Source organism: Mycobacterium sp. IDUB_37, assembly GCF_055419245.1.
In genome coordinates this window covers 171,452-227,671 of record NZ_JBVAXG010000002.1, presented here as the reverse complement: position 1 = coordinate 227,671, position 56,220 = coordinate 171,452, and the positions used below count along the sequence as shown (strand labels likewise).

Annotated in this window: 53 protein-coding genes (2 of these 53 only partly in view); 20 read left to right on the top strand and 33 right to left on the bottom strand. The window is 64.2% G+C overall.

What is annotated here, in order from left to right; genetic code table 11:
• Window positions 1-50, bottom strand: the 5' end (the start) of a protein-coding gene (locus ACZY1I_RS07605; RefSeq protein ID WP_463753745.1) for an SDR family NAD(P)-dependent oxidoreductase. Its footprint begins 757 nt before the window's first position; only the first 50 of its 807 coding nucleotides appear in the window; its start codon is at window positions 48-50; its stop codon lies beyond the left edge, outside the window.
• Window positions 51-215: 165 nt separating this feature from the next.
• Here ACZY1I_RS07605 and ACZY1I_RS07600 point away from each other — a divergent pair, with 165 nt between their 5' ends.
• The gene (locus ACZY1I_RS07600) at window positions 216-983 is read left to right on the top strand and encodes an SDR family oxidoreductase (protein ID WP_463753744.1); all 768 of its coding nucleotides are present in this window, start codon (window positions 216-218) and stop codon (window positions 981-983) included.
• A 15-nt stretch (window positions 984-998) separates the two neighbouring features.
• Here ACZY1I_RS07600 and ACZY1I_RS07595 read toward each other — a convergent pair whose 3' ends face one another.
• Window positions 999-4,307 carry a helix-turn-helix transcriptional regulator gene (locus ACZY1I_RS07595; RefSeq protein ID WP_463753743.1) on the bottom strand — a complete coding sequence of 1,103 codons (3,309 nt, stop codon included), beginning with the start codon at window positions 4,305-4,307 and terminating at the stop codon, window positions 999-1,001.
• 157 nt (window positions 4,308-4,464) lie between these two features.
• On the opposite strand from ACZY1I_RS07595, the gene ACZY1I_RS07590 reads away from it, so the two are divergent.
• Entirely contained in the window at window positions 4,465-5,646 is a 1,182-nt protein-coding gene (locus ACZY1I_RS07590; RefSeq protein ID WP_463753742.1) for a serine hydrolase domain-containing protein, read from the top strand.
• Here ACZY1I_RS07590 and ACZY1I_RS07585 read toward each other — a convergent pair.
• The 3 genes from ACZY1I_RS07585 to lpqS all read right to left on the bottom strand — a co-directional run bounded on the left by ACZY1I_RS07585 (window position 5,628) and on the right by lpqS (window position 8,613).
• Complete coding sequence (locus ACZY1I_RS07585; protein WP_463753741.1) at window positions 5,628-6,875, bottom strand: MDR family MFS transporter; 1,248 nt, start codon at window positions 6,873-6,875, stop codon at window positions 5,628-5,630. The genes ACZY1I_RS07590 and ACZY1I_RS07585 overlap by 19 nt on opposite strands.
• Window positions 6,872-8,098, bottom strand: a complete 1,227-nt coding sequence (locus tag ACZY1I_RS07580; protein WP_463753740.1) for a PLP-dependent cysteine synthase family protein — start codon at window positions 8,096-8,098, stop codon at window positions 6,872-6,874. Before ACZY1I_RS07580 ends, ACZY1I_RS07585 begins: the two co-directional genes overlap by 4 nt.
• 113 nt (window positions 8,099-8,211) lie before the next feature.
• Window positions 8,212-8,613, bottom strand: a complete 402-nt coding sequence (gene lpqS, locus ACZY1I_RS07575) for a putative copper homeostasis (lipo)protein LpqS (RefSeq protein ID WP_463753739.1) — start codon at window positions 8,611-8,613, stop codon at window positions 8,212-8,214.
• Between the two features lie 148 nt (window positions 8,614-8,761).
• On the opposite strand from lpqS, the gene ACZY1I_RS07570 reads away from it, so the two are divergent.
• Complete coding sequence (locus ACZY1I_RS07570) at window positions 8,762-10,435, top strand: multicopper oxidase family protein (RefSeq protein WP_463753738.1); 1,674 nt, start codon at window positions 8,762-8,764, stop codon at window positions 10,433-10,435.
• A 19-nt stretch (window positions 10,436-10,454) separates the two neighbouring features.
• Here ACZY1I_RS07570 and ACZY1I_RS07565 read toward each other — a convergent pair whose 3' ends face one another.
• Window positions 10,455-11,684 (bottom strand): oxygenase MpaB family protein, encoded by a 1,230-nt coding sequence (locus tag ACZY1I_RS07565; protein ID WP_463753737.1) that lies wholly within the window; start codon window positions 11,682-11,684, stop codon window positions 10,455-10,457.
• 93 nt (window positions 11,685-11,777) lie between these two features.
• Here ACZY1I_RS07565 and ACZY1I_RS07560 point away from each other — a divergent pair, with 93 nt between their 5' ends.
• Window positions 11,778-12,437, top strand: coding sequence for a TetR/AcrR family transcriptional regulator (locus tag ACZY1I_RS07560; RefSeq protein WP_463753736.1), 660 nt, complete (start codon window positions 11,778-11,780; stop codon window positions 12,435-12,437).
• On the opposite strand, the gene ACZY1I_RS07555 is transcribed toward ACZY1I_RS07560, so the two are convergent.
• The 8 genes from ACZY1I_RS07555 to ACZY1I_RS07520 are packed head-to-tail and all read right to left on the bottom strand — an operon-like array spanning window position 12,430 to window position 21,633.
• On the bottom strand, window positions 12,430-13,248 hold the full coding sequence (locus ACZY1I_RS07555; RefSeq protein ID WP_463754334.1) for an alpha/beta fold hydrolase: 819 nt from the start codon (window positions 13,246-13,248) through the stop codon (window positions 12,430-12,432). The two genes, ACZY1I_RS07560 and ACZY1I_RS07555, sit on opposite strands and share 8 nt — an antisense overlap.
• On the bottom strand, window positions 13,248-14,228 hold the full coding sequence (locus ACZY1I_RS07550; RefSeq protein ID WP_463753735.1) for a cyclase family protein: 981 nt from the start codon (window positions 14,226-14,228) through the stop codon (window positions 13,248-13,250). Before ACZY1I_RS07550 ends, ACZY1I_RS07555 begins: the two co-directional genes overlap by 1 nt.
• A 33-nt stretch (window positions 14,229-14,261) precedes the next feature.
• Window positions 14,262-15,077 (bottom strand): coniferyl-alcohol dehydrogenase, encoded by an 816-nt coding sequence (locus tag ACZY1I_RS07545; protein ID WP_463753734.1) that lies wholly within the window; start codon window positions 15,075-15,077, stop codon window positions 14,262-14,264.
• 18 nt (window positions 15,078-15,095) lie between these two features.
• Window positions 15,096-16,412, bottom strand: a complete 1,317-nt coding sequence (locus tag ACZY1I_RS07540; protein ID WP_463753733.1) for an LLM class flavin-dependent oxidoreductase — start codon at window positions 16,410-16,412, stop codon at window positions 15,096-15,098.
• A gap of 2 nt (window positions 16,413-16,414) precedes the next feature.
• Window positions 16,415-18,178 (bottom strand): FAD-binding protein, encoded by a 1,764-nt coding sequence (locus ACZY1I_RS07535; RefSeq protein ID WP_463753732.1) that lies wholly within the window; start codon window positions 18,176-18,178, stop codon window positions 16,415-16,417.
• Window positions 18,175-19,095: a 3-carboxyethylcatechol 2,3-dioxygenase gene (locus ACZY1I_RS07530; RefSeq protein ID WP_463753731.1), complete on the bottom strand. Its 921-nt coding sequence runs from the start codon at window positions 19,093-19,095 to the stop codon at window positions 18,175-18,177. Before ACZY1I_RS07530 ends, ACZY1I_RS07535 begins: the two co-directional genes overlap by 4 nt.
• Window positions 19,043-20,770 (bottom strand): bifunctional 3-(3-hydroxy-phenyl)propionate/3-hydroxycinnamic acid hydroxylase, encoded by a 1,728-nt coding sequence (locus ACZY1I_RS07525; protein WP_463753730.1) that lies wholly within the window; start codon window positions 20,768-20,770, stop codon window positions 19,043-19,045. The genes ACZY1I_RS07530 and ACZY1I_RS07525 overlap by 53 nt, the downstream gene beginning before the upstream one ends.
• Entirely contained in the window at window positions 20,770-21,633 is an 864-nt protein-coding gene (locus ACZY1I_RS07520) for an alpha/beta fold hydrolase (RefSeq protein WP_463753729.1), read from the bottom strand. Before ACZY1I_RS07520 ends, ACZY1I_RS07525 begins: the two co-directional genes overlap by 1 nt.
• Before the next feature lie 115 nt (window positions 21,634-21,748).
• Here ACZY1I_RS07520 and ACZY1I_RS07515 point away from each other — a divergent pair, with 115 nt between their 5' ends.
• Both ACZY1I_RS07515 and ACZY1I_RS07510 read left to right on the top strand, forming a co-directional pair.
• Window positions 21,749-22,414: an IclR family transcriptional regulator gene (locus ACZY1I_RS07515; RefSeq protein ID WP_463753728.1), complete on the top strand. Its 666-nt coding sequence runs from the start codon at window positions 21,749-21,751 to the stop codon at window positions 22,412-22,414.
• A 13-nt stretch (window positions 22,415-22,427) separates the two neighbouring features.
• A complete protein-coding gene (locus ACZY1I_RS07510; RefSeq protein ID WP_463753727.1) occupies window positions 22,428-24,074 on the top strand; it encodes an FAD-dependent oxidoreductase in 1,647 nt (548 codons plus the stop codon).
• On the opposite strand, the gene ACZY1I_RS07505 is transcribed toward ACZY1I_RS07510, so the two are convergent.
• The gene (locus ACZY1I_RS07505; RefSeq protein ID WP_463753725.1) at window positions 24,064-25,281 is read right to left on the bottom strand and encodes a sensor histidine kinase; all 1,218 of its coding nucleotides are present in this window, start codon (window positions 25,279-25,281) and stop codon (window positions 24,064-24,066) included. The two genes, ACZY1I_RS07510 and ACZY1I_RS07505, sit on opposite strands and share 11 nt — an antisense overlap.
• Window positions 25,282-25,375: 94 nt before the next feature.
• Here ACZY1I_RS07505 and ACZY1I_RS07500 point away from each other — a divergent pair, with 94 nt between their 5' ends.
• A complete protein-coding gene (locus tag ACZY1I_RS07500; protein ID WP_463753724.1) occupies window positions 25,376-26,026 on the top strand; it encodes a response regulator in 651 nt (216 codons plus the stop codon).
• Between the two features lie 3 nt (window positions 26,027-26,029).
• On the opposite strand, the gene ACZY1I_RS07495 is transcribed toward ACZY1I_RS07500, so the two are convergent.
• Complete coding sequence (locus ACZY1I_RS07495) at window positions 26,030-27,970, bottom strand: APC family permease (protein ID WP_463754333.1); 1,941 nt, start codon at window positions 27,968-27,970, stop codon at window positions 26,030-26,032.
• A 171-nt stretch (window positions 27,971-28,141) separates the two neighbouring features.
• Window positions 28,142-30,076: an APC family permease gene (locus ACZY1I_RS07490; protein WP_463754332.1), complete on the bottom strand. Its 1,935-nt coding sequence runs from the start codon at window positions 30,074-30,076 to the stop codon at window positions 28,142-28,144.
• A gap of 404 nt (window positions 30,077-30,480) precedes the next feature.
• Between ACZY1I_RS07490 and ACZY1I_RS07485 the strand changes: the two genes are divergently transcribed.
• The gene (locus ACZY1I_RS07485; RefSeq protein ID WP_463754331.1) at window positions 30,481-32,298 is read left to right on the top strand and encodes an NAD-binding protein; all 1,818 of its coding nucleotides are present in this window, start codon (window positions 30,481-30,483) and stop codon (window positions 32,296-32,298) included.
• Between the two features lie 147 nt (window positions 32,299-32,445).
• Window positions 32,446-33,771, top strand: a complete 1,326-nt coding sequence (locus ACZY1I_RS07480; protein ID WP_463753723.1) for a PPE family protein — start codon at window positions 32,446-32,448, stop codon at window positions 33,769-33,771.
• Window positions 33,772-33,782: 11 nt separating this feature from the next.
• Here the strand turns inward: ACZY1I_RS07480 and meaB are convergent, their stop codons facing one another.
• The gene (gene meaB / locus ACZY1I_RS07475) at window positions 33,783-34,664 is read right to left on the bottom strand and encodes a methylmalonyl Co-A mutase-associated GTPase MeaB (RefSeq protein WP_463753722.1); all 882 of its coding nucleotides are present in this window, start codon (window positions 34,662-34,664) and stop codon (window positions 33,783-33,785) included.
• A gap of 146 nt (window positions 34,665-34,810) precedes the next feature.
• Between meaB and ACZY1I_RS07470 the strand changes: the two genes are divergently transcribed.
• From ACZY1I_RS07470 to mbp1, 3 genes are all read left to right on the top strand, one after another.
• Window positions 34,811-35,662: a proline iminopeptidase-family hydrolase gene (locus ACZY1I_RS07470; protein ID WP_463753721.1), complete on the top strand. Its 852-nt coding sequence runs from the start codon at window positions 34,811-34,813 to the stop codon at window positions 35,660-35,662.
• Between the two features lie 44 nt (window positions 35,663-35,706).
• Entirely contained in the window at window positions 35,707-36,510 is an 804-nt protein-coding gene (locus ACZY1I_RS07465) for a transglutaminase-like domain-containing protein (RefSeq protein ID WP_463753720.1), read from the top strand.
• A gap of 115 nt (window positions 36,511-36,625) precedes the next feature.
• On the top strand, window positions 36,626-36,865 hold the full coding sequence (gene mbp1 / locus ACZY1I_RS07460; protein WP_463753719.1) for a microaggregate-binding protein 1: 240 nt from the start codon (window positions 36,626-36,628) through the stop codon (window positions 36,863-36,865).
• Between the two features lie 56 nt (window positions 36,866-36,921).
• Here mbp1 and ACZY1I_RS07455 read toward each other — a convergent pair whose 3' ends face one another.
• From ACZY1I_RS07455 to ACZY1I_RS07440, 4 genes are read right to left on the bottom strand one after another with little or no spacing between them, the layout of a single operon-like run.
• Window positions 36,922-37,689 (bottom strand): enoyl-CoA hydratase/isomerase family protein, encoded by a 768-nt coding sequence (locus ACZY1I_RS07455; RefSeq protein WP_463753718.1) that lies wholly within the window; start codon window positions 37,687-37,689, stop codon window positions 36,922-36,924.
• Between the two features lies 1 nt (window position 37,690).
• Complete coding sequence (locus ACZY1I_RS07450; RefSeq protein ID WP_463753717.1) at window positions 37,691-38,791, bottom strand: acyl-CoA dehydrogenase family protein; 1,101 nt, start codon at window positions 38,789-38,791, stop codon at window positions 37,691-37,693.
• Window positions 38,778-39,683 carry an acyl-CoA dehydrogenase family protein gene (locus tag ACZY1I_RS07445; RefSeq protein ID WP_463753716.1) on the bottom strand — a complete coding sequence of 302 codons (906 nt, stop codon included), beginning with the start codon at window positions 39,681-39,683 and terminating at the stop codon, window positions 38,778-38,780. Before ACZY1I_RS07445 ends, ACZY1I_RS07450 begins: the two co-directional genes overlap by 14 nt.
• Window positions 39,661-41,076 (bottom strand): class I adenylate-forming enzyme family protein, encoded by a 1,416-nt coding sequence (locus ACZY1I_RS07440; RefSeq protein ID WP_463753715.1) that lies wholly within the window; start codon window positions 41,074-41,076, stop codon window positions 39,661-39,663. Before ACZY1I_RS07440 ends, ACZY1I_RS07445 begins: the two co-directional genes overlap by 23 nt.
• Window positions 41,077-41,204: 128 nt before the next feature.
• Between ACZY1I_RS07440 and ACZY1I_RS07435 the strand changes: the two genes are divergently transcribed.
• Both ACZY1I_RS07435 and ACZY1I_RS07430 read left to right on the top strand, forming a co-directional pair.
• Entirely contained in the window at window positions 41,205-41,486 is a 282-nt protein-coding gene (locus tag ACZY1I_RS07435) for a 2Fe-2S iron-sulfur cluster-binding protein (protein WP_463753714.1), read from the top strand.
• A gap of 20 nt (window positions 41,487-41,506) precedes the next feature.
• Window positions 41,507-41,815 (top strand): hypothetical protein, encoded by a 309-nt coding sequence (locus ACZY1I_RS07430; protein ID WP_463753713.1) that lies wholly within the window; start codon window positions 41,507-41,509, stop codon window positions 41,813-41,815.
• Here the strand turns inward: ACZY1I_RS07430 and ACZY1I_RS07425 are convergent.
• On the bottom strand, window positions 41,812-42,705 hold the full coding sequence (locus ACZY1I_RS07425) for an SDR family oxidoreductase (protein WP_463754330.1): 894 nt from the start codon (window positions 42,703-42,705) through the stop codon (window positions 41,812-41,814). The two genes, ACZY1I_RS07430 and ACZY1I_RS07425, sit on opposite strands and share 4 nt — an antisense overlap.
• A 151-nt stretch (window positions 42,706-42,856) precedes the next feature.
• Between ACZY1I_RS07425 and ACZY1I_RS07420 the strand changes: the two genes are divergently transcribed.
• Entirely contained in the window at window positions 42,857-43,762 is a 906-nt protein-coding gene (locus tag ACZY1I_RS07420; RefSeq protein ID WP_463753712.1) for a LysR family transcriptional regulator, read from the top strand.
• Window positions 43,763-43,868: 106 nt separating this feature from the next.
• On the opposite strand, the gene ACZY1I_RS07415 is transcribed toward ACZY1I_RS07420, so the two are convergent.
• From ACZY1I_RS07415 to ACZY1I_RS07400, 4 genes are read right to left on the bottom strand one after another with little or no spacing between them, the layout of a single operon-like run.
• Window positions 43,869-44,903, bottom strand: a complete 1,035-nt coding sequence (locus ACZY1I_RS07415; RefSeq protein WP_463753711.1) for a CaiB/BaiF CoA transferase family protein — start codon at window positions 44,901-44,903, stop codon at window positions 43,869-43,871.
• Entirely contained in the window at window positions 44,900-45,856 is a 957-nt protein-coding gene (locus ACZY1I_RS07410; protein ID WP_463753710.1) for an LLM class F420-dependent oxidoreductase, read from the bottom strand. The genes ACZY1I_RS07415 and ACZY1I_RS07410 overlap by 4 nt, the downstream gene beginning before the upstream one ends.
• Complete coding sequence (locus tag ACZY1I_RS07405; protein ID WP_463753709.1) at window positions 45,841-46,266, bottom strand: cobalamin-dependent protein; 426 nt, start codon at window positions 46,264-46,266, stop codon at window positions 45,841-45,843. Before ACZY1I_RS07405 ends, ACZY1I_RS07410 begins: the two co-directional genes overlap by 16 nt.
• Window positions 46,267-47,844, bottom strand: coding sequence for a methylmalonyl-CoA mutase family protein (locus ACZY1I_RS07400; RefSeq protein ID WP_463753707.1), 1,578 nt, complete (start codon window positions 47,842-47,844; stop codon window positions 46,267-46,269).
• Window positions 47,845-47,961: 117 nt separating this feature from the next.
• On the opposite strand from ACZY1I_RS07400, the gene ACZY1I_RS07395 reads away from it, so the two are divergent.
• Window positions 47,962-48,456, top strand: coding sequence for a hypothetical protein (locus ACZY1I_RS07395; RefSeq protein WP_463753706.1), 495 nt, complete (start codon window positions 47,962-47,964; stop codon window positions 48,454-48,456).
• A gap of 268 nt (window positions 48,457-48,724) precedes the next feature.
• The gene (locus tag ACZY1I_RS07390) at window positions 48,725-49,444 is read left to right on the top strand and encodes a cutinase family protein (protein WP_463753705.1); all 720 of its coding nucleotides are present in this window, start codon (window positions 48,725-48,727) and stop codon (window positions 49,442-49,444) included.
• Window positions 49,445-49,466: 22 nt separating this feature from the next.
• Here ACZY1I_RS07390 and ACZY1I_RS07385 read toward each other — a convergent pair whose 3' ends face one another.
• From ACZY1I_RS07385 to ACZY1I_RS07370, 4 genes are all read right to left on the bottom strand, one after another.
• The gene (locus ACZY1I_RS07385; protein WP_463753704.1) at window positions 49,467-50,279 is read right to left on the bottom strand and encodes a methyltransferase domain-containing protein; all 813 of its coding nucleotides are present in this window, start codon (window positions 50,277-50,279) and stop codon (window positions 49,467-49,469) included.
• A 67-nt stretch (window positions 50,280-50,346) separates the two neighbouring features.
• Complete coding sequence (locus ACZY1I_RS07380) at window positions 50,347-51,057, bottom strand: M15 family metallopeptidase (protein WP_463753703.1); 711 nt, start codon at window positions 51,055-51,057, stop codon at window positions 50,347-50,349.
• 54 nt (window positions 51,058-51,111) lie between these two features.
• Window positions 51,112-51,987 (bottom strand): DMT family transporter, encoded by an 876-nt coding sequence (locus ACZY1I_RS07375; protein WP_463754329.1) that lies wholly within the window; start codon window positions 51,985-51,987, stop codon window positions 51,112-51,114.
• A gap of 31 nt (window positions 51,988-52,018) precedes the next feature.
• Window positions 52,019-52,603, bottom strand: a complete 585-nt coding sequence (locus ACZY1I_RS07370; RefSeq protein WP_463753702.1) for a sensor domain-containing protein — start codon at window positions 52,601-52,603, stop codon at window positions 52,019-52,021.
• A 251-nt stretch (window positions 52,604-52,854) separates the two neighbouring features.
• On the opposite strand from ACZY1I_RS07370, the gene ACZY1I_RS07365 reads away from it, so the two are divergent.
• The gene (locus tag ACZY1I_RS07365) at window positions 52,855-53,424 is read left to right on the top strand and encodes a TetR/AcrR family transcriptional regulator (RefSeq protein WP_463753701.1); all 570 of its coding nucleotides are present in this window, start codon (window positions 52,855-52,857) and stop codon (window positions 53,422-53,424) included.
• Between the two features lie 108 nt (window positions 53,425-53,532).
• Complete coding sequence (locus ACZY1I_RS07360; protein ID WP_463753699.1) at window positions 53,533-54,183, top strand: biliverdin-producing heme oxygenase; 651 nt, start codon at window positions 53,533-53,535, stop codon at window positions 54,181-54,183.
• 83 nt (window positions 54,184-54,266) lie between these two features.
• Here ACZY1I_RS07360 and ACZY1I_RS07355 read toward each other — a convergent pair whose 3' ends face one another.
• A complete protein-coding gene (locus ACZY1I_RS07355) occupies window positions 54,267-54,551 on the bottom strand; it encodes a GlsB/YeaQ/YmgE family stress response membrane protein (RefSeq protein WP_463753698.1) in 285 nt (94 codons plus the stop codon).
• Window positions 54,552-54,967: 416 nt separating this feature from the next.
• Entirely contained in the window at window positions 54,968-55,300 is a 333-nt protein-coding gene (locus ACZY1I_RS07350; RefSeq protein ID WP_463753696.1) for a DUF3703 domain-containing protein, read from the bottom strand.
• A 251-nt stretch (window positions 55,301-55,551) separates the two neighbouring features.
• Between ACZY1I_RS07350 and ACZY1I_RS07345 the strand changes: the two genes are divergently transcribed.
• On the top strand, window positions 55,552-56,220 hold the 5' end (the start) of the coding sequence (locus tag ACZY1I_RS07345) for a PE family protein (protein ID WP_463753695.1). It continues 1,032 nt past the right edge of the window; only the first 669 of its 1,701 coding nucleotides appear in the window; its start codon is at window positions 55,552-55,554; its stop codon lies off the right edge, out of view.

The window sequence follows — 56,220 nt, the reverse complement described above, 5'->3', positions numbered from 1 at the left end:
GACGCCCCACCGGTGACGACGGCAACCTTGTCCGCCAGTTCGTTGACCACAAGTCGAGTTAATCGGCGTCGCTGCCATTAAGTCAAGCAGTTGATTTAAGATCATCCGCCACGGGAGAGCTCCGAGATGGACTACGGACTTTCCAGGGTTCCCGTGGCCCACTGGCGAGACGATGCTGAAGGTGCCAGTTATCGGGAAACGGGAAAGGCACGGCAATGAAGGTTTTGGTCATCGGTGGCACCGGGCTCATCGGCTCGCAAGTAGTCGCCAACCTCACCGAACTGGGACATGAGGCGATCTCGGCATCGCCGAGTTCGGGTGTCAACGCACTGACCGGCGAGGGTGTCGCCGAAGCGGTGGCCGGCGTCGATGCCGTGGTGGACGTGTCCAACTCACCCTCCTGGACCGACGAGGACGTGCTGAACTTCTTCACCACCTCCTCCCGCAATCTTCTGGAGGCGGAGCGGGCCGCCGGTGTGCGGAACCACGTCGCGCTGTCGATCGTGGGAGCCGACCGGGCGGCGTCCAGCGGCTACATGCGCGGCAAAGTCGCTCAAGAGAAGGTGATCGAGGACTCGGGATCTCCCTATTCGATCGTGCGGGCGACCCAGTTCTTCGAGTTCGTCGACGGCATTGCCGATTCGTTGACCGACGGTGACACGGTGCGCGCGCCGCACGGGGCCTTCCAACCCATCGCTGCCGCAGATGTCGCCGCGGCCGTCACCCGTGCCGCGATCGGCGATCCGGTCAACGGGCTGATCAACATCGCCGGGCCCGAAAAGCAGGGCATGGACGACTTCATCCGAACCCGTCTTGCGGCGACCGGTGACACGCGTCAGGTGTTGACCGACCCCGAGGCCCAGTACTACGGAGCGGTGCTCGACGATCGCATGATCGTTCCGATCGAAGGCGAAGAAGTCACGGTCTACCCCACCAAGTTCGGCGAGTGGATGGCTTCCCGGGTGCCGAGCGGCGCGCAGTAGTCGCGCCTCGCGCCCTTAGGGCAGCTGTTCGCGCCGCACCGACTCTTGGGCAAGCTGTACCCGCGAGGTGTAGCCCAACTTGGTGTACACGTGCGTGAGGTGCGCCTGGACAGTGCGTGGGGAAATGAACAGGCGATCCGCAATGTCCTTGTTCGTCAAGCCCTCACTAACCAGGCGCGCCACGTCCAGCTCCGTGGGGGTCAGCGCCGCCCAGCCGGTAGACGGCCGTTTTCGTTCGCCGCGTCCACGCAGCGCATAGGCGATCGCGTCCTCGGACGAGAGTGCGAGGCCGTCGGTCCAAGCCGGCTCGAAGGCATCAGCCAGTTCGATCTGGCAGGCCTCGAGCGCGTCTGCGTATCCGGCCTGATACACCGGTAAGCGGTACTCGCCGGTACGCCTGCGCATGGTATCCGCTGCACCGAAAAGCCTTGCTGCGTAGGTATACTCGCCACCGAGCACCCCAAGTCTGGCCAGACACTCCAAGATCGCGGGAAGGCCGAGAGCCGCTTCGATCTCGACGGCGATCGACAAAGCCTGATGGGAATCGCGCCGCGATTGTTCGGTATCCCCCAGGTCCGCTGCGATGTAGGCACGAATGACCAACGCCCACATCCGGTGCCAGCCACGCAGCGTGGCGACCGCCTCGTCGGCCAGCGCTCGCGCCTTGGCCAGATCGCCCTCGAGGTGAGCACATTGAGCAATCGCACTGATAGCGACCGTGCCACGGTGGACTCCGGGGTACTCCCAGACTTTCGCACCGATCTCACGTGCGGTGTGCACATCGTTGTCAGCAACGGCGGCCAGCGCCACAACGGTCGCGGCGGCTAGTTCGAGCACGACGTCGAGTTCGGCGCCCGCCGTCATCGCCGCGCGGCCGACCGCACGGGCTGCCGCCGCGTCACCGCGATACACCAGGCAGCAGCCCTGGCTGACCAGACACAACGTCACGCCGAAGACGTCGCCTTCGGATTCACTGTCGGCTAAGACCACGCGAAATGTGTCTATGGCACCGACCAGGTCGGCTTGAAACATCTGGGCCATCCCAACGGCCCAACGACACCAGTGCGCATTCGACCAGTCATCCAGCGCATCGGCAATGTCGGCTCCCTCACTGCCGATGGCGATGGCGGTTCCGGGATCGCCGGCCATCGCCGCGATATAGGCCTGGCGACCCAGGATCTGACTGAGCCGCCAGTCATCGCCCGTCATCCGCACTAGTTCAATCGCTTCGGCGAAATAGGCTGCGGCCGAATTGAAGTCGAGACCGGCAAGACAGCCGCTCGCGGTGAGGGTCCGGGCCAGCAGCGCCGGATCGCCGAGTTCCCGCGCCGTCTGAACGGCCTGTTCGACCAGTGCCTGGCCATCGGTGGCCACAGTGAACGAGTCGAGGACCGCTTTGTCGGCTATGGCGCGGGCGGATATCGCCGGGGTCACGGTTTCGGCGTCGAAGCTATGGTCGGCCAATACCGAATCGAACCAAGTCAACCCTTCCCTCAGCCGTCCGCGGCACTGCCACAGCGGCTGCAGCGACGATGCAAGCTGTAACGCCGCAGCGGGCTCACTGAGATCGCAGCAGTACGCGAAAGCGGCCCGCAGATTGTCGATGTCCAACTCGACGCGCTCGACATTGCGGCGAAAATTGTTGCGCGTCGGTGTATCCAGCTCGGCGGCCAGCGCGGTGTAGTGGTCGCGGTGCCGGCCACGAACCGCCTCACCGTCACCGGACTTGTCCAGTTCCTCGACTGCGTAGGCGCGGATGGTCTCCAGCATCCGGTATCGCGCCCGCTCGCCGAGGTTGTCGGTCTGTACCAGTGATTTGTCCACCAGCAGGCTCAACTGGTCGAGCACCTGATACCGCTGCATGCCCGCGCCGCCGCACACCGCTACGGCGGCGTCGAGGTCGAATCCCCCAGCAAACACTCCCAACCGTCGGAACAGCACTTTCTCGGCGTCGGAGAGCATCGAATGTGACCAGTCCACCGAAGCGCGCAAGGTCTGCTGGCGCCGCACCGCGGTGTGCGCACCACCGGTAAGTAAGAGAAATCGGTCGTGCAGGCTGTCCCTGATGTCTGCCACCGAAAGTGCCCGCATGCGGGCAGCGGCCAGTTCGATCGCAAGCGGCATGCCATCCAGTCGGCGGCATATCTCGGTGACTGCATCGACGTTCGCCTCAGTGAGGATGAAGTTGGGTCGGACGTGGCGGGTGCGGTCGGTGAACAACTCGACGGCCGCGTCTGCCAGCGGCAACGAGGGAACCTGCCAGTTCACCTCGGCGGCGGTACGTAGCGGTTCGCGACTGGTTGCCAGAATTCGCACGGCCGGGCACCGGCTCAGCAACGCAACAACAAGTGCCGCAACAGCTTCCAGGAGGTGTTCGCAATTGTCGAGCACGATCAGTGCCGCACGGTCGGCGATGCGTGCGGTGAGCGTGTCGACAATCGAGCGGCCCGGCACGTGGTGCAGTCCCATCGACTGGACCACAGCGGCCCCGACCAGGTCCGGGTCGGCGATGGGGGCGAGGTCGACGTATTGAGGCGACATACCAGAATCTTCGGCAAGGCGAGCTGACAGTTGGATGGCTAAGCGTGTCTTGCCGACACCACCCGCACCGGTCAGCGTCACCAATCGGTGGTCGACGAGAAGCCGCCCGACTTCAGCGATTTCGGCACTGCGTCCCACGAAGCTGGTTAGTGGAATCGGAACATTCTGTACGGCAGTCCTATTCGGTGAACGCAGCGGCGGGAACTCGACGCGCAAGTCAGGATGGCACAACTGCAGAACACGCTCGGGTCGGGCCAAGTCGCGCAGCTGATGACTACCCAGGTCGGTCAGCCATGCGCCGTGCGGCAGGTGATCGACCGCCAGCTGCTCGGTCGCGGCAGTCAGTACGGTTTGGCCACCGTGGGCAAGGTCGCGCACTCGCGCGGCCCGATTGATAGTGGGACCGATGTAGTTGGCCGCGTCGCGCAGCTGAATCTCGCCCGAATGCAGGCCGATACGCAGCTTCAACGGCGCCAGCGGCGCGCCCTGCAATGCCAAGGCACACAAGGCGGCGTCGCTGGCCCGAGTGAAGGCGATGACGAAGCTGTCACCCTCGCCCTGCTCGACGGGACGTACCCCGCGGTGGACATCCACCAGAAGAGAGAGCGTCGCGTCTAAGCGCGCTACCGCTTCGGTCATCTCAGCCGGCTGGCTTTGCCACAAGGCGGTGGAACTCTCGACGTCGGCCAGTAGCAACGTCACCGTTCCGGTAGGCAATTCGCTCACGCCCACCTCACTCCAGTTCACCGGCGGCCCGCCCGCGCGGGGATCAGATTCACCCATGCTAGCCAGCATGCGACGCTCCGGCGCCGGTCAACATCAGCGAATATGCGTACATCCAAGAGCAGTCGCCACCGTGCCGAAATTACGCAATCCGGCCAATGCTGCGGTCCCGGTGCGCGCCGCATAGTCGGTAGACCGACACACGAGGAGACCAATAATGACCCGACAATTCTGCGAATCCGCGGTAGATGCCGTCATTGCAGGACACTGCGATCCGCGCTTCGCCGACCTGGCCCGCGCACTCGCCGATGAGATCAACACCGGGGGCGAGCTCGGCGCGGCGATAGCGATCGACATCGACGGCCAATTGGTCGTCGACATGTGGGGCGGATACGTCGATCGTGCCAAGACCAGGCAGTGGAACCAGGACACCATCGTCAACGTCTTTTCCAGCACCAAGAACATCGCATCCCTGGCCGCCCTGGTGCTCATCGACCGCGGCCTGCTCGACCCGTTCGCGCCCGTCGCCAAGTACTGGCCGGAGTTCGCCGCGAACGGAAAGCAGGGCATCGAGGTGCGCCACGTGCTCAGCCACACCTCCGGAGTGTCGGGGTGGGAGCTGCCGTTCACGATTGATGACATTTACGACTGGGAGAAGTCCACTGCGCAACTGGCGGCGCAGGCACCATGGTGGACACCGGGCACCGCATCGGGTTATCACGCGGTGACCAGCGGCCACCTGATTGGCGAGATCGTGCGTCGAATCACCGGTATGACGCTCAAAGAGTTTGTCCGCAAGGAAATCTCCGAGCCCCTGGGCGCTGACATTCAAATCGGCGCACGGCCTGAGGACGACAGCCGCATCGCCGAGTTGATCCCGCCGCCCGCGCTGGACCTACCGCTGGATCTACTCCCCGAGGAACATCCCATGCGCAAGACATTCGGGGCGCTCGCGCCGAACAGCGAAGCCGCGTTGCTGGCCCAGACGACGGCCTGGCGCCGCGCGGATATCGGGTCGGCCAACGGACACGGCAACGCACGCTCGCTGGTGCAATCGCTGTCGGCGATCTCGTTGGGCGGCAACGTCAACGGCCGGCGGTTCCTGCACCCGGAGACAATCGACCTGATCTTCTCCGAGCAGGCCGACGGGATCGACCTGGTGATGGGTATGCCCGCACGCTGGGGTATCGGCTACGCCTTGCCCAAACCCGAAGCGGTGCCTGACATTCCGAACGGAAGAATCTGCTACTGGGGCGGCTGGGGCGGTTCCATGGTGGTGATGGATCTCGATCGCCGGATGACGTTCTCCTACGTGATGAACAGGATGGGTCAGGTGACCGCCGCCGGGTCTGACCGCACCCAGAAGTACACCCGGTTGATCTACGCGGCCATGGCCTGAGCAACGGCAGGGGTCGGCACGCGGGCGAGCCGGTACAACGCCAGTACGGTCAACAGACCCACGAGAACCAAGGCACCCCAAACTAATTCATCGATATTCAGCCGGTGCGCCACGCTTATCAACGACCCGACCACAAGGTTGCCCGCCAGAATTCCCACACCGACGATGGTGCTGTAGAACCCGTAGTGCGTCGCTACCAGCTTGTCGTCTGCCAGGGCGACAACGGTACGCATCTCGAACGGGAACAGCGCAGCCGAAGCGATGGAAACCAGGCCCGCCGACAGCAGGAAGGCCGCGACACCACCAGCGGTTCCGAACCGCTCGCCATTCGGGACAACCGCGAGCGGCAGGAAGGCCACGGCCATGATCACCGCTCCGACGACCAGGCTGCGGCCAGCATCCCAGCGGGCCGCGAACCAACGGGTGATGCGCAGTTGACCGGCGACCGCGAGCACCCCCGATATCGTAAACATCGCTGCTACCAGGAGGGATGCGTGGTTTGGCAGCAGCGCCGCGGCCTGCATGGGTAGTGCCAGGTAGATCTGAAAGCCGAGCACATAGGTACCGATCATGGCCGCGGCGAACCCCAGGAATCGCCGGTTGCGCAGCACCGTGCCCCAGTCCTGCAGGGTCGAGGTCCGTTCGGTGTCATGATCGGGAGCCTGTTGAGGCAGTGCAAACATCTGTGCAATGGTCAGCACGGCGAACACCGCGGCAGCACCGAGCACGGTCGCCCGGAAATCCAACGTCAACAACGCAAGCCCCACCAAGGGTCCGGCCAAGATGCCCGACTGGTAGAAGACGTTGAAGGTCGCGAATGCCTCGATCTTGCGGTCGCCGGAGTCAGCCGCGACGTAGGCCCGCACCGCCGGGTTGAACAGCGCCCCGGCGAAACCCGTTGCCGCCGAGGCAATCAACAGGCCGGGCAGGGACTGCGCCACCGCCAGCAGCACGAAACCTCCGGTGCGTAAGAGACATCCCGCGACGATCAGCGGTTTGTACCCGAACCGATCGGCGAGCGTGCCACCGGCGAAGTACATGCCCTGCTGGGAGAAGTTGCGCACCCCGAGTACCAGGCCAACGGCCCAGGCCGCCAGCCCGAGTGGGCCGGCGAGGTAGTCCGCCAGATACGGCATCAACATGTAGAAGCCGACGTTGATGCCGAACTGATTGATCATCAGCACCCGGCTGGGCCGGTTGAAACTGCGGAATTGCGCTAGGAATCTCATCGGGCCACCGCCCGCGCGGGCTTGACGATCGCGGTGCTGCGCGTCCAGCGGGTGACGACGGCATCGGTCGGCGAAGCAATTTCATCGGGCCGGCTTGCTGGCTGCCGTCCGAGCAGACCGTGTTCGTTGCAAAAATCGTCGTTGTAGATGGTGTCAAAGTACCGCTGGGGGCCGTCGGGGAACACCGCGGCGATCGTGGTGTCCGACGGCAGGGTGCGCGCAGCCCATCCGGCGACCAGTGACACCGCACCAACACTCCACCCGCCGCTGGCGTAGTGGGTGGCCGCCATGTTGCGCGCAGCCCAGACGGCCTCGTCGGGCGCGACCCAGTGCACTTCATCGAACGCGCCGTAGTCGACGTTGTCCGGGTAGATGCTGGAGCCCAAGCCGCGCATCAGCCTGCTCGCCGCGGGCTGGCCGAAGATGGTGGACCCGACGGTGTCGACACCGATCAAGCGCATGTCCGGGTTGAACTCTCGCAAAACTCGGGCAACACCGGCCGAATGACCGCCGGTACCGACCGAGCACACCAGCACATCGACGTCGCCGAGTTGGCTCATCAGCTCGAGCGCCAGCGAGCGGTAGGCATCGACATTGTCGGGGTTGCTGTACTGATTGGGATTCCAGGCACTGGGGTCGGCGGCCAGCAGTTGTTTGACCCGGTCCTTGCGGGCCTGTTGCCACCCGCCCACCGGGTGTGGTTCGGTGACCACGTCGACCCGGGCGCCATAGGCGGTCAACATCCGCGCGATGATCGGTTCCAGGCCTGGATCGGTGACCAGGGTGACGGGGTGTCGATAAAGATTGCCCGCCAACGCCAGGCCCAATCCCAGTGTTCCACTGGTTGATTCGACTATTGCCCCACCCGGCGCGAGATCGCCTCGGGCGCGGGCACGTTCGACCATGTGCAGGCCAGGACGGTCCTTCATACCGCCGGGGTTGTATCCCTCCAATTTGGCCCAGAATCCGCGGTCGGCGGCGCGCACCGGGCTCGCGTTTCCGGAGACCCAGAGCACCGGGGTGTTACCGACCATGCTGCCAAGGTGGCGATTCCGGCCCGGCGGGAGTTGGTATCCCTCGGGAATCTTGCGGTAGCGATCGCGGATCTGGCCGCGAACGGGGCCCAGACGCACTGAGGTGAGATGCGATCGACCGGGAACAAGAATCAGCGGATCGGCCGCGCTGACAAGGGCATTGGCAGTGACGGGCAGGTTGATGTTCATTTTTCTCATCGCTTCTGCATCGGCCGGCATTGAGGCACGGCTTCAACCAAGGTGGGATATGGGTCAGCGGTCACTGGTCGTGGCGAATAGCCATACGACCGGGCGCTGACCCGTCAGCGACGAGTCAGGCAGTAACGAATCAAGAGATTTTGGCCGGAGCGAGTCAACCCACCCGGCGGACCACGTCCGGCAAGCTTGAGCCGGTGGGCGTGTGTATCCGTGGCAACCGGGGCCGACCACGCCAGCTCAGGCGCGAAAGCCGTTGATTCGGAGCGGGGCACCGGTGCGTTGGCAAAGTTCAACGGGCACGGCGGAGTCGAATTGTCCGATAAATGCGCGTGGTTCATATTGACCATGAACTCGGCACCCACTGCCGCGGCCAGCGGATGAATCGGATGCGCGGCGTGGTGTCCCTGTTGCGGCGACCAGCATGGCGCCAGCACCGCCACTATCGACCATGCCGCGACGATCGCGACGAACGCGAATCGCGGCAAGCGGGCGGAGTGGACTGCCATACCAGCAACATATACCCCCATAGGGTATGTGTAAAGTTAAGTTCACCAGCATCACCGGCAAACCGGGTTGCACGATGACTGATACCTGAGCAGGGTGGTAGGCGTTCGGAAGCGACTACCACCTAGCAACACAGACGAGGAGCGGGCGATGCCGGTGCTACCGACAAGTGGTAACCCCTCTGACAGCCAGGGGCTCACCCGGCGCGGCTTCATAGCCGCCGGAATTGTTGGTGGATTCGCGCTCGCCGGGTGCAGCGGCAGGGCACCCACATCACCCATGTCCGCTGCGATAGCGGCTGCCGAGGCTGCCCGTCCGCACAGCGGAAGGACCGTAACCGCCAGCCTGGCGCCACAACCGGCGAAGGTCGACATCGGCGGCCGAATCGTCGACACGCTGGCATACGGCGACAGCATCCCCGGACCGCTGATTCGGGCCACCGTCGGCGACGAGGTCGTCGTCTCGGTGAGCAACAAACTCGACCGCCCCACATCGGTGCACTGGCACGGCATCGCGATTCGCAACGATATGGACGGCGCCGAACCCGCCACCCCGAACATCCCGGCCGGCCAAGACTTCACCTATCGGTTCTCGGTTCCGAATGCCGGCACCTACTGGGCCCATCCGCACACCGGACTCGACGCGGACAAAGGCCTGTACCTGCCGTTCATCATCGACGATCCCACCGAGATCGGTCGTTACGACGCCGAATGGATTGTCATCCTTGATGATTGGACCGACGGCGTCGGCAAGTCCCCACAGCAGATCTACGACGCGCTGACCAGCCCGAACAAGCCTCCCATGGAGGAGCCCCCGAAGCCTCCTCCGTCGTCGACCACCACTCCGACCACTTCCGGGACCACTTCCGGGACGCCCCGGACCACCAGCGGCACCCCGAGTACCAGTTCGAGCCCATCAAGCTCGCCGACATCGTCCGGGCCGGCCAGTCCCACGAGCGGGATGCCCGGCATGCCCGGCATGCCGGGGGCTCCGGGCGGTGCCGTCGGGACGAGCGATCTGCTGGGCGGCGACGCCGGCGACGTCGCCTACCCCTACTACCTGATCAACGGCCGAATTCCCGAAGCCCCCACCACCTTCACCGCAAAACCGAAGCAGCGCATCCGGATCCGTCTTATCAACGTTGCCTCTGACACCGTGTTTCGCGTCGCGCTGGCAGGGCATTCGCTGACGGTCACCCATACCGACGGCTTCCCGGTGATACCGACCCAGGTCGACGCGGTATTGATCGGCATGGCCGAACGCTACGACGTCGTCGTGACCGCAGCGGACGGGGTATTCCCGTTGGTCGCATCCGCGGAGGGCAAGAACGCGTTGGCACGTGCGCTGCTGTCCACCGGGAAAGGCAGCCCACCCGACCCGCAGTTCCGGCCGGTTGAGCTGACCAAGCGGGTCGGGACGATCGAGATGTTCACCGCGGTGACGGCGGCCAATTTGGGTCGTCCTGAAGCAAACCTCGACCTGCCGGTCGTCCTCGGCGGCACGATGACGAAATACGACTGGATGATCAACGGGGAGCCCTACAGTCGAACCAATCCGCTGCACGTGCGGGAGGGCCAGCGACCGACCCTGGTATTCGACAACACCACGATGATGTACCACCCAATCCATCTGCACGGTCACACATATCAGGTGATCAAGCCCGACGGGACGCTCGGCGCCCGCAAGGACACCGTCATTGTGCTACCCAAGCAGCAACTGCGCGCTGTGCTGTTCGCCGACAATCCAGGAACCTGGGTTATGCACTGCCACAACACTTATCATCAAGACGCCGGCATGATGACGCGGATAGACTACCTCTACTGATGACCCCGCCGGGACGCTCTCAGGCAACCCTGATCGTGTCTGCGGCGGCACCGATCGTCGCCTGGTCGTTTCCAGTGATGGTGTGCATCAGCGCTTTCTGCTCGCGCTCGCCACGCGCCGCCGCCCGGTCTCGACCACCCGGGAGTGCCACTGCGGCGAGGCTGCGAGTCAGGTTGACCGGAATCCGCAGTAGTGGATACCAGGGTGGGATGTACCCGGGTAAACCCAGAGTCTGCATCGCCCGGGGTCCGAGAAAGGCACTCGTCACCGACAGGTGCTGAGCCCACGCCAGCCTGCGGCGCAGGCCCGGCATGTTGTCGTACCGCCAGGACAGCGGGTCACTGACCATCGGCACCGCAAGCTGTTTGGTGGATTCGTCGGGGTGCGCAAGTGCCGTCGAGGTGTGATAGAGCACGCGGATGCCGTCCCGAAAGTCGTTGGGCAGCCACTGATCCCGTACCCCGATCAGCCAGCCGACGTAGCGGGTCAGATGCGCGACATCGTCCAACTCCCTTGGGGTGGGCACGATACCCATCGCTAGCGCGCCGGCGGTCGGGGCGATGAGAGCGCCGACCAGCGTCGCTGCCATGTCGGTCTGGTTGATCGGCAGACCCCACTCCTGCGCAGACCAGTCCGGTGCCGCTGCAAGGTAGCGTCGCACCAACGCGTGAATCAGGCGCACCCGGATCGTTGACCGGTAACCGACACCGAGCGGGAGCAAACCGCGGTCAGAGATGACGTCCATCGCCCACTGCATCGTTTCCGCGAAGCGCTGGTTCGACCCCTTCTCCAAAGCGCCCGTCCGAAGCAACGTCTTGTTGAAGCCGGAGAACTGATATCCGCCCAGCAACGAGACGTCGCGCGCGATGTACATGCCATCAGCGCCACCACTGCGCAGCGTCCGCTGCCCGCGGCGCACCGCACCCCAATCCACCCATTCGGGTACCGCCTCGACTGCATCGAAGAACTCGCGAAGCGGTTCCGGAGCGTCCGCAACGCTGGCGACACCCTCGGCGACGGCCCGATCGAAAAGCGGCCGTGTCTGTTTCATTCCGGTGGCGGACATCCACTCGACCAGTCGGTCCATCGGTTCGTCGCCGATGGTCAAATGCTCGCCGAGTAGCCGCCATTCTTCGGACGTGGGCTCGCGCAAGCCCAACAATGTCGCGAGCAACCGGACCGGGCCGGGGACTGCTCCCGGCTCGCCCGGGTGGCGAGCCGGGATCGACACCGGAATCAATTCATGCATTAACGATCTCCCTTGACCGCGAACGAATTTGGATAACGCGCATGTTCAGAAATTGAATAAATTCAAATGTAAATTTCGGGTAAAGTGAAGTCAATGAAACGCGCTGAAGTAATCCGCGACTATGGCGGCATCAGTGCCGCCGAGCGCCGAGCCGAGCGCCGCCGCAAACTGCTCGCGGCCGGACGCCAGATCTGGGGCGAATCCGGGGCGAACGAAGTATCCGTTCGTGGAGTGTGCAGCGCCGCCGGGCTGATCCCCCGTTACTTCTATGAGCAGTTTCCCAATCGAGAAGCGCTGCTGTTCGCCGTGTCGGACGGCGTCCGTGACGAGTTACTCGAAACTCTGGTGGAGGCGGGTGTAGGTGATCCCACCGTGCTCGACGACCAACTACGGGCAGCGGCGGTCACCTTCCTCGGAAAAGTCGCCGCCGACCCGCACATCTACCACATCGCCTCCGGCGACGTGAGCGGCATCGAGGGACTACCCGAACACCGAAAGCAGATCCTGGGCATGGTCGCCGAACTCGTGATTCAACACTCTCCGGGGATAATCGGCGCATATTCGCCCGATCCCGCGACGTTGCGTCGCGCCGCTCAGTTCGTTGTGGGTGGCCTCAGCCACCTCATCGAAACGTGGCTCGCCGGACCCCGAGAGGACACCATCGAGGTGGCGGCCATGTTGGCCGACCTGTCCGTCGCCGTGCTCCGCGCACTTGCTCCGGTGCCGCCGGTAGGCGAGAACGCTGCTAAGTAGCGAAGAAGTCCAGCAGCAGTTCATTGACAGTTGACGACTGCTCGATCTGCGGGCAATGACCCGCCGCTTCGACGACTACCGCGCGCGCCCCCTCGATCTGCTGGGCGATCTCGGCGGCCCAGCCTTGCGGCAGCAGTTTGTCGCCGCGTCCCTCGATGACAAGTGTCGGCACGTTTATCCGTTGATACGGCCGGGCACTCGACGGGGCGCCGAGTGATGCGGCATTGGGGCGGCGGAACCTGACCGCCGCCACCGACTCCCACGCGCCGGGTGCAATGCTCGACTCGTAGCGACGCCACACATAGTCTTCGTCGTCCAGGTAGCGGGTATCGAAGAACAGCGCCTCGACAATGTGCCGCATCGCCGGCAGCGTGGCGTCGTAACTCTGCAGCGCATCGAAGTGATGATTCTGCTGTATCGCCCCGCCGCCGCAGATGATCGCCATGCTGCGCACCGGAAGCAGGGGTGCATCCGAGGTCGTATCGGTGAGCAAGTTGATTGCGCCCATGGAGTTTCCGGCGAAGTGCGCCGACTCGACGCCGAGCACCTCGCAGAACCGGGCAACGTGCCGGATCCGCATCGCCCTGCTGTTGACGAAGTCGATGACCTTCGCCGAATGTCCGAACCCGAGCTGATCCGGGGCGAGTACCCGGTAGTGCTCCGCAAGCGTGCCGATGTTGTGTTCCCAACCCAGTTCCGCGCTGGCCCCGAACTCGCCCCCGTGCAGCAGCACCACCGGATCGCCTTCACCCGCTTCCAGATAACCCGTTACGAGGCCGTCGATCTCGACGGTTCTGCGGTGTATTTGCATCATTTGATCGCGATCGGGTTGACCGGGGAGCCCACTGCCCCAGTAATTCTCAGCGGCGGAGCGATGAGTTGGAACTCATACACTCCGTCGGAGGCGCAGTCGTCGGCCAGCGGCGTGAGATCCCAGTACTCGCCGAGCATCAGCCCCATGTCGCGCAGGCAGAGCAGGTGGAACGGCAGGAACAGGCCCTCGACACCGGATACCGGGTCCTCGACCTGAAGATTGTCGGCTGCCACAGCTGCGACTTCATGATCGTGCAACCACCGGGCGCAGCGCCAGTCCAGACCCGAGTACGGTTCCATTTTGTCGCCGGTCATGAGAAACCTTGTCCACCAGCCGGTTCGGATCAGGACGATGTCGCCGCTCTCGATCGTCACCCCCTGCGCCCGGACCACGTCATCCAGTTCCTCTGGAGTGATTGGGTTTCCGTGTTCGAGGAACACCTCGGCGCCGCGGTGGCGTACCAGGTCCAGCAGCACCCCGCGCGAGGTGATGCCCTTGACGTCCGTCTTGTCGATACCGCAGTGGAAGGCCCCCAAGCTGGTCACCGAGGCGGCCGGGAAGCCGTTGTAGAGCTTGTCTTCGTAGTAAACGTGGGACAACGCATCCCACTGGGTTGCGGCCTGTAAAGGCATGATGATCATGTCGTCGTTGAACCGGAACGGATTGTCGGCGAGATAGCTACTCAGTTGCGCAGCGGTCGGATTCTTCTCCCACCCCGGCCCGTACTCCAGCAGAGAGTTCGCGTCGCCGCCGTCGACGGTCATGACGTGAATGGGGTTGTGGCGGAAGCCGAATGCGCCTTGCGGGCCCGATGACCCGAAGTCCACCCCGAGGGGGAAAACCTTGCCGTGCCGGACCAGGCTCGCGGCCTGACGCACTTTCTCGGCGGTGATGAAGTTCAGGGTGCCGAGTTCGTCATCATCGCCCCAGCGTCCCCAGTTGCTCAAATCGTCTGCAGCCCGGCGAAAGTCGGCCATCGAAGCTAGGTTGCCGCCCATCAGTCCTCTCTTCTACTCGAGTTCACGGGCGATCGCAGCACCAACATTTCCGCCGTCGACCCACACCACCTGGCCCGAAATATAGCTGGCGGCATCGCTATTCAGAAACAACAACACCGAAGACTGTTCCGCTGGATCTGACACCCGACCCAGTGGCTTTGGTATGTCGTCGAGAAAAGCCGGTCCGTAGGCGGTTCGCAACTGGTCGAGGATCGGTGTTTCGGTGACTCCTGGGCCGGTGCAGTTGATCCGGATACCACGGGCGCCGAGATCGGAGACGCGCCGCATGGAGTAGAGAATGACGGCTTCCTTGGCCAGCTGATAACCGGTACCCAGCGCTTCGGGTCGACGTTCACACCATTCGATGCCGTCTTGCATGGTGGGGGTGGCCAACAGCGGTGCCACGTCCCGCAGGTGCTCGCGAAATGCCGCGGCCGCCAGCGATGAGACACTCACGATCGACGATCCGGTGGCCATGCTGGGGACCAGCGCCTCGGTGAGATGCCGCAGCCCGAGGAAGTTGATGGTGACGACCAGCAGCGGGTCACCAACGCCTGACGAGACTCCGGCAATGTTGAACAACGCATCGACCGGTCCTCCGATGGACGCGACTGCCTCGTCGATCGACGCCGAGTCGGACAGGTCAACCTGGTGAAAGTCGTTGATGTAGGTGCTGATCTCGGCGTCCGGTCGGCTCAAATCCAGTCCGACGACCTCCGCGCCGAGTTCGTTGAGCTGCTGCACCACCAGCGCGCCGATACCCGATGCACAGCCGGTGACGACGGCACGGCGGCCGTCATAGCGCCACAACTCGTCGATTCGCGCCAAGTCAGCCGGCCTTCGGTGTCACTTGGCTCGGCCTTCAACCGCGTCGTCCTTCAACCGCTGAGCCGCCTGCACCCGACCCTCGTTGATCTCGGCCATAGCCTCGGGAATCTCACTGGCGGTGAAATTGCCGCCACGACCGGTCGGCAGGCCGCCGAACGAGTAGTGCTCGTCGAACGGCGGAGTCGTCGATTCCCGCCGGCGCGCCTCGACCTTCTCGATCACCGGTGCCAGCCTGGTGGCCTTCTCGGCCACCTGCTTCGCATCACGTTCGATAAATTCAGGCAGCACCTCTTTGCCCATCAGCTCGATCGACTCCATGGTGCCCTCGTGGCTGCGCGGGTTGAGCAACAGGATGATTTCGTCCACACCGCTCTCCTCGTAGCCGCGCAGGAACTCCCGGACCGTGGCCGGGGAACCGATCGCACCACGGCCCGGACCGTACGCCAAAGTCGGATCCTTCTCGACCTCCTCGAGGTAGCGTTCCCACACTCCGGTTCGCCCGGGAGTGTGCACACCGGTCATGTAGTAGTGCATGATGCCGAACGAGAAGAAGCCGCCGCCCTGGCCCAGACGCTGCAGGGCCTGCTCGTCGGTCTTGGCGACCATCATCGACAGGTCGCCGCCGATGGCCAGGATGTTCGGATTGATCGCCGGGGTGATCGGAACGCCGTTCTCCTCGAATTCCTTGTAGTAGCCGTTGACCCGCTCGGTCAGCGGACCCGGACCGGTGTAAGCGAAACTCAAAGCGCCGATTGCCTTTTGGGCTGCCATCTGCACACTGGCGGGCCGGGTGCAGGCGACCCATACCGGCGGGTGCGGCTTCTGCAGCGGCTTGGGGATGACATTGCGGGCGGGCATCTCGATGTGGTTGCCCTTGAAGCCCGAGAAGGGCTCCTCGATCATGCACCGGATCGAGACCTCGAGCGCTTCTTCCCATTGCGCACGCTTGTCTGCCGGGTCGATGTTGAATCCCCCGAGTTCACCCACTGACGACGATTCACCGGTACCGAATTCGACTCGACCATTGGAGATCAGGTCAAGGGTGGCAATGCGCTCGGCCACCCGCGCCGGGTGGTTGACTGCCGGCGGCAGGTGCATGATGCCGAAGCCCAATCGGATGTTCTTGGTGCGCTGGCTCGCCGCTGCCAAGAACATTTCCGGTGCGGTGGAGTGGCAGTACTCCTCGAGGAAGTGATGTTCGGTGAGCCACACGGTGGAGAATCCGGCCTTGTCTGCCGCCTCGACCTCGTCGAGGCAGTCCTGCAGCATCTGGCGCTCGTCGTCGGGAACCCAGGGACGTGGTAGCGCGAATTCGTAGAACAATGAGATCTTCATGATTACCTCCTAGGAGAATCCTGGGTCTGACTAGCGCTTGCTGTGACCGTTTGCGCGGCAAGATGTTTCGCGGCGACGAAGCCGAACGTCATGGCCGGCCCGATGGTCGCCCCCGCACCGGCATAGCTGCGTCCCATCACCGCCGCGGACGTGTTGCCCACCGCATAGAGTCCGCGCACCACGGTGTCGTCGCTTCGGAGCACCCGGGCGAATTCGTCGGTGCGCAAGCCACCCGATGTGCCCAGATCCCCCAACACGATTCGGAACGCGTAGTAGGGCGGTTTGCCCAGCGGGTACAGATTGGGATTCGGCAGGGTCGGATCGCCGTAGTAGTTGTCGTACACACTGTCACCACGGTTGAAATCGTCGTCATGACCGCTGTGTGCGAGTTGGTTGAACCGGGTGGCGGTCGCCCGAAGGTGTGGTGCCGGAACGTCGATCTTGGCGGCCAGTTCCTCCCACGTCGACGCGGCCTTGACGACCCCCGATTCCAGCCAGGCCGTCGGGACCTTGCGTCCGGTCGGCACCGGCGCCGCCGGGACCTTCGGTATCGGCAGATGACCGCCGACAACGTAACGGTTGAAGGACCGATGGTCGGTGATCAGCCAACACGGGATATGCGTGACACCGGACTTCTGGCCATCGATCATGGCGTGCCCGAAGTCCATGTAGGGCGCCGCCTCATTGATGAACCGCCTGCCATCGCCGTTGACGATGAACTGCGCGGGCATCATCCGCTCGTTGAGCATGAATTGCATTCGCCCGTCGGGCCACTGGATGGCGGGAAACCACCATGCCTCGTCCAGCAGATCTGCGGCGGCTCCCAACTTCTGACCGGCGCGGATACCGTCACCTGTAGCCGCTGGGTTGCCGAAGCTCCAGTCTTGATCCACTACGGGTTGATGCTCTTTGCGCCAGGCCATGTCGTGGTCGAAGCCGCCGGACGCCAGGATCACGCCGCGCCGGGCGCCGATCCGCTGCCGCTTGCCGCTGCGCTCCAGTACCGCCCCGATCACTGATCCGTCCGGCCCGGTCAGAAGGTCGGCCATCGGTGCGTCCAGCCACAGCGGGATGCCGCTGTCGCGCATCGCCAGTCGCAACCGTGCCGCCAATGACTGCCCGATCGCCGCGATCCGCTCGCCGAACACCCGGGCCCGGACCATCCGCGAAATCAGCTTCACCAGGACGCCTTTGCCGGCCCAGGATTGCCTGATCCGATAGAAAGATCGTAGTTCCATGGGCCCCAGCCAGATTCCCTTGGGCGCCAGCGCCAGCGGGTGCAGCAGGTACTGCTCGTCGTCACCTAGTTTGCGCAGGTCGATGGGCGGCACATTGATGGTGCTGCCGAGTTCGGAACCGCCGGCCAGCTCCGGGTAGTAGTCCGCATAGCCTGGCTTCCAGACGAATTCGAGCCACGGGCTCAGCTCTTCGAGGAACTCCAGCATCTGCGGCGCGGAGTCGACGTATTGGCGAATCCGTGCGTCGCTGACGAGGCCCTGGGTGATCTGCTTGAGGTAATCGACCACTTCGTCGGGCGGTGGCGAGTAGCCCGCCCTGCGCTGTGCGGGCGCGCCCGGGACCCAGATGCCGCCGCCCGACAGCGCCGTGGAACCGCCGAACTGACTGGACTTTTCGACGACCAGCGCGTCGAGTCCACACGCGTTGGCGGTCAACGCGGCGGTCATGCCGCCGCCACCGGAGCCCACCACCAGCACGTCGACCATGTAGTCGAAGTCCCCGGACTCGAAACCAACCAAGTCGGTCATCCGGTCGACACCGCCGTCCGGATGGCGAAGCCGGCGATCAGTTCGGGGGCGTGCTTGTAGTAGCGCACCGTGGTCCGATACGACCCCGCCGTCGCCAACGCCGCGAAAGCCGCTACCCAGGTGCGTACCTCATGGGCGGAACTGCCGCCCTCGCTGGTCACAAAGGAGTTCGACCACTGGTCGAAGTCCGCCAGGTGGCCGCTGTCGATGATGTCGAGGAAACGGTGGTCCCAGGCCGGGTTGAGTGGCTGCAGGTCACTGTCACCGCCGGCGAAGCTCCGTGCCGCTTCGATGACCTGCGTCTGTCGGGCTTGCCGCTGCTCGGTACTCATCGGCAGGCCGTGCACGATCCGTTGCAGCACCGCCGGTGCTGCCGCGGCCAGCGTCGGCACCGGCGGACTGTGTGAAAGGCCGCCGGAGCCGATCACCAGCACCCTTTCATCCAGCGTGGCAAGGAAATTACCCACTGCCGTGCCCAGGGCTCGACAACGGCGCATCGGGCCCAGCGGAGCCGCGATTGCATTGATGAAGATCGGTACGAGTGGGCGCGAGGTGGCCGTGCCCAACAGCTTTTCCAGCGGCTGAACCGTGCCGTGGTCCACATCCATGCTCGTCGAGACGGCGAGGTCGACACCCTCGGCGAGGACTGCCTTCGCACAGTCCTCGGCAATGTCTGCGGCTACGTCGAGGGGTCCGGCATGGGTGCCGTAGTCACCAACTCCGTTGGCCTGCATGCCGATACAGAACTGCGGCATCACCCGGTAGAAGAATCCGTTGTAATGATCCGGCGAGAAGATGACGACGAGTTCGGGGTCGTACTCGGAGACGAATTCGCGTGCCTGCGCGATCGCCGCGTCGACTTCGTCAAGCAGATTCTGCGGTGGCCCCGGTAGATTCAGTAGCGGGCTGTGGGACATACAGCAAAGAGCCAGCGGCACTGTCGAATTCACCCCCTCCCGGCGTGAGCGTCAGAGCATCGATGATGGCGCTGCTCCACTCCGGCGAACGCTGGGCTATGCACGCCCCGGCGATGCAACGGTCCGGACGCAGGAACACCACCGATTCCGGATGGGTATCGAACCAGGCTTTCAATCCCCCGGTGCGATCGCCGACGACGACGACATCGGGATCGTCCTGACCCGTCCAGCCCAGCTGAGTCAGCGGGCGTAACGCAATGAAGCGGGCGCCCAGGGCTTTCCACTTCGCGAACGCCTGCTCGCCGAGTATCTTGCGCGGGTTGTTGTTCCAGCACAGCACCGCGAACCAGGTGCCCAGCACGTCATCGAGCAGAACGTTCTGTTCGGTGCGGGTGTCTACCCGGGGTTGGACGAACAGCGTGCCCGCCGGTGAGCCGGACTGGGGTTCGGTTCCCAGTGAATGGACGACCGCACCCTGGTCGTAGCGCGGCATCGGCTTGAACCGCATCTCCAGCACATACCGCTTGAGCGACGGCACAATCGACGCCGAACGGATCAGCGCGTCCCGCGCGGTCGCGACCCTGCGGTTCGTCGGCGAGATGACGCGACCCACCATTGTCGACAAGTCGATCATTGCCCGCGCATGCTTACGCCGCTCGACGTCGTAGCTGTCCAGTAGCGCATCCCCGGCCTGTCCGGTGACCACCGCCGCGAGCTTCCAGCCCAGGTTGGCCGCGTCGCGGATGCCGCTGTTGTACCCCTGCCCCTGCCACACCGGCATCAGGTGTGCCGCATCGCCGGCCAGCAGCATCCGACCGCTGCGGAACGCCCCGGCGATCCGCGAATGATGGGTGTAAACCCGGCGGCGGATCACTTCGACGCGATCGGGGTGCGGCACCATCCGCGCCAGCATTCGCCGTAGAAACGCCGGATCCTCGGCCTGTTCATCGGACTCGTCGGCGTGAATCATGAACTCGAAGCGGCGAATTCCGTGCGCGATCGAGATCGAGGCGTACGGGCGTTCCGGGTCGGCTCCGACTTCGCTGTTCGGGTGTCCCAATGGATCGTTGGCGATGTCGACGACCAGCCACCGGGTGGGTGAGGTGGTGCCGTCGAAGGACACGTCCATCATTCCGCGGGTCTGACTGCGACCGCCGTCGCAGCCGACGACATATCGGGCCCGCACGGTCGAGGTGCCGCCCTCACCACCGAGTTCGACGGTGACCCCGTCGGCGTCCTGAGCGCAGGTGATCATCGGACGGTTCCACCGCACCTGCACGTGATCGAATCTGTCCAGACCACGCAATAATTCGGCGTCGACCAAGGGTTGCACGAATCCGTTGCGCTTGGGCCAACCGAATCGCGCGTCGGGGGGTGCCATTTCGGCGAGCACTCGACGTTTGGCGTCATAGAAGCGCAGGATCTGGTTCGGGACGGTGTGCGGAAGAACGTTGTCCACCAGGCCGACCGACTGAAACGTGCGCAGCGACTCGTCATCCAGGCCGACCCCGCGCGGATAGTCGATCAGCGTCGAGCGTTCCTCGGCCACCAGTGTTCGGATGCCTTGCAGACCAAGGATATTGGCAAGAGTCAACCCGACCGGGCCGGCGCCGACGATCAAGACATCGACCGCGCTTGTGCCGTTGCCGCTTACCGCCTGACCGGTATCGACCATCAGCGCTCCAGCAGGAAGTCGAGATGTAGACGATTGAACGTTTTGGCGTCCTCGTACTGCGGCCAGTGGCCACAGCCCGGCATCACCTCGAATCGCGCACCGGGGATCATCGAGGCGATACGGCGCCCTTCCGTTACGTCCGCGGTGGGATCGTCGCTGGTCCACAGCACCAGTGTGGGCGCGACGATTGCCCCGTATTCGTCCGGCCCCAGCAGGTTTCGAGAGCGAATGTCGGGGTCTTGCAACGCCATGATGTCGCTCATTGCCGCGGCGAACTCAGGTTGCCGGTAGATCCGTTGCCGACTGGCCACCAAATCGTCGTAGTCCTTGGACTTGTCGGCCATCAACCATTTGATGCGCGCCTGGACCGTGTCCCAGGCCGGGTCTTCGGCGGCAGCCATCGACAGGGTGATGATCCGCTTCATCACGGCGGGATCGGCCTGAGAACCACCCGCGGTGTTGAGCACCAGGCGCTCGATGACCTCGGGGTGATCGATGGCCGCCCGAGCGGCGACCCAACCGCCCAGCGACTCACCACTGAGCTTGATGCGATCGACGCCGATGGCGCGCACCACCGCCATCAAATGCTCTACGTAGTGCCCGATCTCGAGCGGGTGCCCCGGTTTGTCGGTGTAGCCGTGGCCCAGCATGTCGATCGACCAGGTCCAGAAGTGCTCGGCGTGCGAGGCCAGGTTGCGGACGTAGGCCTCGGCATGTCCCCCGGAGCCGTGCAGCAAAATCAGCACCGGCTGATCTGCGGCACCGGCCCGAAGGTAGCGGGTCCGCACGCCCGCAGCGTTGAGGTAGCCCTGCTCGAACGACACACCCTGCAGGTCGCTCCACACGCTTTCGAACTCGGCCACGGTCCCTTCCAGCGGAAATCTTGTTCTCGTTTTTGAAGCATCTTGTGTGCTAATATCGCACACTGATGTGCGTTATATATAGAGCTTGGCTCTCGCCCAACGGTCTGTCAAGGGCATGACGGGTTCGCAGACGCTGGCCAGGGGCCTCACCGCGCTGCAGACGGTCGCGGGTTCCGCGGCCGGACTCACCATGCAAGAGGTGGCTGATCAGGTCGGTGTGCACCGGACCATCGCATACCGGTTGCTGACTACGCTGGCTCAGTACCGGCTGGTCTCCAAGGGCGACGACGGCCGTTACCGACCGGCGGCCGGCCTCGCGACGCTCGGCGCGTCGTTCGACCAGAACGTGCGCCAACTCTGCCTGCCCACCCTGCGTTCCCTGGCTGACGAGTTGGGCACCACCGTGTCGCTGCTGGTCGCCGAGGGCGACGAGCAGGTGGCGATTGCGGTGATCGTGCCGACGCAGGTCGCTTATCAGCTCGCCTTCCACGAGGGCAGCCGATATCCGCTGGATCGTGGCGCGGCCGGCATCGCCCTGCTGGCGAGCATGCCCCCGCGTCCCGGGGAGCGGGACCTGGTCACCGCCGCACGCCAATGCGGCTGGGTCACCACCCATGGCGAGATCGAACCGAACACCTACGGTCTGGCCGTGGCCGTCCGCCGGCCAGTGCCGTCGCCTCCGACGTGCATCAACCTCATCTCGCACCGCGAGGAAGTGGTGATGCGAGGCAAAGAAGCTGTTATCCGTGCCGCAGAGCGGTTGTCCGCACTGCTGAGCTGAAGGGACTCCAGGCATGCCGAAGGGCCGGAAACGTTGGCCGAAGCAAAAGCGCGACTGGGATCACGAGTATGACGTGGTGGTGCTCGGCAGCGGCGCCGCCGGGCTGACCGCAGCGTTGTCGGCGGCTGCCGCGGGCGCCACGGTACAGGTGTTCGAGAAGTCCGAGACCGTCGGCGGCACCACCGCGGTATCTGGCGGAATCGCCTGGATTCCGGCGCACACCCGTTGCACTGGAAGAGAATTGACGGTCGACGATGCGCTGAAGTATCTACACGCGCAGTCATTCGGTTCGATGGACGATGCGATGGTGGAAACCTTCGTGCGAACCGGGCCGTCGATGCTCGACTTCGTGGAGGCGCACAGCGGACTCCGCTTCGAAGTGGCCGAGGGCTTCCCGGACTACCAGCCCGAACTGCCGGGGGGCCAACCGGCGGGAGGCCGGTCGCTGAGCGCCGCGCCATTCGATCTCGGCCAGATCGGCGACTGGGGCGCACGGATCACTGCGTTCCCGGCCGACTGGTCCAACGTCGGTTTCGATGCCGAAACCAGAGCAAGGTTGCACGCTGATGTGAGTCGCGCCGGTGAGCTCTGTGTGGCCGGCGCCGCGCTGATCGCAGGGTTACTCAAGGGCTTGCTGGACATCGGCGTCGCTCCGTGCACCAATGCACGGGCCACCGAACTGATCGTTGACGCCGGGGGCGTCGCCGGTGTCCGGATCGCCGGCCCCGAACAGACCATTGACGTGCGGGCCCGGCGCGGCGTCATATTGGGCACCGGCGGATTCGAATGGGACTCGGCTCTGGCGCAGGCCTTTTTGCGTGGCCCGATGCACGGTGCCGTGTCACCACCCAAGAACACCGGCGACGGTTTGCGCATGGCGATGGCGCTCGGCGCGGATCTGGCCAATATGGGCGAAGCCTGGTGGGTGCCCATTGTGCAGATTCCCGACGACACCATCGAAGGCAGACAACGCAGCCGAAGCGTACGCCTGGAACGCACCCGTCCTCGCAGCATTATCGTCAACCGGGCGGGGCGGCGGTTCGTCAACGAGGCGGGCGAGTACAACTCGATGGCGGGCGCCTTCCACTACCTCGACCCTCGCGGTGGCTACGTCAACGACCGGGCGTGGATGGTTTTCGACTCAATCCACTTGAACAGCTACGGTTTTCTCGGCATAGCGCCCGGCGATCCGGTACCCGACTGGTTCTGTGAATCCGCCGACCTCAACGAGTTGGCCGACAGGACCGGCATCGACGCCGCCGGACTGGCGCGCACCATCGAACACTGGAACCGCAACGTCGCTGAGGGCGCAGACCCCGATTTCGGCCGCGGTTCCAGCGCCTACGACGGCTATTGGGGCGACGACCGCGCCACCACGCTGGCCGGAAAAACGTTGGGACCCCTCGATACCGCCCCCTTCTACGCGGTTCCGATCGGTGTGGGTTCGATGGGCACCAAGGGCGGCCCACGAACCGACGCCGACGGCCGCGTCCTGCACGTCAGTGGCCAACCGATACCCGGCCTCTTCGCCGCCGGCAACGCGATGGCCGGTGCGACCGGCCGAGCCTACGGCGGAGCAGGCGGAACCATCGGTCCGGCAATGGTTTTCGGGTTCCGAGCCGGCGTGGCCGCGGCCACCGGCAAGTCCGTCACGACTTGAGCGGCACTTCCACACAGACATGGGTGCCGGTGGGTGCATCCAGGAAGATGAAGGTGCCGCCGGCCGCATCAACGCGGGTGCGGTGCGAAGCCAGGCCGATATGCCCCTCCCCCAACCGGCGCGCCATGGTCTCGCCGTTGACGCCGACACCGTCGTCAACCACAGTCAAAATACATGCGCCATCGGTGATCCCGAGAGACACCGACGCATGGGCGGCCCGCGAATGATGCACCACGTTGGAGAGCAACTCGCGAACCACCCCGAACACGATGGGGTCGATCTCATTTCGAACGGTGTAGTCGATGTCGGTGTCGACCTCGATGCCCGACCGCTTGGCGGTGAACCCGGCCAACTGCTCCACCGCGGCCCCTAATCCGACCTGCTCGAGGACTGCCGGATGCAGCTCAAAAGTCGCCTGCCGCAACCGTTCCGAGGCACTTTGCAACCCGGCCAGTGCACGTTGCACGCGCTCGTCCTCGGGGGCATCGAGCTGCAGCTCGATCAGCTCCTGGCGCACGGCGAGGACGTCCTGCAACGGCCCGTCGTGAATGGATTCCGAGATGCGCCGCTGCAGCTCTTCCGACGCCGTCATCGTCTGGGCCAGTAGTTCCTCCCGCAGCGCGCTCAACCCGGCGACAGAATGTGCGTGCCGCTCCTCGATGCGCACCACCACCAACGCCGTGCCGCACAGGAATGCGTACATTGCGAAACGGAAGACGGCTTCGGGCCAGCCGATCATTTCCACCATCACCGGGTCTTGGACCACCGCCAACGCGAACCCGACGAGGGTGAAGGCCAGCACCACCCCCGCCCGCCGCGTCGACACATCCAGACCCACCAGCACGGGTAGCAAGGTCATGATCAGCAGCGGATAGATGCCGTCGGTGGAGAGCAGTTGATAGCCCGTCAGCGCGACGACGTCGATGGCAGTGAAGGCAAACGGCTCGAACCCGCGCATATCGACCAACGAGCCCAATCCCACTCGCAGCCGCAGCGGAGTGAACGCCAGGGCCACCGAACACAGAGCGGCACCCAGGTAGAGGCCGAGCAAGACGCTTTGCTGCATCCACTCCGAGCGTTCGGTGCCGATGAGCATGGCGGCGACCATCATCATTACGACGCCGATCCGCAACACCGAAGCAATTCGATAAGAGCGCAGCCGATGGATCCCGCGCACCCGGTCCAGTTCCACGTCGCTGGTCGACACACCGAATACCGTACTGATGCGTGCGTGCGTTGCGGCGATTACTGCAGGTCGTTCACGGCTAAACCGCTACACTTTGCGCCATGGTCGGCGCCGTATGGAAGTGACCAAGGCCGAAAAGGTTCGGGTGGTGGTCGGCGATGACCACCCACTGTTCCGCGAGGGCGTGGTGCGCGCACTTTCGCTGAGCGGCTCGGTGAACGTGGTCGGCGAGGCTGACGACGGTACGGCTGCCCTCGCGTTGATCAAGGAACACCTACCGGACGTCGCACTGCTGGATTACCGCATGCCCGGGATGGACGGCGCCGAGGTTGCGGCGGCGGTGCGGACCAACGAGTTGTCGACCCGGGTGCTGCTGCTCTCGGCGCACGACGAGCCGGCGATCGTGTACCAGGCGCTCCAGCAGGGAGCCGCCGGATTCCTCCTGAAGGATTCGACGCGCACCGAGATCGTCAACGCGGTACTTGATTGCGCCAAAGGCAGAGACGTCGTCGCACCGTCCTTGGTCAGCGGCCTTGCCGGGGAGATCCGTCAGCGCGCGGCACCGACCGGCCCGGTGCTCAGCGCCCGCGAACGCGAGGTGCTCAATCGCATTTCGCGTGGTCAGAGCATTCCCGCGATCGCAGGTGAGCTGTATGTCGCACCGTCGACAGTCAAGACTCATGTGCAGCGCCTCTATGAGAAGCTCGGGGTCAGTGACCGGGCTGCCGCGGTCGCTGAGGCGATGCGACAAGGGTTGCTGGACTAGATACTAAGGGTGAACTGCGGCGACCCGCTCGCCTGGCTGCATCACGCTTGACGTCGCCACCGATCCTGCGGTCGCGCTCCGCGCGATCCTCGACTCGATGTCGTAAGGGACGATGATCCCGGTCGCGCCGCGAATCCGGCTGACCGCGCGCGCCATCTTGTCGGCGGTGCGATCATGCAGCAACCGGCCCAGGAGCGGCGAATATGTTCGACGCGGCAGGAGCACCGTCACCTTGCTGTCCGGATGGTCGCGAAGCTCGCCCACGATCAACTCATGGGCGGCCTTGCCCAGATGACGATCCGGGCAGGCGATCATTCGCAATGGGGTCTCGTGTTCGAAACGGTCCCAACGCTGCGAGAGTCGCGCCGCGTGATCGGCGTCGACGACGAAGTGCACCGCGGTCAGATCGTCGGCATGCAATCCGTTTCCGTACCGCAGCGCTTCGATCTCAGCGAGGTCGACCGAATCCACGAACACCAGAACCCGCAGCCTCGCATGCTTGGCGACTTGCGGACGTTCGGTGCGCGACATCTCTAATACGGAGGCTTCAGCACGGTATTGCCGGTTCAATCGCATCAAGGCCAGCACCAGCAGCGGAAAGACGAGGACCACCAGCCACGCACCCTCGGTGAACTTGGCGACCGCGAAGATTCCGACCACGATCGTCGAAAGGATGCCGGCCACGAGATTGACCGCCACATTGCGACGCCAACCCCGACCCCGTTGCGACAGATAGTGTTTGGTCATGCCGAAGCCCGCCATCGAGAATCCCGTGAACACACCGATGGCGTAGAACGGCACCAATGCGTTGACCGAAGCGCCGGTGATCAGCAGCAACGTCACCGACAGTGCAGCCAGGGCCAGGATCCCGTTAGAGAACACCAATCGATGGCCGCGCTTCATCAGTGGGCGCGGTAGAAAGCGGTCCTCAGCAACAAAACTGGCGAGGGCCGGAAATCCATTGAAGCTGGTGTTGCACCCGGTGAACAGGATTGCCGCGGTCGATGCCTGGACCAGGAAGTACAAGATGTCGCCGATCAAACCGTGGCCGAAAACCGCACGGGCGATTTCGGACAGCATCGACGGATACTCATCGACGTATGGGGTCGCGTGAGTGACGTGCGCCAGCCAGGCGACACCGGCCAGCAGGAATGCCAGAATGCCCGCCATCGCGGTCAACACCCGTCGTGCGTTGGCACCCTGGGGATTACGGAAGATGTTGACGGTGTTGGAGATCGCCTCCACGCCGGTCAGAGAGGTACCGCCATTGGCGAATGCGCGCAGGACAACCAAGACGGTGGCACCCATCAACAGCCCACCGCCGTGGTGTACCGGCACCGCACCGACCAGCTGCTGCGGGTCGTATTTCGGTAATCCCCAGATGGATTCACGAATCAAGCCGGTCAGGATCGTCAGAGTGATCATTCCGACGAACACGTAGGTGGTGACCGCGAATGCCCTACCCGAGCGCCGCAGGCCACGCAGGTTGATCAGACACATCGTCACCACCACAGCCACCGTGATCTCGAGGTGATAGGGACGCAGCGCCGGAATCGCGGAGACGACCGCCACCGTTCCCGCGGCAGGCTGCACGGCAACTGTGACAACGTAGTCGATCAGCAGCGCGGCCGCCGCGATCTGTGCCGCCCGGGGACCAAAGTTCTCCCGTGCGACCATGTATGCGCCACCGGAACGTGCGTACGCAGTGACAACATGGCGATACGAAGCCGTGACCAGCAGCAGTATCACCAGGATGACGCCGGTGATGGGAAGTAACAGCGCGAACGCCGCCATACCCGCCGAGGGCAACAGCTCGATCATGATCTGTTCTGGACCGTATGCGGTCGAGGAGATCGCATCCGGCGACAGTGCGCCCAAAGCAACGGGATTCGACAGCTGCTCGGATTCCAGCTGATCTGTGGTCAGAGCCCTGCCCAGCAGCATTCGTTTGCATCGATCCGAAAATGTCTGCGGTATGGCGCTATTCAGAGTGGTCACAATACTTACCCCTGGATCGTCTCGTGGATCTGCTCTCGCAGCGGAGGCACCGCCGGCCACCGGCACCGCTCAGCACACGCGAAATGTGCACTGCGCGGCACTCGAATTCGTTGCCGTTTATGCCATCCGGGTGGCCTCGGCCACCCGCGACTCGATGTCATAGGGCACGATTTGGGCTGTCGCGCCGGGGATGCGGCTGACTGCGCGGGCGACTCTGTCCGCGGTGCGGTCGTGCAGCAAGCGGCCGATCAGCGGCGAGTACGTCCTCCGCGGCAACAACACCGTCACCCGTGTTTCTGGATGAGCGGCGTGCATTCTGGCGATCAATCCGTAGGCGGCATTGACCAAATGTCGATCCGGGCAGTCGATTTGCTGCAGCCGGGTATCGTGTTCGAATCGCGCCCAACGCTCCTGTAGCCGCACGGCATGACTTGCGTCGATGACGAAGTGCACGGCCGTGAGCTCGTCGGCATGCAATCCGTTTCCATACCGCAGCGCTTCGATCTCGGCGAGATCAACCGAATCCACGAAAACAACGACGCGATGCCTTGTGTACCGGGTCAAATCGGGACGCTCGGAATGGCATACGTCCAACACCGAAGCTTCGGCACGATACTGCCGATTGAGGCGCATCAACGCCAATACCAGGATCGGGAAAACGACGACTACCAACCAGGCACCTTCGGTGAATTTGGCCACGGCGAAGATTCCGACCACGATCGTCGACAGGATGCCCGCGGAGAGGTTGACCGCCAGCTTGGGGCGCCAGCCGGGTCCGCGATGCTTGAGATGGTGTTTCGTCATGCCGTAGCCGGCCATGGAGAAGCCAGTGAACACACCGATCGCGTAGAACGGCACCAGTGCGTTGACCGAACCGCCGGTCACGATGAGTAGCGCCACCGCCAGGGCGGCCAGCGTCAGAATGCCGTTGGAGAAGACCAGGCGGTGGCCTCGTTTCATCAACGGCCGGGGCAGGAAGCGATCCTCGGCAACGAAGCTGGCGAGCGCGGGAAAGCCATTGAAGCTGGTGTTGCCGCCGGTGTAGAGGATTGCCGCGGTCGAGGCCTGGACCAGGAAGTACATGACGTTGCCGATCACCCCGTGCCCGAAGACCGCCCGGGCGATCTCGGACAACATCGACGGATAGCCATCGACATACGGCGTCGCGTGGGTGACGTACGCCAGCCAGGCGACGCCTGCCAGCAGGAACGCCAGGATGCAGGCCATCACGGTGAGCACCCGACGCGCGTTGAGGCCCTCCGGTTTGCGGAAACTGTTGCCGGTGTTCGAGATGGCTTCGACACCGGTCAGGGACGAGCCGCCATTAGCAAACGCCCGCAACACGACCAAGACCGTCGCGCCCATTACCAACCCGTTGCCCTGATGGACCGGCACTGCCCCCACAATGTGTTGTGGATCATATTCTGGCAGGCCACCAAATACTTGGTGAACGATACCGACTACTATCGTCAACGACACCATAACCACGAAGGCATAGGTCGGCAGCGCGAACGGTGCTCCGGCCTCCCGTAAGCCGCGAAGATTCGCAAGACACATCAGCAGCACCACACCGACCGTGATCTCGAGACTGGAAGGACCCAGCGCCGGTATGGCCGACACGACCGCGACCGTCCCGGCTGCGCATTGCACAGCCACCGTGACCACGTAGTCGATCAGCAAGGACGCGGCTGCGATCTGCGCCACTCGCGGACCGAAGTTTTCCCGGGCGACTACGTACGATCCACCGGATCGGGTGTAGACCGTGACGACCTGGCGGTAGGACGCGGCAACCAACACCAGTATCAACAAAATGACGCCGGTGATCGGAAGCAATAGTGCGAACGCCGCCATGCCGGCTGCGGGCAGTAATTCGATCATGATCTGTTCCGACCCATAAGCGGTCGATGAGATCGCGTCCGGCGAAAGAACACCTAGTGCAACGGGATTCGACAGCCGTTCGTGCTGCAGCTGGTCATTGACCAGTGGTCGTCCGAGCACACCTCGCTTGAACACATCGGAAAGGGATGTCCAAGCTTTCTGGCCATCATCCAAAGTTGTTGTCAAGATTGATTTTTCCTTTACCGTTCCCCTGCGGATACTCCGAAAGCGTAGCGCTGCACGGTGCTTCGTTGATCCGCTCCGAGGGTTACGGACAGGATGTTGCCAGCATCTTCCCATCCGAAAGTGATGCGATATTAACAATGAAAATGCAACCTATATAGAGGAACTCGCAACGCCGACTTCGCCATACGTTCACACCGAACCTTCAGCCGGCGATCGGGGGCGGCGGAGCAACTCGATTCGACAGGCAGACTCTGCCGATGCGGGCTGCTGGCGCACAAGAGCATCACAGGAGGACGAGGGAAGCCATGACCGAACAAAGAGTTTTACTTGGGGATCACAGCCCCCGATCATGGGACTAGCGAGTGGCAAGCCCCCATCAGGCCCGCCCGAATATGGCGATCGTCGGTTCAGGTGAACACCTCGCAAAGAAGCCAAACGGTGCTCAGCTGCATGTAATCGTGAGCGGTGAAGACGCTTTGGCGACGACCGTCGTCGAAGAACTGAAACAGGCCGGCGCCAGCGTTGCCAGGCTGGTCAGTCCGGAGTTCGCCGGAACCCGGGTCAAGGCCGAACTTGCAAAAGCCGGTGTCATGGAGGCGGTTGCCGTCATCTGCGCGGGTGACGACGACGCCACGAATCTCGAAATCGCGCTATTGGCAAGGAAAGCGAATCCACACATACGTGTGGTGTCGCGTCTGGCGAATGAAGTGCTGCGCGAAGCGGTGGCCGAGGACGACGGCCCCAGTGCAATCTTCGGGGTCGCTGACCTCGCCGCCCCGGCCATCGTCGAAGCCTGCCTGGCGCGCACCACGCACCCCTTCGAGGCGGCCGGCATCCAGTTCGTCGCGTTTGGCACCGAAGCGTCGCGGGACGGGACACTTCGCGAAATCTACGGAGACCTGGCTCCGGTGGCTGTGGTCAAGGGCGAGAACAGTTACAACACCGGCGAGGTAGTGCCCTGTCCCGGAAGGGATCTGCGGGTGAACGCCGGCGACTGGACGGCAATGATCGGCACCGCGGAGGAAATGGCCGCACGTGGTATCAGGGTCCCGCGTGCGGACCGGACAAGGCTGCGCCATTCCCGGTTTCGGCGCATGCTCGACGCCGTACGCAGCCTGCCCGACGAGCTGAATCCCGCGTTCTACCCGGTGATCGTTGCTCTTGGCTGTCTGATAATCGGGTCCACCACGTTGCTACATTTCGCCTACGGACACCCGGGGATGTCCTGGGTCGATGCTTTCTACTTCACCAACGAGACCATCACCACGACGGGTTATGGCGATTTCAGCTTCGCGACACAGCCAACCTGGTTGCGCCTGTACGCGGCCGTGTTGATGTTGAGCGGCGTGACCACCACCGCGCTACTCGTCGCCTTTGTCGCCGATGTTCTACTCTCCCGCCGGTTCGTATGGTCCTCGGCGCGTCCGCGGGCGCGCCATCTGCGCAACCATGTAATCGTCATCGGGCTGAGCGCGCTGGGCATCCGGGTGGTCAGTGACCTGACAACGGCCGGTTACGACGTCGCAGTGATCGAACGAGACCAGAACAACTCGTTCCTGTCCACAGCGGCAGCCCTCGACGTGCCGGTCATTTTCGGGGACGCCACGTTACGGCAGACGCTCGAAGCTGCCCGCGTCGACAGAGCGCGCGCAGTAGCGGTGCTCACTCGCGATGACATCGTCAACATCGAGACCGGCATGGTAGTTCGGGAGATGCTGAGTTGCGAGGAGAACCCCGCCGACGATCGGTGGAGCACGGTTCCGCTCGTACTGCGCGTCTATGACCATGATCTCGGTTCCGCAGTGGCACAACGATTCGGCTTCGACAATGTCCGTTCCACGGTGGAGTTGGCTGCGCCGTCGTTCATCGGCGCCGCGCTGGGCCTCGAAGTCCTGGGGACGTTTTCGGTTGGAAATCGCTCTTTCCTGGTCGGGAAGATGCATGTGCAGCCCGACAGCGAACTCGACGGGTTGCAGATGTTCGAAATGTCAACGCAAACACGCGTTATCGCGATCACCCGCGACGACGCGCCGGTTCATCTGCACCCAGGTCGCGACGACCGACTCAACGCCGGCGACACCGTCTACCTGGTGGGGCCGTACCGAGAGTTGTTGGACACCTTGCGCAAAGGTCAACCATCCCGTCAGACACCTTCCGGCGACGAAGGCCGACGCGACGCTCACGGAGCACGTGCCGGATCGAATATCTGATAGTTCGGTCATAGCTCGTCGAATTACCGCGTTTCTGCGCGCGACGCGACAACCCTTCAGTCACCAAGGAGCAAATCGATGTATCGCACTGCTATCCGGAAGGCGTGCGCCGCTGATCCGGTCACGAGCGAATAACTCGCCACTGCAATGTCTTTCGCAACTTTTCCACCAGAGATCAACTCTGGCCGAATGTACTCGGGTCCAGGCTCGGCTCCGATGCTCGCCGCCGCCGAAGCCTGGGGCAGTCTCGCCAACGGGTTGTATTCGGCTGCGAACGCCTACGGGTCAGTGATCGCGGCACTCAGCGCAGGAACCTGGACGGGCCCATCCTCGACGATGATGGCGGATGCCGCCGCAACTTACGTCACCTGGATGAGCCGCACCGCCGCGGCGGCTGAGCAAACGGCCGACCAGGCCATGGCCGCGGCGGCAGCCTATGAGGCGGCATTCTCGGCGACGGTGCCGCCGGAGATGGTTGCGGCCAACCGTATACAGCTGATGGCTCTCATCGCCACGAATCTGTTCGGGCAGAACACGCCTGCGATCGCCACCACTGAGGCCCAGTACAGCGAGATGTGGGCCCAAGACACCGGCGCGATGTTCGGGTATGCGGGCTCTGCGGCATCGGCGACGCAGGTGATGCCGTTCGACTCACCGCAACAGACCGTCAACCCGGCGGCGGCAGCAGCCCAAACCCTGACCGTCGGCCAGGACAGCGCGGCCGAAGCCGGTAGTGCGCAGAGCGCGCTGTCACAGCTTTCCCAGTTCTTCTCGGCCATACCTAACACGCTGGCCGGTCTGGCGTCCGCCGACGTCATCGGGTCATACTCGCCGACCGACATCCTCGACGTCGGAGCCGACCTGATCGCGTTCGTGTTCGACGCACCGATGTCCCCACTGGGGGCCATCTCGCTGCCGATCGACGTCATCGGCGCTCAGACCGGTATACACAGCGATGACATAATCTCGGGCTGGGCCGATCTGGGTATCTCCCCCGCCGCAGGCGCACCCGCGCTCGAGGCGGCTGCAACTTCGGCTCCCGGGGTGGTCTCAGCGGGGTGGAGTGAAGCGAACACGGTAGGTGGGCTGTCGGTACCGCCAACCTGGACTGCCGCGACACCGGCAGTACGTCCGATCGCCCTGGCGCTGCCGCAAACCAGCATCGGTATCGACACGCAGGCCTTGACAAGCAGTTTGGGAGACGCGGTCGGCGACATGGCGATGGCGACGGCGGCAGGTCGCGCTCTGGGCGACACCTTGGGCGCACACGGCGGCCAACGTGCCAGAGCGGCGATCGCCACTCGTAAGCCGGTGTCCGCAGAACCCACGGCGGCCGACGACGACGCATCCGAACCGCGCGTCGTGGTTACCGGAATCGCCGCTGAGATACGCGAATTCGCCAAACTGCGCGACGAAGGTCTGATCAGTGGCGAGCAGTACATCGAGCAGAGAAATCGGTTGCTCGGCCTGTAAGAGCCGGCCGATCAGTCCTGCGGCGCCGGTGACAGCAGTCGTTCAGCGGCTGAATAGGGATCCGCATGCCCATCAACCACTGACTCGGCGAGCTGGTCCAGGTCAGTTCGGGCGCGCAGCCGGGTTTGCGCAAGTGAGAGGATCTGAGCCCGGGCACGGGCCAATCGTCGGGCCCGGTTGTCAGCGCGGTGATGAGCATCGATGGCGGCCACCAGGTCTTCAACACCTTCGCCACGAGCAGCGATGAGACTCACAATAGGCGCTTTGGTCTCGGCCCGAAGGTCGCGCACCGTTTGCTCGGCACCGTCCCGATCGGCCTTGTTGACGGCGACGATGTCGGCGACTTCCAGCAGACCTGCCTTGGCGGCCTGCACCGCATCGCCCGCACCGGGATTCAAGATGACGACGGTCGGATCGGCCACCGCGGCAATCTCGATCTCCGATTGTCCGACGCCGACGGTTTCCAGCAGGATCACGTCGTAACCGATCGCCCCCAGCAACCGAATTGCGGCGGGCACCGCGGCGGCCAGGCCACCGAGGTGGCCACGGCTGGCCACCGATCGGATCAGCACATCGGAATCGTTGATGTGCGCGGTCATTCGGATGCGGTCGCCGAGCAGCGCGCCGCCGCTGAACGGCGACGACGGATCCACTGCCAGCACGGCCACCCGGTGGCTGTGCTCCCGGTAGGCACCAACCAGGGCTGCGATCGTCGTCGACTTACCCGCGCCCGGTGGGCCGGTAATGCCGATAACACGGACGGGATGCGCGGCCGCCGGGCCGATGCTGGTCAGCACCTCGTCGCGGCGTTCGCCCTCGACCAGGCTGAGCAGTCGACCGGCCGCGCGCGGAGATCCACCGCGCGCATTGGCAATCAGCTCGTCGACATCCATACGGAGACACTCTAGCGAGAATCATATTCTCGTATACCGAGAGTCGACGACCAGTCCTGGCGAGCAGACGCAAAGTCGCACGCAAATGACCTTTGGCGTGCGACTTTGCGTCTGCTCGCGGAGAGGGGGAGGGTGGCAGCGTGGACATGATTGAGGTTCCGGGCGGGTCGGTGTGGTTCAAGCGGGTGGGGGGTGGGCCCGGCAGGCCGTTGCTGGTGGTGCACGGCGGACCGGGGCTCCCGCACTATTACCTCAGTTCGCTGGAACGCCTCGCCGACGACCGTGAAGTGATCTTTTGGGACCAACTCGGCTGCGGCAATTCCGAATGTCCGTCGAATCCTGAGCTGTGGACGATGGAACGCTCGGTGGCCGAAATGGACTCCGTGGTAAGGGCTTTGGAGCTCGATGACTTTCACATCTTCGGCAACTCATGGGGCGCAATGCTGGCGCAGCAGTATGTGCTGGACATCGATTCAGGCGCGATCAGCTTCACCATCTCCAACAGCGCGGCATCGATACCGGTGTTCGCGGAAAACGTCATCCGGCTGAAGTCCGAGTTGGACGCCTCGACCCAAGCGGCCATCGACCGTCATGAGGCCGCCGGCACCACCGGTTCGGCCGAGTATCAGGCCGCGGTCATGACCTGGAACGAGACGTACCTGTGCCGATCTCGGCCCTGGCCGCGAGATCTCTACACGGCATTTCAGAACATGGGCACCGAGATCTTCGAAACGATGTTCGGGCCCAGCGACTTTCGCATCGTCGGGACTGTGCGGGACTGGGATGTCGTTGACCGGTTGGGTGAGATCAGCGTGCCGACCTTGCTCCTCGCGGGCAGGTTCGATGAATGTTCACCCGAGCACATGCGCGAGATGCACCAGCGAATTCCGGGATCGCGCTTTGAGTTCTTTGAAAACACCGCACACCTGCCATTCATCGAGGAACCGGACCGATTCGATCGGGTGATGCGCGACTTCCTCGCCGCGCACGATGCCTGACCGGACGCCTGATTGGAGTCAAAAGGTGCGGGTATAGACCCAGCATGAAGCGTGAGGTCGGAGCCAACCTGCAAGTCACCGTGGTCGATCCCACCGTGGTCGAGTTCCAGATTGCGGTCGCATCCCTGCCCGGGTTGGAAGTTCGCGAATCGTTGTCAGTGACGCTGGACGGCGCCCCGGTATCGGTGCGGGAGATCGCGGGCGAGCACGGCACCCGCATCCACACCGCTGCGGTCCGAGCCGGCGAACTACAGGCGACCTACGAGGCCACGGTCGCGGGCAGGGCGGAGCCACCTCCGGTCAGGGACATCGACGCCGCGACCTATCTGCGGCCCAGTCGCTACGCCGAAGCCGATAAATTCTTCGGTTTTGCCGCAACCGAATTCGGCCAGTACACGAACTCGGTGGCATTGCTGGAGAACGTGTCTTCCTGGGTGGGGACACGGCTGAACTATGTGCCGGGATCCAGTGATCCGATCGATGGTGCGACGGACACGTTGCTTGCCGGTGCGGGTGTGTGCCGGGATTACGCCCATCTGGTTATCGCGTTGCTGCGCGCCGTCAATGTCCCGGCCCGGCTGGCCGCGGTGTACGCGCCCGGCTGTGACCCGATGGATTTCCATGCCGTGGCGGAGGCACTCGTCGACGGGCAGTGGCGGGTGGTGGATGCGACGTGCCTGGCACCGCGCCAGACGATGCTGCGTATCGCCACCGGTCGCGACGCCGCTGATACCGCGTTCCTGGACAACCACGGCGGGTCCATCAACATGACCGGAATGTTTGTCACCGCGATTACCAGCGATGACCTGCCCAAGGACTCGATCGAGGACCTGGTGACGTTGGGCTGACCCCTCATAGGGCAGAAAACGGCTGGAGTGATTGACGCCATAGTTGTGTGGGCGCGCCGCATCGGTCGGGGTACTGGGGAGAGGACAGACAGATCCCCAAAGAGAGGAGCACTCAATGAGTGACAGTGGACCAGTGGCAGCCGTCAAGGGCATCGTCGAAGACGTCATCGGCAAGGCCAAGGAAATCGTCGGCATCGTGATCAACAACGACAGCCTCCGTAACGAAGGCCGCGCTCAGCAGGACAAGGCATCCGCGCAGCGTGATGTGGCCAAGAAAGAGGCCCAGGCTGAGGCCTCGCGCGCGGCAGCAAGCACGGCCGAAGCCCGTCAGAAGGCCAAGGCGGCGGCCAAGTAGTACCGCCCTAGCGCTATGCGTGGGGTCGCTCGATAGAGCGGCCCCACGTAAGCGTGTTAGTTCTTGCTCGCGTTGAGCTTGGCGACGATCGACCGGAAATCCTCGGTGAGGAACGACTGGTGCTCGGCCGACAACGCATAGTCAAGGCTGGCCAGCACGGCCCGCTCCAGGTGGATGTTGAGCACTCTCTTGGTGCTTTCCACTGCCTGTTGCGGCATTTCCATAATCTTCTTCGCGCAGGCCACGGCTTCAGCGAACGGGTCATCGGCCACATGGTTGGCCAAACCGAGTTCGACGGCCCGGTCGGCACGAATCCTGGTGCCCGTCAACGCATATTCTTTGGCCAGCAGCAGGCTGATGTGCAGCGGCCAGGTCAGCGGGCCGCCGTCGGCGGCTACCAACCCGACCTGCACGTGCGGGTCGGCGAGAAATGCGTCCTTGGCGATGTAGACGATGTCGCTGAGTGCGACCAGGCTGCAACCCAGTCCGACAGCGGGCCCATTCACGGCCGCTATCACCGGAATTCGGCAGCGTGCCATGCCCAGCACAATCTCACGGCCATCGCGGATTGTTTTGGCGCGCAAATCGGCATCTTCGGCCAGTTCGGCGAGATAGGCGAAATCTCCTCCGGCCGAAAAAGCTTTGCCGGCACCCGTGATCACCGCCGCGCGGGCGCTGGCGTCGTCGGTCAACCGCTGCCAAAGGCGGGCGAGACCCACGTGCAGATTGTCGTTGACCGCGTTGAGGTCGTCGGGACGATTGAGCGTGATGATCCGCAAGGGCCCATCGGCCTGTACGTCGATTTCGGTTGGCATGTCGTACATGTCAGACTCCCAATCCTAAGATTCGCGAAGCGATGATGTTCTTCTGTATCTGCGACGTCCCACCCATCACGCTCTGCGCGCGGCTGTAGAGGTAGGCGCTGAGCAGGTCTGGGTCGCTGGTGCCGCCGACGGCCAACGCGGCATGCCCCACCGATTGCTCCACCCAGGTCATCAGCAACTTGTCCAGGGAGCCTTCGGGTCCGTGTGATACCCCGTCGAGTTGTTCGGACAGGCGGCGCCGCACATGATGAGTCAACATCTCGGCTTGGACTGCGGCCCATGCCAAATCGTCGCCCGCCGAGTCGTTTGCAGACGCGTCGCTGCGCGCCACCAACTCTCGGACGAGCTTGTTGTACCGCGCCGCGTAACCTAGCGTCGACGGCTCGCGCTCGTGGCCGACGACCGTCATCGCGACGGCCCACCCGTCGCCCGGGGAACCGACCATCCGGTCCGCCGGTACCGTGGCACCGTCGAAGAACACCTGACCGAATTCGTTGTTGACGCCGTTGATCATCCGCAGCGGACGTTGTTGAACACCAGGCTGTTTCATCTCCAGGATGAACGCCGACAGGCCGCGGTGACGTTTTGCCCCGGGGTCGGTGCGGGCGAGCAGCAAGCACCAGTCGGCGACGTCGGAGTAGCTGGTCCAGATCTTGTGCCCGTTGATCACATAGTTGTCGCCGTCCCGGGTGGCGCTGGTGGTCAGCGATGCCAGGTCCGAACCTGCTCCCGGCTCACTGAAACCCTGGCACCATCGCTCGGTGCCGTTGATAATCCCGGGCAGAAACCGTTGCCGCAGAGAGTCATTGGCGTGCCGGCCGATTCCGAAAACCAGATAACCGACGCTGGGACGCGGCGGGGCACCCGCGCGGGCCAATTCTTCGTCGACGATGACCTCGTACACCGCGGGCAGTTCCCAGCCGCCGTAGTCGCGGGGAAAGGACAACCCGAAGAATCCCTCTTCGTACAGGGCGCGATGCCAATCCGCCTGCCGGGCCCAATACTCGTCACCTGATCCGCCAAACTCTTTGGCGTGCGGAGAAAGCCAGGATTTTAGCCGTTCCCGGAACTCGGCCTCCGGCGCTGAATCACGAAAGTCCACGACTGATCTCCTTCAGCGTGACCGGCCACAGCTCGGTCGACGTCAGCGCCCGGCGCAGATATACGTGCACCAAGCATTCCCAGGTATTGCCGATGCCACCGTGCACCTGCACCGCCGTCTCGCAGACGGTTCGGGCGGCGCGCGCGCAGTAGACCTTGGCCACCCGGGCCGCGCGAATAGCTTCGCTCGGCTCGAGTTCGTCGACGGCCCACGCCGCGTGGCGAAGTACGCTCACCGAACCCTCGATCAGCGCCAGGCTTTCCGCCAACAGGTGGGCGACGGCCTGATACGACCCGATCGCCTTGCCGTACTGCTCGCGGATCTTGGCGTAGTCACACGCGACAGCGTGTGCGCCGCGTGCGTCCCCGACCAGGTCAGCGGTTGTGGCAACCAACGCAAGGGCCAGCCATCGGTCGGCAACATCGCCGGACAATTCGCCCACGACCTCCGGGGATCCCGCAATCGGCGCACGCACTCGCGTCAGGTCCGCACCGATGTTGTCCGCGTCGATTTCCGCCGTCAGAACCGTTGTGCCAGAGAGTAGCAACGCTCGTTGATACCCTCGCGCGTCGACGGCAACGTTGTTGACGGCGATGGTGGCCGGACCAAGATCGTCACCGAGATGGCGCGCGAGGTCATCGGCCAGCACCGGTCCGAGGAACGGCGCATCGACAAGCCGGCGCCCGAATTCCTCGGCGACAATCGCCACTTCGACGCCCGACGCCTCGTCCGAGCGCAGCGATCGCCACCCGGTCAAATCAATCTGCTTGTCCAGGCGCCCGATTCGGCTCTGATCCGCGAGATCCTGCACGGCCCCCGGCCCGAGATCGTCGGCCATCTTGGCGGCGGCATCACGTAACTGCTGCTGTTCAGCGGTCAGACGTACATCCATAGCTCTCCTTGAGCACTCGACGCAGTACCTTGCCGGAGGGCAGGCGAGGAATATCGGGCACGAACACCACCCGACGCAGGCGCTTGTACGACGCCAACCTCGCCGCTATCCGGGCGATGAGTTCAGCGCCGAGATCTGCGGTTTCAAACGAACTGTGCGTGGCCACCGCGGCAACAATGGCTTCGCCGTTGGCGCCGTCGGGAACGCCGAAGACGGCGCAATCTTTCACGGCGGGATGGCCGTGCAGCACCATTTCGATTTCGGCGGGCGCGACCTGGAACCCGCGCACCTTGATCATCTCCTTGAGGCGATCGGTGATGCGTAGCCAACCATCGGCGTCGAGCCAGCCCACGTCCCCGGTTCGATACCACCCGTCGGAGAACACTTCTGGCGTCGCGTCGGCGGGCAGGTACCCGGCCATCATCGAATCGGATCGCGCCTGGATCTCGCCTACCTCACCCGGGCCGAGCGGTGCACCGGTCTGCAGCGAAATCACCCGCAACTCCACGCCCGGCACCGCACGACCGACCGAATCCAGACGCGCGCCGTCAAGCGGGTTGCAGGCGATCACCGGCAATTCGGTGGTGCCATAGGCGGGAACCCAGCCGATACCGGTGCGCCGCGTCACCGTCTCGGCAACGCTGGCCGTGACCGGCGTGGCGCCCCACATGATGTAGCGCAGCGACGACAGGTCGTAGGACTCGAGTGCGGGGTGCGCGGCGATCGCCAACGCGATGGGCGCGACGGCCATTTCAACTGTGATGGAGTCACTTTCGATGTACCGCAGCATTCGCTCGATGTCGAAGCGGGCGTGCAACCGCACCCAGACACCAGTACGCAGCGCGGTGAGGATGTTGAGTAGACCCAGAATGTGTGACGGCGGGGTGGCCACCTGGATGCGGTCTTTTTCGTTCAGCCGCAACGCATCCCGCCAATGCCCAACTGCGGCGTTGAGCGATGCGTGGGTGTGCCGTACGGCCTTGGGCAGGCCGGTGGTGCCCGAACTGAACACCAGAACCGCATCGGCCTCCGGCGACGCATCCGCACGCGGTGGCTCAGCGGTGGTGATGGGCTCATCAAGATGCAGCATCGGCATCAGGCTTGCGAGTACCGGGTGGTCGCCGATGGCGTGGGCAGGGGCGGTCAGCGCCAGTGCGTGCTCGACTTCCTGCGGTTTCCATGCCGGGCTGATGAGAACCGCCGCGGCGCCCAATCGCCAGATCGCCCGCACGGCGGCGACGAACTCGGGCCGGTTGGAAGCCATCAACGCGACCCGCTGACCAGCGACGACACCCCGCTCAGCCAGGCTCGCGGCCAACCCGTCACTCATCGCATCGAGATCGGGCGCGGTGAAGCGCCGATCCTCGAACGCGAGCACGGCCGGCTCGGTCACGAGCTGAACCTCCCAGGCGATCCGAAGGGTGCCGAACAGTCGAACAGTCGAACAGTATTGAGAAGATCCTATCTTCTGGTGAGAATAGTATTCTCTATAGTGAAGAATACAAGTACAGGGCGGTGTGCATGACGGAGGCCGGCATGGTGACGATTCACCTGGACCGCAAGAAGGTGTCGGTCAAGCTCGTACCCGGGGAGACTCTGCTGGAAAGTGCGCGCCGAGCCGGTCTCGAGCCGCCCTTCAATTGCGAGGCGGGCAACTGTGGAACCTGCATGGCCAAGTTGGAGGAAGGCCGCGCGACCATGCGAATCAATGACGCGCTCGAAGACGACGAGGTGGCCGACGGCTACATTTTGACCTGCCAAGGGATACCCGAAACCGACTCGATCACGGTGCGTTACGAGTAGTCACACGAAAGGCGGCGAGCATGGCCAAAGGGATCATCTACGTCGAGACCTATCCGAGTTCGCCCGAGCGTGAGCAGGAGTACAACACTTGGTACGACGAGGTCCACCTGGGTGAACTCGTTGCGCTCGACGGAATTGTGTCAGCACGCAGGCTCCGGCCGGTGAACGGCGAGGGACCCTACGTCGCCCTGTACGAGATCGAAGGGGACGACCTGGAAGCAATACTGCAGGGCATGGGCGGCGCCAAGCTGACCATGTCGAGTGCGCTTCAGCTCGATCCGCCGCCGATACCGCGACTACTCGAGGTAACTACCGACTTCCACCCTTAGGTCTGGAAGTAGTGGCCCGCGTCGAGGTCCTCGATCAGCCCCGGCCCTTCCGGATCCCAATCCAGCGTCTTGCGGGTCAATGCGTTCGATGTCGGATTGTCCAGGGAGGCGAACAGAGCCAAGAATCCGAAATGGCCTGCCTCGTCTAGGGAAATGCTCTTGCTCGGCACAACCAGGTGTCGCCCGATGGCGTCGGCGATGTCGCGGAATGGCACCCCTTCGTCGGCCACTCCGTGAAAGCGCGTTCCCGCCGGAGCCTCTTCCAGTGCCAGCCGGAACAGTCGCGCCGCGTCCAGCGTATGAACGGCGGGCCACCGATTGGACCCGTCACCGATATAGGCGGACACGCCCGTGTTGCGGGCGACATTGATCAGGTGGTGGGTGAAGCCGTGGTGGTCCAGGTCGCTGTGCACGATCGGGGAAAGCCGGATTGCCGACGAGCGCACGCCGCGTTCGGCCAGTGCGATCGTCACGTTCTCCGAGTCGATCCGCGGTCCACTGGGCAGGGTTTGTTGCTCGGTCGCGAAGCCGGCCTGGTCCAGGAAGGCGAGCGTCAGCGTTCCCGAGGTGATGACCAGCGGCCGATCGGAGCCGACGAGCGCTTCACCCATCGTCTCGATGGCGCGCAGGTCCGTCTCGGCCGCACCCGCGTAGTCGTTGAAGTCGTGCCGGAACGCGAGGTGCACGACACCGTCAGAGGCGGCAGCGGCGGCCCGCAGACTGTCGAGGTCGTCGAGATCACCGCGATGCGGCGTCACGCCGGCGGCAGAGAGGGTATCCGCAGCCTGGTCCGAACGTGCCAGACCAGTGACCTGGTGTCCGGCCGCGTGGAGTTCATTGACGACGGCAGCCCCGATGTGTCCGGTGGCTCCGGTGACGAAGACGTGCATGGTTTCCCTGTCTGGTTCCTGCTTTGATCCGTGCACCAAGTCAAGGCCGAAAGCCTGGACCGCGTCCAAGTCCTGTTTCCGATGACGCGATGCAAATTTTGCATAATTAATGTTCAGACCTATTTATGGATTCGGGAAGTACGCTGATCGCATGACCGAGTCGGCATCGCCCGTGGTGGACCTCGACCTACGCCTGGTGAGTTACTTCGTCGTGGTGGCTGAGCAACGGCACTTCGGCCGGGCGGCCACCGCACTGCGCGTCGCGCAGCCGTCGCTGAGTCGGCAGATCCGCCGCCTAGAGCAGCAGTTGGGCGCGCGGTTGCTGGACCGAACCCCGCAGGGCACCCGGTTGACCGAGGCCGGCGACGTCTTCCTCCCCCGCGCCAAATCGCTGCTGCGCGCGGCCGCGCAAGCCACCGCGCAGGCCAGGGCAGCCGCCCAACCCAGTCGGATCACCGTCGGCTACACCAGTGGCCTGATCGTCACTCCGGCAGTGCGAGAGTTGCGCCGCGAGCACCCCGACGCCGACGTTCAAGTCCTGCGTGTGGATTTCGATCAGGTGCGCAATTCGCTGCTGGATCATCGGGTGGACGCGGTGGTCACACGACTGCCGTTTCCCACCGATCAGTTGCACGTGACGGTCCTCTATGACGAGCCCCGGGTGCTTGCGGTGCCCATCGATCATCGCCTGGCGGGCCGGAAATCGGTCACCCTCGACGACATCGCCGACGAGCCCATGCCGCGGGTGCGGCACTCCGATCCCGCGTGGAGTGCCTTCTGGCGGGTCGATCCTCGTCCCGACGGGCGCCGAGCGCCGGACGGCCCTTTCATCGAAGCTCTTGAGGACAAATTCGAACTCATCGCCGGCGGACAGGCAGTGGCGATCACGGCCGGCTTCCACAGCAACAACGTGCGGCCCGACATCACCACGATCCCGCTGGAAGGCGTTGAGCCCAGCCACGTCGTACTCGCGTGCCGCGCCGCGGACCGCAGTCGGTTGGTGGCCGCGTTCCGCAAGCTCGCCGAGGCGCACCTGACCGGGCCCGGGTCGGCCTAATCGCGATCGCAAGCGCGGCGAAGCCGGGCGCCGCGGGTCGCGATCATCGGCCTAATCGCGATCGCAAGCGCGGCGAAGCCGGGCGCCGCGGGTCGCGATCATCGATCTAGCGCGAACTCAATTTGGGCGCCGGGCGGTAGTTGGGCCGATAGCCGGAGATGTGGATGGGGCTGCCGACCAGACGCATATCGCCCGCGGAGACAACAACTTCCGGGGTGGCCTTCAGCGCGTCGGGCAAGCTGCGAACCGCTGCCGCCGGCACGCCGAGCGGCCGCAGTCGCTGTTCCCAACTGGCGGCGGTATCGGTGGCCAGCATCGCCGTGACAACAGCCAGCACCTCGTCGCGCCGGGACACTCTTTCGGCCATCGTCTCGAATCCGCCGATACCTGCCTCAGATGCAAAGGATTTCCAGAACCCGTCATGCGTGATGAAGAGCGCCAGAAACCCGTCGGCGGTCGGAAAGAGCTGCGCAGGAACGTAATACGAGTGTGCTCCAAAGGGTCGGCGCTGCGGCTCGGTGCCGCTGTTGAGGTAAGCGGCCGCATGGTAGTTCAGCTGGGAGAACATCACATCGCGCAGCGACACGTCCACTTGCCCGCCGGTACCCGAGACAATCTTGGCCAAAAGGCCTAGGGCCGCACACATTCCGGTGGAGTTGTCTGCCGACGAGTAGCCGGGCAGAGTCGGTGGGCCGTCCGGATCGCCGGTCAGTGCCGCGATGCCGACGCCCGCCTGTACGACGTAATCGAAAGCCGGGTCGTCGCCGCCATCGAGGCCGAAACCGGTGATCGCCACGCAGACGATCTTTTCGTTCCAACGCCGAAGCGCCGAGTAGGTGAGCCCCAATCGCCGAATGGCCGACGGCTTCAGATTCACCAGCAGCGCATGAGACTGCGCGGCGAGCTTCCCTAGCTGTTGTTGTCCCGCTTCCGAATTGAGATCAAGACAGATGCTGGACTTGTTGCGGTTGAGGCTGGCGAAGTAGCTGTCCCCGACGCCGCGAGATATCTCGCCACCGGCCGGTTCGATCTTGGTGACCTTGGCGCCCAGGTCGGCGAGCAGCATGGTGGCGTACGGGCCGGCCAGCATGGTGCCGACCTCGAGGATTTGAATTCCCGCGAGCGGGCCGGCATCTGTCACCGCAAATCCGCAGCGAGTTGGGCGATCATCTCCCGCGTCCGGCGCTTGGAGGCGATCAGTTCGTCGCGATTGTCGCCAATGGGCAAGAGACGTACCGAAAGATCGGTTACGCCGGCGTCGGCGAAGGCGCGCATTCGCCGCAGAATCTGTTCCGGGTCGCCCGCGGCACACAGGTCTCCGACGTCTCGCGCGTCGCCGCGTTCAAGCAGACGTTGGTAGTTGGGCGACACCTCGGCCTCGCCCAGGATTCGGTTAGCCCGCTCCTTCGCCCCGTCGACTTCAGAAGGCGCACAGAGACATACCGGGATGCCCGCAACGATCCGCGGCGCGGGGCGACCGGCATCGGCAGCGGCTTTGGTGATCTTCGGCGCGATATGGTCACCGATCGCACGCTCGTCGGCCATCCACAGCACGGTGCCGTCGGCCAGTTCACCGGCCAGTTGCAGCATCACCGGCCCCAGCGCCGCGACCAGCACCGGCATGGGTGGATCGGCCGCGAGCGCTGTCGGATTGTGCACCGTGAACGAATCGTTCTCCACGTCAACCGATCCCGGCCCGGCGACGGCGGCGTTGAGTACCTCCAGATAGTCGCGGGTGTAGGCGGCCGGCTTCTCGTACGGCAGGCCGAGCATGTCCCGGATGATCCAGTGGTGCGACGGTCCGACGCCCAGCGCCAACCTGCCACCCGCGACCGCATGCGTCGAGAGTGCCTGGCGGGCAAGGGCTACCGGGTGTTGCGCCTGCAGCGGTACCACCGCAGTGCCCAACTCGATGCGCGAGCTGTGCGCGGCCATCAGCGACACCATGGTCAGGCAGTCGAAGTCGTCGGGCACCTGCGGCATCCATGCGGTATCCAGACCCGCCGACTCGGCCCATTCGATATCGGAAGCCAGCTTGGCCACCTTGCGGGCCATATCGCCACGCTCGGCGCCGATCATCACTCCGATGCGCAAGGTTCCTCCAGTGCTGGTTCGGGCGTACCGGTCAGCGCGCGGATCTCGCGCACCAGAACGTCCAGCGCCGTTCCGGTGGGGAACACCGCCGCCGCGCCGGCGGACAGCAGCTTGGGCACATCGGCGTGCGGGATGGTGCCACCGACGACGACGGCGATGTCGGCCGCATCGGCGGCGCGCAGCGCAGCGATGGTGCGCGCGGTGAGCGTCAGATGTGCACCGGACAGAATGCTCAAACCGACGACCGCGACGTCTTCCTGCACAGCGATCGAGGCGATGTCTTCGATACGTTGCCGGATGCCGGTGTAGATGACCTCGAAACCGGCGTCGCGCAGCGTGCGGGCGACGATCTTGGCCCCGCGGTCATGCCCGTCCAGCCCGGGCTTCGCAACCAGAATCCGAGCGGCCATCTAGAACACCACCGGTTGCTGGAACTCGCCCCACACCGCTTTGAGGGTGGACACCATCTCCCCCACCGTGCAGTAGGCGTTGGCGCAGTCGATCAGACTGTGCATCAGATTGTCTGTCCCGTCGGCACCGCGGGAAAGGGCGGCCAAAGTGGATTGCACTGCAGCGCTGTCCCTTTCGGCCTTCACTTTGGCCAGACGCTTGAGTTGCAGATCACGGCCCTCAGCGTCGAGTTCATAGGTGACGATGTCGGGATCGGGTTCTTCGGAGACGAATCGGTTGACCCCCACCACCGGTCGGGTACCGGCCTCGATGTCCTTGTGCACGCGGAAGGCTTCGTCGGCGATCAGTCCCTGTAGGTAGCCGTCCTCGATTGCACTGACCATCCCGCCGTGCTGTTCGAGGTCGGCCATGATTTCGACGATGCGGGCTTCGGTGGCGTCGGTGAGTGCCTCGACGAAGTAGGAGCCGCCCAGTGGGTCGGCGACCTGTGTGACGCCGGTTTCGTAGGCCAGCACCTGCTGGGTGCGCAACGCCAGCGTCGTGGAGTCCTCGGAAGGCAGCGCAAAAGGCTCGTCCCAGGCCGCGGTGAACATTGACTGGACGCCACCGAGGACCGCTGCCATCGCCTCGTATGCCACGCGCACGACGTTGTTCTGCGCCTGCGGTCCGTACAACGACGCACCACCGCACACGCAACCGAACCGGAACATCGACGCCTTGTCCTTCGTCGACCCGTAGCGCTCCCGCACGATCGTGGCCCAACGCCGGCGTCCCGCACGGTATTTGGCGATCTCTTCGAAGAAGTCGCCGTGGGTGTAGAAGAAGAACGAGATCTGCGGCGCGAATTCGTCGATGCTCATCCGGCCGCGTTCCACCACCGTGTCGCAGTAGGTGACGCCGTCGGCAAGGGTGAACGCCATCTCCTGCACAGCGGTGGCGCCCGCATCGCGGAAGTGCGCACCGGCCACCGATATCGCGTTGAACCGCGGCACCTCGGCCGCACAGAACTCGATGGTGTCGGCGATCAGCCGCAACGACGGTTCCGGCGGCCAGATCCACGTTCCGCGCGAGGCATATTCCTTCAGGATGTCGTTCTGGATGGTGCCGGTGAGCTTGGCGCGCGGAATCCCTTTGCGCTCGGCGGCCGCGACGTAGAAGGCCAGCAGGATGGCAGCTGTGCCGTTGATCGTCATGCTCGTGCTCAGCTTGTCCAGCGGGATGCCGTCGAACAGGATCTCGAAGTCTGCGAGCGTGTCGACCGCGACACCGACCCTGCCGACTTCCTCACCGAAGTCGGGATCGTCGGAGTCATACCCGCACTGGGTGGGCAGATCGAGCGCCACCGACAGCCCGGTACCGCCTTGGTCCAGCAGGTAGCGATAGCGGCGATTCGATTCCTCAGCGGTACCGAAACCGGAGTACTGGCGGAACGTCCACAGCTTGCCGCGATAGCCGGACGCGAAGTTGCCCCGGGTGAAGGGAAACTCCCCCGGCGGCGGCGGCTCCGTGGGCCGATCCGTCGGACCGTATACCGGCGCGAGCGGGATACCCGATGGGGTCTGAGCTGCGTTATCCATCAGTGAATAACGTACTTGCAAAAAAAGAGAATGCCAATACCATAGTGTTGACCTGCTAAAACCGGCTCGCGAGTGACGGCCGACGGCCGGAAGAACCGGCTTTGACACAATGTCGCAATGGCCGACGAGTCCGATCCGACGCAACGGACCGGTGGCGGCTTGCCGGTGGTCGGCGGCCTGCTCCGCCGGCAGCGACGGGAAGCCGAACGTGCCCTGCACGGCCTCGTCGACACCGTCGTGCGCGACGGCCGAGCCTTGGACAGAATCGTCAAGCGCATCAATATCGACGCCATGATGGCGCGGGTCGATATCGCGGCGATCGTCGCGCGCCTCGACATGGACGCCTTCCTCGCCCGCCTCGACCTCAACGCCATCGTGGCCCAACTCGATATAGACGCCTTGCTGGCCAAGCTCGACATGAACGCCATCCTCGACAACCTCGATCTCGACGCCATCGTCGCGCGCATCGACGTGGAGGAGATCCTCGCGCGACTTGATCTCGATGCCATCGTCGACCGCTTGGACCTCGATGAGGTAGCAGCCCGGATCGACGTTGCCAAGCTCGCCGATCGAATCGGCGACGGTGTCGACATCGCCGACCGGGGAGCATGAACCGCACCGGTAGAACGTGTGAGCATGACCACACCATCTCCTGCGGAACGGTCGACCGGTAGGTTGCTTGCAACCATGCGCTAAGTGCACAAACACCCCGTTAGGCCCGGTCGGGTCCAGTTCGTTGACAACCGGCAGGTCGGCTGCGAATGCCGGATTGGTGTTTTACGATTTTTGTGGCGCGCGGAGACACGTGCGCGCGGAACAAACTGCCTCCGAGCCAGGTTCGCATCGGTGGAGCCCCCAAGACCGACGAAAAGAGCCGACAATGCGCCCCACCGAATCGTCCAGACAGTCGTTGCCCCGGGTGGTCGGCTGGCTGGGTGCTGCCGTGGTGCTGATTGCGGCCCTGGTGGGCCTACCGGGCGGGTTGGCGCGAGCCGGCGCCGACCCTGGTTGTCCCGATGTGGATGTGGTGTTCGCGCGCGGAACCTTCGAAGCGCCCGGCGTGGGGGCTACCGGCCAAGCCTTTGTCGACGCCCTGAACGCGCGCCTCGGCGGCAAGAACGTCGCCGTCGACCCGGTGAACTACCCGGCGTCGCTGGACTTCGGCAGAGCCGTCGACGGCGTCGCCGACGCCAGCAGCAAGGTCGAGGCCACCGCCGCGAACTGCCCGAACACCAAAATCGTGCTCGGCGGTTACTCCCAGGGTGCGGCAGTGGCCGCTTACACCACCGCTGATTCCATTCCGGACGGCGTTGCGTTGCCCGACGGAGCCTTCGGGCCGATGCCCCCTGCCATCGCTTCCAACGTCGCCGCAGTAGTGCTCTTCGCGCCCCCTTCGGACGGATTCTTACACCTGGTCGACCGCAGCGCTCCCCCGATCAACATCGGTCCGCTGTACGTCCCGAAGACCGTTCAGCTGTGCAACGACGGGGATCCGGTCTGCTCCCCCGGCGGGCGCGACCGGGCCGCCCACAGCTCCTATAAGGACAACGGGATGGCAGACCAGGCCGCCGACTTCACCCGCAAAGCGCTCGGCCACTGACGCCTGCCGTCGACCGCTGAGTTCATCCGCGGCACAGGAGCTCGCCGTTAGGGATGGCGAACCAACCATCCGGTGCTGCGGCCCAAGCCCGCCAAGCCGCCGAAATATCCTCCAGCTCGGCATCATTGGCCATACCGGAGCTCACCAGTTGGCGTGCCAGGTCGGACTGCAGAATCCGGTCGGCCCACATGCCTCCCCACCACGTGCGAGTGTCATCGGTCGCGTAGCACCACAGGCTTCCCGTCGGAGTGATGTCGGTGAACCCGGCCTGCTGGGCCCAGGACAGCAATCTCCTGCCCGCATCCGGTTCGCCACCGTTAGCACGCGCCGCACGTTGGTAAAGGTCTAACCACCGGTCCAGCGCCGCCGGCTGCGGATGCCAGATGAATCCGGCGTAGTCCGCATCGCGCACCGCGACGATTCCGCCTGGAACACACACCCGTCGCATCTCCCGCAGGGCTTGCACCGGATCGGCTACGTGCTGCAGCACCTGGTGGGCATGAACCACATCGAAGACGTCGTCCGGGAAGTCGAGCGCATGCGCGTCGGAGGTGACGAACGAGATGTTCGCCGCATCCCGTTGTTGTGCCTCGGCGCGAGCGAGATTCAGGGCAGCGTCGGTCAATTCGACGGCCGTCACCGATCCGGGTGCGACGCGAACGGCGAGGTCGACGGTGATTGTGCCCGGCCCGCAACCGACGTCGAGCACAGACATTCCGGGCCGAAGGTGAGGCAGCAGGTAGCCGGCTGAGTCCGCTGCGGTGCGTCTGCGGTGACCGCGCAACACCGACTCGTGATGGCCATGCGTGTAGACGCCCTGCGATTGCTCACCCATGTTCTGAGCGTACCGCAGAATCCATATATCGAGATCTACGTCTCATTATATGAGACGTATAGAGCCCTCAGTCGACCGGAACGTTGATAATCGGGCGCTGGACACCGGCACCCGGTCCGTCGAAGTGCCACCACTCTCCGGAGTAGACAGTCAATCCCCCGTAGCTCATGGCATCCCGCAACCGTTTGCGGTTTGCCACCGCGGCGGGGGTGACGTCCTGTGTCGCGTAAGCGGTTGCACGCGAGGAGAAATCGTCGAAGTCGGTGCCCATATCGGCGAGGCAGAGGGCACCCGCCCGGGGACCGGCCGGGCACTGCGCCGACTGTTGCCCGCTGGTGAATGTCACATCGACCGAACGTCCGGACTCGTGACTGGTCGAGTACGGGCCCGGGCGCGCCACCCAGTTCGGGTTCGGGACCACCTGAAACATCTTGACCTGCACGTCATGCGGTCGGTAGCAGTCCCAGAACACCAGCAACTGACCCTGCGGACGCAGCGCGGTTGCGGCGGCACTGAGGCCTTGACTCATGGACTGGTGCACGAGACAACGAGCATCGGCCGGGTACAGCTGCGTGTGGGTGAAGTTGTTCGTCGTCGCGTAGCGGAGATCGATGATGGCGTCGGGTACCACGCTGCGCACGTCGACGAATCCGACCTCACGGGCCGCGTCGCTGACCGGGGGCACGTCCGCGCTGGACGTCGCAACGCCATTGGTCCCCGCGAACAAGATCAACCCGACGGCGAGCAGGGCCGGACACAGGCGCCTCACCAGATGCATCTGGACATTGTTCACGCACATCGGCCCATGGACGGGGAGCGCCGCGGTGTCGGGCTATTCCAACGCAGCCGTCGCCTCAACCGGGGTCGGGGCGGGCGCTTCGCCGAATCGGGCCAACACCAGCGTTGCCGCGACGGCAATGGCGAATCCCGCGATCACCATCCAGCCCAGGCCGTCCCGGGTTTGGTCACCGAGCCAAACGACGCCGATCAACGCAGGTGCGATGGTTTCACCGACCACCATCCCGGCGACGGCCGTGGTCACCGATCCTCGTTGCAAGGCCGACGTAAGCAGCAGGAACCCCGCGGCGCCGCCGGCGGCCGCCGCGTACAGGGCCGGGTGGGTATAGAACGCGGCCTTACGGAGGTCCATCGAATCGATCAAACGAACGCCAATCTCGACAACGCCGAAGCCTGCACCGGCCCCCAGTCCAAGGACGAGTGCGCGTGCGCGATCGCCGAGTCGTCCGCCCACGGCGCCGGCGACGAATATCGCTGCCACCACGCCCCACAGCGCCCACCGAAGTCCGTGCGGGCCGTGCTTGGTTCCCTCCGGTCCAGCAGCGATGGCAAGCATGGCGAGTCCCAGGCAGATCACCCCCACAGCGGTCCACTCGACCGCCGACAATCGCACCGACAGCAGCCACGCGGCCACAATCGCGGTAACGGCGATCGAGGCGGCCAGAGCCGCTGCAACGACGTAGATGGGCACCAATCGCAAGGCCGCCACTTGCAAGGCGAACCCGAGGCCATCGAGACCGAGGCCCAGCAGGTAGCGCCACTGCCGGAGCGCACGCATCAGCAGCACCGCGTCGACACCCGAACCGTTGCCGGCTTCCACCGAGCGGGCTGCCGCAGCTTGAAACACCGAGGCCGTTCCGAAACAAACTGAGCAACCCAGGGCGAGCAGGAATCCGATCAGCACACCCAGACGATACGAGTAGACGCCGCGTTACGCCGTGTTAGATCCGGTCGGTAGCCATTTGGAGGATGGTCTTTGCGATCTGGTCAGCTGGTTCGAGGCCCAGCACGCCGATGGACAACAGCACCGATGACTTCTCCCGGTACACGTGGCTCCACGCGGTGGCGCTGATCCTGATGGTCGCGGAATCCGGCCGATCGACGGTGAAGTCGTAGCTCGGGTGATGCAGGGCGGCGCAGGCCTGCAGTGAGTTCTCCAGCTGATGGAGCACGCCGCGCGCTGTGCTCGAATCCGGATACACCGCCACCGCCTGGCTGACAGTCTGGATCATGGCGGGCCCGCCGGGTTTGAGGTCGTCAGTGATCCCGTGGTAGCCCGCGCTGCGGAACTCCGACCAGCCGCTACCGAAGGTGACATCACTGATTCCGGCCGCCCGGCAGGGGCCCGGCGCGTTCAAATCGCCGGACGGTGGATGCCGCAGGTCCGCGTGGGAATGGGCGGTCAATTCCTCGTAATTGGCGATCCGACGCACCTCTTCAACGCTGACGATCAACGAATCGACGCGCGATCCTGAAGCTGGGCCCGACTGGGCGGACTGGCCGTTAGATGAGCACGCCGTGATCATCAGTAGGGCAAAAACAGCAAAGGCGACCGCGGATTGCGGTCGCCATTCGAGCCGTCGCGTTCGGGCGTTGGCGGGGGTTGAGCTGTTCGGCCTCATCGTTGATCAGCCATTTTCTGCGGACTGCGGCCGCGGTAGGTAACGCGATTGTCAATATCCTAGTTCAGCGTCACCCGCTGCTAATCGAGCGCAAGCGTGGGATCCCTGCCGCGTCAGAAACTGACCAGGCAAGCGACCGGGGATAGAGTCGCGACGTGCCCAAAATCAGCGCTTCGTCGGTGGAGGAGCACCGTGGGCAGGTCCAACGACGGGTCTTCGAGGCTTTCGCCACGCTGATGGCCGAGCACAGCTTCGACGCGATCACCATGGCCAAGCTCGCGGCCGCCGCGGGTATCGGACGCACCGCGATCTATCACCACTTCGCCGACAAGGAGGCGGTGGTCGTCGCGTTCGCGTCGCACGAGACGAGCCGCTACATCGACGGTCTGCGCGCCGACCTGGCGGACGTCGACGACCCGGTGGAGCGCCTGGTGATCTACATCAGGCATCAGCTCAATGCCAGCGAGCAATTTCACATGGGGCTGGGTCCGCAGCTCTACGGGGCACTCTCGCTCGACACGATGCGCGCGATTCGCGAGCACGTGGTGGCCATCGAAGACGTGCTGCGCGAGATCCTGCGCGATGGCGTGACCAGCGGAAAGTTCGTCATCGAGGACGCGTCCGCGACCATGTCGCTGATCCACGCCTGCCTTGGCCCACGTGATCTTCCGACCGCCGCGATCGAGCGATTCGTGCTGCGCGCACTGGGTGGTACGGGCGTCTAGAACAAGACAATCACGGGGCGCTGTGCTACGTTTCTGACAGGTTGTCAGTATCGTTTTGACACGTTGTCAGAGTGTTGTTGATGAAGTACTCGATCCGTTGGAGCACCGATGTCACCGAGCACCGCCCAAGCCGTCCGGCCTTTCTCCCTCGCCATGAAAGAGGGTTCGATGGCCGAGCACGAGGCCGCGGAGCACTCGCCTTACGTCTCGGAACTGCTGGCCGGACGGGTGAATCGTCGGGGTTATGCCGACTATCTGCTGCGGTTGCGCATGGTTTACCAAGCGCTCGAAGCCACGGTGCGGACCCGTCGCGACGACCCGTTGGTTGCCGCCGTTTACGACCCCGCACTGGAACGTCTCACGGCCATCGAGGCCGACCTCGAGCATTGGGCACCCGGCGCCACGCGTGAGATCGAGTCCCCCGCCGCCCAGGCCTACCGCGACCGGCTCACCGGCGCCTCCTGGGGTGGTGCTCTGGTAGCCCACCACTACACCCGCTACCTGGGTGACCTCTCCGGCGGCCAGGCCATCGGCAAAATTCTTGACCGGACGTTCGGCCTCGAGGGCGCCGGCCTGGCGTTCTACGAGTTCCCGATGCGCCCCAAGCCCTACAAGGACGCCTACCGCGCCCGCCTCGACAATCTCGTCCTAGACACCGATGAGGTCGATCGTGCTGTCGGCGAGGTAAAGGTCGCTTTCAACATGAACCAGGCGTTGTTCAACGAACTGGCCCAAAACCTTCCGGCCTACCAACGCTGATTGGCCCGCGAGCGCAACGCTGCGGCGAAACTCACCCCTCAGCTTTTCGCCGCAGCGTTGCGCTCGCGCTTTACGTATTGGCCTTAGCGGAACAACCCACTCCGGGTGCGGCGCCCAGTGACGGCCTCGTAGGTCGCAATGAAGACGATGGCCAAGCCGACTCCGATCAGGAACGGAATCCAGGCGATTCCGCCGTTGGCATTGACGTAGCCGAAGTGGCTCGCAATTGCCGATCCGAGCAATCCACCTGCGGCGCCGAGCAGGACCGTAATCAGCATGCCGACGTTCTGCTTGCCAGGCATCACCAGACGCGCGACCACACCGATGATGGCGCCGACGAGAAGGGCCAACAAAATTGTTCCGATCATTTCAGGCTCCTGTGCTAGGCGGCGCCCCTGACGGGCTCCTCTGAACAGCGGGTTCCCCAAAACTCAGCGCTTATAACACACATGTTGAGAAAGTCCGGGACACCGGTTTTCCGTTGCCACAGAAGGTGTTTTAATGTCCACGGCCGCGGGTAGTCGGCCAATAGTTCGTTGAACGTCCATCAGGAGTCGGAGCCGGTGACCACCAATGTCTGCCCCGCGTGCGGCTATCCCACGCTGAGCCCCGCCCTGTGTGCGTTCTGCCGCCCCAGCGATGCATTCACCGGCGATCGCGCGGGTGGGCCGATGCCTTTCGTGACGACGCCGGCCCGCCTGCCGCCATGGTTGGGTGCGCAATATTCCGACGCCAATTGGGCTGCGCGCGTTAGTGTTTGGCCCGACCCGGTTGCCAGCTGAAATCAGGCAGCGGCCAGATCCGGCGGCACCGGCATAGGCGTCATCAATCCGATTGTGGCGCGACCGATGTTGCCTTCGGGGTAACGTCCCGTCAGCGATCCGGGTGCGGCGAGCACGATCCTTACGACCTGACCGAGCGCCTCACGCCGGTCGTGTTGACGGAGCGCGAGTGCGAGCATCGCGACGTGGTTGCGGGTGTGCAGCCACGGGGCAGGCTGGGACAGGATATGCGCCCTTTCGAGGTGATACCAGCAGGCCTCGGTGGCGTCCGAACGCCGGGCAACGGCCATCTCGCGGTGATATCTCTGCCGAGCGGCGCTGGTGATACGGGGCATCGATTACTCCTTACCCGGCTGCGCAGTCATGTTGTGCGGCAACACTTTTGGATTCGGCAGCAGCTCCGCAGCGATTAATATATGCATGAACAGTAATATATCGATTGATAGGGCGCAAGGTGCGCCCGCCGGTAACGGATCGCTATGCGCCAGCTGAGAATTGGCTGGCAGGTGGTTATGTAACGGGCCGCCTGGCCACCAACGGCTACTGGACGTGACAGTGTGGATCTCATCGTGGGAGGGAAAAATTTGTGGCGGACCTGCTAGCGCAGCCGCAGATGCTGGCGTCCGCGGCCGCCGAAGTGGCGTCCATCGGTACGACGGTCAACCAGGCGACCGGGGCTGCGGCACGCGCAATCACTGGAATGGCAGCTGCTGCCGCTGACGAAGTATCTGCGGCGATCACAAGCCTTTTCAACGCATTTGGCCAAGAAGGCCAGGCGATCATGGGGCAGGTTGCGGCACTACAAGGCAAGTTTGCTCAGACATTGGCCGCCGCCGGCGACGCCTACGCCAACGCCGAAGCTGCCAGCGTGGCCGCACTCACCGGCGGCTCACCGGGCAGTGCGACTGGCGGCCTCCAGGCTGCGGTGACGAAGGCGGCGGCCGCCGAGTCGGTTGTCACATTTGTAATGGACGGCAGTGGAACTCCGATCCCGCCGGCCGACCTGGTGGACAGATTCGTCAGCAAATACCTTGGCGCGGCTCAGGCCGGACTCATTCAAGCCCTTGCGCTACCCGCGGGCGAATACCCAGACAGCGGTGTGAAGGATCTGACGTCCGACGTGGCAATATCCCGCGGCGTCACCATCCTGACCAACGCCATTCAGCAGCAGCTCGCCGCGGGGAATTCCGTCAACGTCATCGGCTACTCGCAGAGCGCCAACATCGCCACGCTCGTGATGCAAGCGCTCGACCCC

Bases quoted from the DNA above. Each gene is read 5' to 3' on its own strand.
- ACZY1I_RS07600 (WP_463753744.1), top strand. From the start codon at position 216: ATGAAGGTTTTGGTCATCGGTGGCACCGGGCTCATCGGCTCGCAAGTA.
- ACZY1I_RS07595 (WP_463753743.1), bottom strand. From the start codon at position 4,307: ATGGGTGAATCTGATCCCCGCGCGGGCGGGCCGCCGGTGAACTGGAGT.
- ACZY1I_RS07590 (WP_463753742.1), top strand. From the start codon at position 4,465: ATGACCCGACAATTCTGCGAATCCGCGGTAGATGCCGTCATTGCAGGA.
- ACZY1I_RS07585 (WP_463753741.1), bottom strand. From the start codon at position 6,875: ATGAGATTCCTAGCGCAATTCCGCAGTTTCAACCGGCCCAGCCGGGTG.
- ACZY1I_RS07580 (WP_463753740.1), bottom strand. From the start codon at position 8,098: ATGAACATCAACCTGCCCGTCACTGCCAATGCCCTTGTCAGCGCGGCC.
- lpqS (WP_463753739.1), bottom strand. From the start codon at position 8,613: ATGGCAGTCCACTCCGCCCGCTTGCCGCGATTCGCGTTCGTCGCGATC.
- ACZY1I_RS07570 (WP_463753738.1), top strand. From the start codon at position 8,762: ATGCCGGTGCTACCGACAAGTGGTAACCCCTCTGACAGCCAGGGGCTC.
- ACZY1I_RS07565 (WP_463753737.1), bottom strand. From the start codon at position 11,684: ATGCATGAATTGATTCCGGTGTCGATCCCGGCTCGCCACCCGGGCGAG.
- ACZY1I_RS07560 (WP_463753736.1), top strand. From the start codon at position 11,778: ATGAAACGCGCTGAAGTAATCCGCGACTATGGCGGCATCAGTGCCGCC.
- ACZY1I_RS07555 (WP_463754334.1), bottom strand. From the start codon at position 13,248: ATGCAAATACACCGCAGAACCGTCGAGATCGACGGCCTCGTAACGGGT.
- ACZY1I_RS07550 (WP_463753735.1), bottom strand. From the start codon at position 14,228: ATGGCCGACTTTCGCCGGGCTGCAGACGATTTGAGCAACTGGGGACGC.
- ACZY1I_RS07540 (WP_463753733.1), bottom strand. From the start codon at position 16,412: ATGAAGATCTCATTGTTCTACGAATTCGCGCTACCACGTCCCTGGGTT.
- ACZY1I_RS07535 (WP_463753732.1), bottom strand. From the start codon at position 18,178: ATGACCGACTTGGTTGGTTTCGAGTCCGGGGACTTCGACTACATGGTC.
- ACZY1I_RS07530 (WP_463753731.1), bottom strand. From the start codon at position 19,095: ATGTCCCACAGCCCGCTACTGAATCTACCGGGGCCACCGCAGAATCTG.
- ACZY1I_RS07525 (WP_463753730.1), bottom strand. From the start codon at position 20,770: ATGGTCGATACCGGTCAGGCGGTAAGCGGCAACGGCACAAGCGCGGTC.
- ACZY1I_RS07515 (WP_463753728.1), top strand. From the start codon at position 21,749: ATGACGGGTTCGCAGACGCTGGCCAGGGGCCTCACCGCGCTGCAGACG.
- ACZY1I_RS07510 (WP_463753727.1), top strand. From the start codon at position 22,428: ATGCCGAAGGGCCGGAAACGTTGGCCGAAGCAAAAGCGCGACTGGGAT.
- ACZY1I_RS07500 (WP_463753724.1), top strand. From the start codon at position 25,376: ATGGAAGTGACCAAGGCCGAAAAGGTTCGGGTGGTGGTCGGCGATGAC.
- ACZY1I_RS07495 (WP_463754333.1), bottom strand. From the start codon at position 27,970: ATGCTGCTGGGCAGGGCTCTGACCACAGATCAGCTGGAATCCGAGCAG.
- ACZY1I_RS07485 (WP_463754331.1), top strand. From the start codon at position 30,481: ATGGCGATCGTCGGTTCAGGTGAACACCTCGCAAAGAAGCCAAACGGT.
- ACZY1I_RS07480 (WP_463753723.1), top strand. From the start codon at position 32,446: ATGTCTTTCGCAACTTTTCCACCAGAGATCAACTCTGGCCGAATGTAC.
- meaB (WP_463753722.1), bottom strand. From the start codon at position 34,664: ATGGATGTCGACGAGCTGATTGCCAATGCGCGCGGTGGATCTCCGCGC.
- ACZY1I_RS07470 (WP_463753721.1), top strand. From the start codon at position 34,811: ATGATTGAGGTTCCGGGCGGGTCGGTGTGGTTCAAGCGGGTGGGGGGT.
- ACZY1I_RS07465 (WP_463753720.1), top strand. From the start codon at position 35,707: ATGAAGCGTGAGGTCGGAGCCAACCTGCAAGTCACCGTGGTCGATCCC.
- mbp1 (WP_463753719.1), top strand. From the start codon at position 36,626: ATGAGTGACAGTGGACCAGTGGCAGCCGTCAAGGGCATCGTCGAAGAC.
- ACZY1I_RS07455 (WP_463753718.1), bottom strand. From the start codon at position 37,689: ATGTACGACATGCCAACCGAAATCGACGTACAGGCCGATGGGCCCTTG.
- ACZY1I_RS07445 (WP_463753716.1), bottom strand. From the start codon at position 39,683: ATGGATGTACGTCTGACCGCTGAACAGCAGCAGTTACGTGATGCCGCC.
- ACZY1I_RS07435 (WP_463753714.1), top strand. From the start codon at position 41,205: ATGACGGAGGCCGGCATGGTGACGATTCACCTGGACCGCAAGAAGGTG.
- ACZY1I_RS07430 (WP_463753713.1), top strand. From the start codon at position 41,507: ATGGCCAAAGGGATCATCTACGTCGAGACCTATCCGAGTTCGCCCGAG.
- ACZY1I_RS07425 (WP_463754330.1), bottom strand. From the start codon at position 42,705: ATGCACGTCTTCGTCACCGGAGCCACCGGACACATCGGGGCTGCCGTC.
- ACZY1I_RS07420 (WP_463753712.1), top strand. From the start codon at position 42,857: ATGACCGAGTCGGCATCGCCCGTGGTGGACCTCGACCTACGCCTGGTG.
- ACZY1I_RS07405 (WP_463753709.1), bottom strand. From the start codon at position 46,266: ATGGCCGCTCGGATTCTGGTTGCGAAGCCCGGGCTGGACGGGCATGAC.
- ACZY1I_RS07400 (WP_463753707.1), bottom strand. From the start codon at position 47,844: ATGGATAACGCAGCTCAGACCCCATCGGGTATCCCGCTCGCGCCGGTA.
- ACZY1I_RS07395 (WP_463753706.1), top strand. From the start codon at position 47,962: ATGGCCGACGAGTCCGATCCGACGCAACGGACCGGTGGCGGCTTGCCG.
- ACZY1I_RS07390 (WP_463753705.1), top strand. From the start codon at position 48,725: ATGCGCCCCACCGAATCGTCCAGACAGTCGTTGCCCCGGGTGGTCGGC.
- ACZY1I_RS07385 (WP_463753704.1), bottom strand. From the start codon at position 50,279: ATGGGTGAGCAATCGCAGGGCGTCTACACGCATGGCCATCACGAGTCG.
- ACZY1I_RS07380 (WP_463753703.1), bottom strand. From the start codon at position 51,057: ATGCATCTGGTGAGGCGCCTGTGTCCGGCCCTGCTCGCCGTCGGGTTG.
- ACZY1I_RS07370 (WP_463753702.1), bottom strand. From the start codon at position 52,603: ATGATCACGGCGTGCTCATCTAACGGCCAGTCCGCCCAGTCGGGCCCA.
- ACZY1I_RS07360 (WP_463753699.1), top strand. From the start codon at position 53,533: ATGTCACCGAGCACCGCCCAAGCCGTCCGGCCTTTCTCCCTCGCCATG.
- ACZY1I_RS07355 (WP_463753698.1), bottom strand. From the start codon at position 54,551: ATGATCGGAACAATTTTGTTGGCCCTTCTCGTCGGCGCCATCATCGGT.
- ACZY1I_RS07350 (WP_463753696.1), bottom strand. From the start codon at position 55,300: ATGCCCCGTATCACCAGCGCCGCTCGGCAGAGATATCACCGCGAGATG.